Annotated in this window: 46 protein-coding genes and 3 pseudogenes; 21 read left to right on the top strand and 28 right to left on the bottom strand. The window is 59.9% G+C overall.

Going from position 1 to position 41805, the window contains the following annotated elements; all coding sequences use genetic code 11:
* Positions 1-208: 208 nt before the first annotated feature.
* Positions 209-586 (bottom strand): hypothetical protein, encoded by a 378-nt coding sequence (locus tag ACP7CJ_RS28305; RefSeq protein WP_276194554.1) that lies wholly within the window; start codon positions 584-586, stop codon positions 209-211.
* Positions 587-784: 198 nt separating this feature from the next.
* Here ACP7CJ_RS28305 and ACP7CJ_RS28300 point away from each other — a divergent pair, with 198 nt between their 5' ends.
* The 3 genes from ACP7CJ_RS28300 to def all read left to right on the top strand — a co-directional run bounded on the left by ACP7CJ_RS28300 (position 785) and on the right by def (position 2645).
* Positions 785-970: a CsbD family protein gene (locus ACP7CJ_RS28300; protein WP_426103078.1), complete on the top strand. Its 186-nt coding sequence runs from the start codon at positions 785-787 to the stop codon at positions 968-970.
* A gap of 181 nt (positions 971-1151) precedes the next feature.
* A complete protein-coding gene (locus ACP7CJ_RS28295; protein WP_276194552.1) occupies positions 1152-2102 on the top strand; it encodes a YihY/virulence factor BrkB family protein in 951 nt (316 codons plus the stop codon).
* 3 nt (positions 2103-2105) lie between these two features.
* On the top strand, positions 2106-2645 hold the full coding sequence (def, locus tag ACP7CJ_RS28290) for a peptide deformylase (RefSeq protein WP_276194551.1): 540 nt from the start codon (positions 2106-2108) through the stop codon (positions 2643-2645).
* An 83-nt stretch (positions 2646-2728) separates the two neighbouring features.
* Here def and ACP7CJ_RS28285 read toward each other — a convergent pair whose 3' ends face one another.
* The 6 genes and pseudogenes from ACP7CJ_RS28285 to ACP7CJ_RS28260 form a co-directional block, all read right to left on the bottom strand.
* Positions 2729-3145, bottom strand: coding sequence for a GNAT family N-acetyltransferase (locus ACP7CJ_RS28285; RefSeq protein ID WP_426103080.1), 417 nt, complete (start codon positions 3143-3145; stop codon positions 2729-2731).
* Positions 3146-3542: 397 nt separating this feature from the next.
* Positions 3543-4055, bottom strand: coding sequence for a hypothetical protein (locus tag ACP7CJ_RS28280; RefSeq protein ID WP_426103082.1), 513 nt, complete (start codon positions 4053-4055; stop codon positions 3543-3545).
* Between the two features lie 177 nt (positions 4056-4232).
* On the bottom strand, positions 4233-4658 hold the full coding sequence (locus tag ACP7CJ_RS28275; RefSeq protein ID WP_426103084.1) for a hypothetical protein: 426 nt from the start codon (positions 4656-4658) through the stop codon (positions 4233-4235).
* A gap of 211 nt (positions 4659-4869) precedes the next feature.
* Positions 4870-5502 (bottom strand): glutathione S-transferase family protein, encoded by a 633-nt coding sequence (locus tag ACP7CJ_RS28270; RefSeq protein ID WP_426103086.1) that lies wholly within the window; start codon positions 5500-5502, stop codon positions 4870-4872.
* Between the two features lie 193 nt (positions 5503-5695).
* Positions 5696-5782 (bottom strand): annotated as a pseudogene (locus tag ACP7CJ_RS28265) (DUF6124 family protein); the annotation flags it as partial.
* 28 nt (positions 5783-5810) lie between these two features.
* The gene (locus ACP7CJ_RS28260) at positions 5811-6842 is read right to left on the bottom strand and encodes a LacI family DNA-binding transcriptional regulator (protein WP_276197986.1); all 1032 of its coding nucleotides are present in this window, start codon (positions 6840-6842) and stop codon (positions 5811-5813) included.
* A 213-nt stretch (positions 6843-7055) separates the two neighbouring features.
* Between ACP7CJ_RS28260 and ACP7CJ_RS28255 the strand changes: the two genes are divergently transcribed.
* Together ACP7CJ_RS28255 and ACP7CJ_RS28250 are read left to right on the top strand one after the other, a co-directional pair.
* On the top strand, positions 7056-7589 hold the full coding sequence (locus ACP7CJ_RS28255) for a gluconokinase (RefSeq protein ID WP_276194544.1): 534 nt from the start codon (positions 7056-7058) through the stop codon (positions 7587-7589).
* A gap of 84 nt (positions 7590-7673) precedes the next feature.
* Complete coding sequence (locus tag ACP7CJ_RS28250) at positions 7674-9026, top strand: GntP family permease (RefSeq protein WP_247398496.1); 1353 nt, start codon at positions 7674-7676, stop codon at positions 9024-9026.
* Positions 9027-9167: 141 nt separating this feature from the next.
* Here the strand turns inward: ACP7CJ_RS28250 and alaC are convergent, their stop codons facing one another.
* The gene (gene alaC, locus ACP7CJ_RS28245; protein ID WP_247398499.1) at positions 9168-10385 is read right to left on the bottom strand and encodes an alanine transaminase; all 1218 of its coding nucleotides are present in this window, start codon (positions 10383-10385) and stop codon (positions 9168-9170) included.
* Positions 10386-10579: 194 nt separating this feature from the next.
* Between alaC and ACP7CJ_RS28240 the strand changes: the two genes are divergently transcribed.
* Entirely contained in the window at positions 10580-11059 is a 480-nt protein-coding gene (locus tag ACP7CJ_RS28240; RefSeq protein WP_276194541.1) for a GyrI-like domain-containing protein, read from the top strand.
* A gap of 82 nt (positions 11060-11141) precedes the next feature.
* Here the strand turns inward: ACP7CJ_RS28240 and ACP7CJ_RS28235 are convergent, their stop codons facing one another.
* The 3 genes from ACP7CJ_RS28235 to ACP7CJ_RS28225 are packed head-to-tail and all read right to left on the bottom strand — an operon-like array spanning position 11142 to position 13155.
* Positions 11142-12350 carry a type II toxin-antitoxin system HipA family toxin gene (locus tag ACP7CJ_RS28235; RefSeq protein ID WP_426103088.1) on the bottom strand — a complete coding sequence of 403 codons (1209 nt, stop codon included), beginning with the start codon at positions 12348-12350 and terminating at the stop codon, positions 11142-11144.
* Positions 12343-12597 (bottom strand): helix-turn-helix domain-containing protein, encoded by a 255-nt coding sequence (locus tag ACP7CJ_RS28230; RefSeq protein ID WP_276194537.1) that lies wholly within the window; start codon positions 12595-12597, stop codon positions 12343-12345. The genes ACP7CJ_RS28235 and ACP7CJ_RS28230 overlap by 8 nt, the downstream gene beginning before the upstream one ends.
* 48 nt (positions 12598-12645) lie before the next feature.
* Positions 12646-13155 (bottom strand): GNAT family N-acetyltransferase, encoded by a 510-nt coding sequence (locus ACP7CJ_RS28225; RefSeq protein WP_426103090.1) that lies wholly within the window; start codon positions 13153-13155, stop codon positions 12646-12648.
* 80 nt (positions 13156-13235) lie between these two features.
* Here ACP7CJ_RS28225 and ACP7CJ_RS28220 point away from each other — a divergent pair.
* Positions 13236-13409: pseudogene (locus ACP7CJ_RS28220) on the top strand (LysR family transcriptional regulator); the annotation flags it as partial.
* A gap of 103 nt (positions 13410-13512) precedes the next feature.
* Here the strand turns inward: ACP7CJ_RS28220 and ACP7CJ_RS28215 are convergent.
* Entirely contained in the window at positions 13513-14367 is an 855-nt protein-coding gene (locus ACP7CJ_RS28215; RefSeq protein WP_276194533.1) for a LysR family transcriptional regulator, read from the bottom strand.
* An 88-nt stretch (positions 14368-14455) separates the two neighbouring features.
* Here ACP7CJ_RS28215 and ACP7CJ_RS28210 point away from each other — a divergent pair, with 88 nt between their 5' ends.
* Positions 14456-14968, top strand: coding sequence for a multidrug/biocide efflux PACE transporter (locus tag ACP7CJ_RS28210; RefSeq protein ID WP_426103092.1), 513 nt, complete (start codon positions 14456-14458; stop codon positions 14966-14968).
* Here the strand turns inward: ACP7CJ_RS28210 and ACP7CJ_RS28205 are convergent.
* Positions 14867-15625, bottom strand: a complete 759-nt coding sequence (locus ACP7CJ_RS28205) for an SDR family NAD(P)-dependent oxidoreductase (RefSeq protein ID WP_276194530.1) — start codon at positions 15623-15625, stop codon at positions 14867-14869. The two genes, ACP7CJ_RS28210 and ACP7CJ_RS28205, sit on opposite strands and share 102 nt — an antisense overlap.
* 105 nt (positions 15626-15730) lie before the next feature.
* On the opposite strand from ACP7CJ_RS28205, the gene ACP7CJ_RS28200 reads away from it, so the two are divergent.
* Positions 15731-16627 carry a LysR family transcriptional regulator gene (locus ACP7CJ_RS28200; protein WP_426103094.1) on the top strand — a complete coding sequence of 299 codons (897 nt, stop codon included), beginning with the start codon at positions 15731-15733 and terminating at the stop codon, positions 16625-16627.
* Here the strand turns inward: ACP7CJ_RS28200 and ACP7CJ_RS28195 are convergent.
* Positions 16624-17541: a LysR family transcriptional regulator gene (locus ACP7CJ_RS28195; RefSeq protein ID WP_426103096.1), complete on the bottom strand. Its 918-nt coding sequence runs from the start codon at positions 17539-17541 to the stop codon at positions 16624-16626. The genes ACP7CJ_RS28200 and ACP7CJ_RS28195 overlap by 4 nt on opposite strands.
* 104 nt (positions 17542-17645) lie before the next feature.
* Here ACP7CJ_RS28195 and ACP7CJ_RS28190 point away from each other — a divergent pair, with 104 nt between their 5' ends.
* The 3 genes from ACP7CJ_RS28190 to ACP7CJ_RS28180 are packed head-to-tail and all read left to right on the top strand — an operon-like array spanning position 17646 to position 20310.
* The gene (locus tag ACP7CJ_RS28190; RefSeq protein ID WP_276194527.1) at positions 17646-18404 is read left to right on the top strand and encodes a 5-oxoprolinase subunit PxpA; all 759 of its coding nucleotides are present in this window, start codon (positions 17646-17648) and stop codon (positions 18402-18404) included.
* A gap of 56 nt (positions 18405-18460) precedes the next feature.
* Positions 18461-19339 carry a 5-oxoprolinase subunit B family protein gene (locus tag ACP7CJ_RS28185; protein ID WP_276194526.1) on the top strand — a complete coding sequence of 293 codons (879 nt, stop codon included), beginning with the start codon at positions 18461-18463 and terminating at the stop codon, positions 19337-19339.
* Positions 19336-20310, top strand: coding sequence for a biotin-dependent carboxyltransferase family protein (locus ACP7CJ_RS28180; RefSeq protein WP_426103098.1), 975 nt, complete (start codon positions 19336-19338; stop codon positions 20308-20310). Before ACP7CJ_RS28185 ends, ACP7CJ_RS28180 begins: the two co-directional genes overlap by 4 nt.
* A gap of 123 nt (positions 20311-20433) precedes the next feature.
* Here ACP7CJ_RS28180 and ACP7CJ_RS28175 read toward each other — a convergent pair whose 3' ends face one another.
* Together ACP7CJ_RS28175 and ACP7CJ_RS28170 are read right to left on the bottom strand one after the other, a co-directional pair.
* Positions 20434-22050: an inorganic phosphate transporter gene (locus ACP7CJ_RS28175; RefSeq protein ID WP_276194524.1), complete on the bottom strand. Its 1617-nt coding sequence runs from the start codon at positions 22048-22050 to the stop codon at positions 20434-20436.
* 191 nt (positions 22051-22241) lie between these two features.
* A complete protein-coding gene (locus ACP7CJ_RS28170) occupies positions 22242-23264 on the bottom strand; it encodes a transporter (RefSeq protein ID WP_276194523.1) in 1023 nt (340 codons plus the stop codon).
* Between the two features lie 218 nt (positions 23265-23482).
* Between ACP7CJ_RS28170 and ACP7CJ_RS28165 the strand changes: the two are divergent.
* A pseudogene (locus tag ACP7CJ_RS28165) lies at positions 23483-24220 on the top strand (methyl-accepting chemotaxis protein); the annotation flags it as partial.
* Positions 24221-24385: 165 nt separating this feature from the next.
* Entirely contained in the window at positions 24386-25153 is a 768-nt protein-coding gene (locus tag ACP7CJ_RS28160; protein ID WP_425262648.1) for a methyl-accepting chemotaxis protein, read from the top strand.
* Positions 25154-25213: 60 nt separating this feature from the next.
* Here ACP7CJ_RS28160 and ACP7CJ_RS28155 read toward each other — a convergent pair whose 3' ends face one another.
* On the bottom strand, positions 25214-25522 hold the full coding sequence (locus ACP7CJ_RS28155) for a PepSY domain-containing protein (RefSeq protein ID WP_276194521.1): 309 nt from the start codon (positions 25520-25522) through the stop codon (positions 25214-25216).
* An 87-nt stretch (positions 25523-25609) separates the two neighbouring features.
* Positions 25610-26761, bottom strand: a complete 1152-nt coding sequence (locus tag ACP7CJ_RS28150) for a glycerophosphodiester phosphodiesterase family protein (RefSeq protein WP_276194520.1) — start codon at positions 26759-26761, stop codon at positions 25610-25612.
* Between the two features lie 232 nt (positions 26762-26993).
* Between ACP7CJ_RS28150 and ACP7CJ_RS28145 the strand changes: the two genes are divergently transcribed.
* A complete protein-coding gene (locus ACP7CJ_RS28145; protein ID WP_247407529.1) occupies positions 26994-27317 on the top strand; it encodes a DUF2025 family protein in 324 nt (107 codons plus the stop codon).
* Positions 27318-27375: 58 nt separating this feature from the next.
* Here the strand turns inward: ACP7CJ_RS28145 and ACP7CJ_RS28140 are convergent, their stop codons facing one another.
* Together ACP7CJ_RS28140 and ACP7CJ_RS28135 are read right to left on the bottom strand one after the other, a co-directional pair.
* Positions 27376-27696, bottom strand: a complete 321-nt coding sequence (locus ACP7CJ_RS28140; protein WP_426103100.1) for an antibiotic biosynthesis monooxygenase family protein — start codon at positions 27694-27696, stop codon at positions 27376-27378.
* Positions 27693-28400, bottom strand: a complete 708-nt coding sequence (locus ACP7CJ_RS28135; protein WP_426103102.1) for a CTP synthase C-terminal region-related (seleno)protein — start codon at positions 28398-28400, stop codon at positions 27693-27695. The genes ACP7CJ_RS28140 and ACP7CJ_RS28135 overlap by 4 nt, the downstream gene beginning before the upstream one ends.
* An 80-nt stretch (positions 28401-28480) precedes the next feature.
* On the opposite strand from ACP7CJ_RS28135, the gene ACP7CJ_RS28130 reads away from it, so the two are divergent.
* A complete protein-coding gene (locus tag ACP7CJ_RS28130; protein ID WP_426103104.1) occupies positions 28481-29362 on the top strand; it encodes a LysR family transcriptional regulator in 882 nt (293 codons plus the stop codon).
* A gap of 28 nt (positions 29363-29390) precedes the next feature.
* Here ACP7CJ_RS28130 and ACP7CJ_RS28125 read toward each other — a convergent pair whose 3' ends face one another.
* The 3 genes from ACP7CJ_RS28125 to ACP7CJ_RS28115 form a co-directional block, all read right to left on the bottom strand.
* Positions 29391-29915 (bottom strand): DUF1003 domain-containing protein, encoded by a 525-nt coding sequence (locus tag ACP7CJ_RS28125; RefSeq protein ID WP_247400561.1) that lies wholly within the window; start codon positions 29913-29915, stop codon positions 29391-29393.
* Between the two features lie 116 nt (positions 29916-30031).
* The gene (locus ACP7CJ_RS28120) at positions 30032-31090 is read right to left on the bottom strand and encodes a diguanylate cyclase (protein ID WP_276194516.1); all 1059 of its coding nucleotides are present in this window, start codon (positions 31088-31090) and stop codon (positions 30032-30034) included.
* Between the two features lie 191 nt (positions 31091-31281).
* Positions 31282-31908 carry a TetR/AcrR family transcriptional regulator gene (locus tag ACP7CJ_RS28115; protein ID WP_426103106.1) on the bottom strand — a complete coding sequence of 209 codons (627 nt, stop codon included), beginning with the start codon at positions 31906-31908 and terminating at the stop codon, positions 31282-31284.
* Between the two features lie 124 nt (positions 31909-32032).
* On the opposite strand from ACP7CJ_RS28115, the gene ACP7CJ_RS28110 reads away from it, so the two are divergent.
* The 3 genes from ACP7CJ_RS28110 (at position 32033) to ACP7CJ_RS28100 (ending at position 35587) form a co-directional block, all read left to right on the top strand.
* Positions 32033-33091, top strand: coding sequence for an MBL fold metallo-hydrolase (locus ACP7CJ_RS28110; RefSeq protein ID WP_276194514.1), 1059 nt, complete (start codon positions 32033-32035; stop codon positions 33089-33091).
* Between the two features lie 196 nt (positions 33092-33287).
* Positions 33288-33941 (top strand): hypothetical protein, encoded by a 654-nt coding sequence (locus tag ACP7CJ_RS28105; protein ID WP_426103108.1) that lies wholly within the window; start codon positions 33288-33290, stop codon positions 33939-33941.
* 140 nt (positions 33942-34081) lie between these two features.
* A complete protein-coding gene (locus ACP7CJ_RS28100; RefSeq protein WP_426103110.1) occupies positions 34082-35587 on the top strand; it encodes an amidase family protein in 1506 nt (501 codons plus the stop codon).
* Between the two features lie 34 nt (positions 35588-35621).
* On the opposite strand, the gene ACP7CJ_RS28095 is transcribed toward ACP7CJ_RS28100, so the two are convergent.
* From ACP7CJ_RS28095 to ACP7CJ_RS28080, 4 genes are all read right to left on the bottom strand, one after another.
* Positions 35622-36002 (bottom strand): XRE family transcriptional regulator, encoded by a 381-nt coding sequence (locus ACP7CJ_RS28095; RefSeq protein WP_426103112.1) that lies wholly within the window; start codon positions 36000-36002, stop codon positions 35622-35624.
* 156 nt (positions 36003-36158) lie between these two features.
* The gene (locus ACP7CJ_RS28090; protein ID WP_426103114.1) at positions 36159-37112 is read right to left on the bottom strand and encodes a hypothetical protein; all 954 of its coding nucleotides are present in this window, start codon (positions 37110-37112) and stop codon (positions 36159-36161) included.
* 136 nt (positions 37113-37248) lie between these two features.
* Positions 37249-37893, bottom strand: a complete 645-nt coding sequence (locus ACP7CJ_RS28085) for an HAD-IB family hydrolase (protein WP_426103121.1) — start codon at positions 37891-37893, stop codon at positions 37249-37251.
* A 262-nt stretch (positions 37894-38155) separates the two neighbouring features.
* Positions 38156-39199 (bottom strand): helix-turn-helix transcriptional regulator, encoded by a 1044-nt coding sequence (locus ACP7CJ_RS28080; RefSeq protein WP_426103116.1) that lies wholly within the window; start codon positions 39197-39199, stop codon positions 38156-38158.
* An 87-nt stretch (positions 39200-39286) separates the two neighbouring features.
* Between ACP7CJ_RS28080 and ACP7CJ_RS28075 the strand changes: the two genes are divergently transcribed.
* Together ACP7CJ_RS28075 and ACP7CJ_RS28070 are read left to right on the top strand one after the other, a co-directional pair.
* The gene (locus tag ACP7CJ_RS28075) at positions 39287-40141 is read left to right on the top strand and encodes a tetratricopeptide repeat protein (protein WP_276194510.1); all 855 of its coding nucleotides are present in this window, start codon (positions 39287-39289) and stop codon (positions 40139-40141) included.
* Between the two features lie 59 nt (positions 40142-40200).
* The gene (locus tag ACP7CJ_RS28070; RefSeq protein WP_426103118.1) at positions 40201-41349 is read left to right on the top strand and encodes a hypothetical protein; all 1149 of its coding nucleotides are present in this window, start codon (positions 40201-40203) and stop codon (positions 41347-41349) included.
* 219 nt (positions 41350-41568) lie between these two features.
* Here ACP7CJ_RS28070 and ACP7CJ_RS28065 read toward each other — a convergent pair.
* A partial coding sequence (locus tag ACP7CJ_RS28065; RefSeq protein ID WP_177067331.1) for a ribonucleotide-diphosphate reductase subunit beta occupies positions 41569-41805 on the bottom strand: 237 nt, incomplete at its 5' end.

Below are 41805 nucleotides of genomic sequence, written 5' to 3'. Positions count from 1 at the left end.
GGCCGCCTTGAGTTTGAACTCACTCGAATAAGATTTACGCATATCCAAACACCTCAGATTTGGGCGCCATCATAGCGCCCGATTGAAGTGTCCAAAATCATTAGGCCAGTTCAGCTTGCCCCCGATAGCGGTGGATCAGTCACCAGATGTAGTGGCTGTTCACTCTGCAATCGGGAGCAAGCCCCCTCCCACATTTGAAATACAGTGCTTAGAGGACAAGCTGCGCGAAGCTGACGCCCGCACCGGCTGGGCGCACATCCTTGAGGAACGAGTCCTTGTCTGCGCTCAGTTCCAGCGTGATTTCCGGCTTGCGCTTGCCGGCATTGCGCACCACCAGGCCTTCGAGCTTTTCACGCAGGAACACCGTCGGCACCTTCAAGTGCAGCAACTGGTCAGTCTCGGCGTTGTGCAGCAACAAGTGAATCCACTCGTACTGGCCCACTGCGATCCGCGCCACCGGCAGGTCGAACCACCAGATGTTGCGTTTGCGGTCCAGGTCGGTGAAGTGGCAGTTGTTGACGCCGAGTACGGCACCGCCCAGTTCCTGGTTTCTGCGGGCGATGGCCTGTGCTTTATTGAGTTTCATAACCTTCCTACGGGATCTGTTATTCAGCGTCGTAGCCTGAATGTGCCGCGCATTCTCGTGGGTTGGCCGCAAAACATAAAGCCAAACCTGCTGCCGGCGATGAAATGCGTGCGCAAAATAATTGAAACTCTGCCGAACAGCCTCGGGTCAATCTCTACGTAATGACCAAAACCCCTCGATTGTTCCAGGAGAAATACCATGAGCAGCACATCGGATAAGGTAAAAGGCGTCGCGAACGAAGCTGTCGGCAACGTCAAGCAAGGTGTTGGCAAAGTGACCGGCAACGACAAGCTGCGCGCTGAAGGTGTGGTCCAGGAAAAAAAAGGTGAAGTGCAGAAAGCCGTAGGCGATACCAAGGATGCGGTGAAGAAAGCGATCAAGTGATCCTCGATCGCTGGCTGGGTTCATCCCGCCCGACGGCCATCCACGGATGGCCGTTTTTGTGTCACCTGAAGCGGTTAATCTTTCGAAATTGTTTCAAGGTCGCCAAATAGGCTACCTTGATGTAGAAAACGGCCCCTGAGTCGCCCATGAACCTGATCTTTTTGCGGCGAAAGGAGACGCTATGATTTTTCCGGTACTCGATGGTCTCAAGCTGCACAAAGTGCTGGCGCGCACGGTGACGGAGTTCGTCAACGACGAGATGTCCACCTACGCCTCGGCGCTGGCCTACCAGATGCTGTTTTCCTTGTTTCCGTTCCTGCTGTTCCTCATTGCGTTGATCGGTTTCCTGCATTTGCCGGACTTCTTCACCTGGCTGCGCTTGCAGTCGGAACTGGTGTTGCCGCCCCAGGCCCTGGAGCAGGTCAACCCGGTGATCGACCAGTTGCAGCAGTCCAAGGGCGGCCTGCTCTCGGTGGGTATCGTGATTGCCCTGTGGACCGCGTCGGCCGGTGTGCGTCTGATGATGAGCGCGATGAACGCCGCCTACGACGTGGTCGAAGGGCGGCCGATCTGGAAGCGTTTCCCGCTGTCGGTTTTCTACACCGTCGGCATCGCCGGCATGTTGCTCGCCGCCGCCGCGCTGATGGTGCTCGGCCCGCAGGTCATGGAATGGCTGGCAGGGCAGATCGGCATGCAGGAATTCGTGGTCACGCTGTGGACCATCCTGCGTTGGCCGCTGATTGTGATCCTGCTGATGTTCGCTGTGGCCCTCATGTACTACGTGATGCCCGACGTGCAGCAGAAATTCCGCTTCATCACCCCAGGCTCGGTGTTGGCGGTGGTGGTGTGGATCGTCGCGTCCCTGGGCTTTGGCTACTACGTCAAAACCTTCGCCGACTACAACGCCATGTATGGCAGCATCGGTGCGATCATTGTTTTGCTCCTGTACTTCTATATTTCCGCCGCCGTGCTGTTGCTGGGGGCGGAGATGAATGCCGTGATCGAGCACATGTCGGCCGAAGGCAAGGAGCCAGGGGAAAAGACATTTGATGAAAACACCCGCTCAGGTGAAAAAAAGCACGTCTCCGGCCTTGGCCGGGACCATTCCAAGCCCACTCCCGACGAAGTCTGATCGATGATCCATGAAATCCTGAAAATGGGCGACGAGCGCCTACTGCGTATCGCCCCGCCGGTCCCGCCGGAAATGTTCGACAGCCCCGAACTGTGGCAATTGATCGATGACATGTTCCAGACCATGGAACACGTCGGCGGTGTCGGCCTGGCCGCACCGCAGATCGGCGTTGACCTGCAACTGGTGATCTTTGGTTTCGAGAGCAGCGAACGCTACCCGGATGCCCCGGCTGTGGCACAGACAATCCTGATCAACCCGCTGATCACACCGCTCAGTCCGATCATGGAAGAGGGCTTCGAAGGCTGTCTGTCCGTGCCCGGCCTGCGCGGCGCGGTGGACCGTTACCAGCAGATCCGCTACGAAGGCTTCGACCCCAAGGGCGAGCCGATCATACGTATTGCCGATGGTTTCCATGCGCGGGTGGTGCAGCACGAGTGCGATCACCTGATCGGCCGCTTGTACCCGTCGCGGATTAGCGACTTCAGCAAGTTCGGGTTTATCGAGGTGATGTTCCCCGACATGGACCCGAATGCCGACGACTAGCTTCCTGGCACGATACAAGCCCAATGGTGGGGTTGGTCAGCCAGCACGATTGCGACGGGGCTGTCACCCACTCTCCTGGGCGGTTATACGCCTCGTGCCAACCCCATCGCGATCATCGGCTTGTTGCGCTTGTAGCGCACCAGCCGTTCGCTGAGGGATTGGGGCAGCACCGTGTCCTGAGTAAACCCCATGCGCCCATACACACCTTCCAGGTCGGGATGGCACAGCAGCCAGACTGAACCCTCCCGATCGGCCGCCGCCTGAAGAATCAAGCGCGCCGCCAGCCCCTGGCCGCGATAGGCCGGGTCGACAAACACCCCGGTCAGCCATTGCCCGCCCACCACGGGCGTCAGGCACAAGCCGGCAACAATCTCGCGGTCCCGCGCCACCCACAGACGTCCGCCCTTGAGTGCCTTCATTGGCGAATTGTGCTGGCGGTAAAACTTGTTCAGCAGCGGCCACAGGGGCTCTGCCAGCGGTTCGAGGTGCAAGTCGGGCATGGTATTCAGGCAGGCGTTATCAAGGGTCGGGGATTATAAGCGCCTTCTGCGCGGCAATAGGTGGTATACCCAATGTTACATCCCCTGTAAGTGGAGCATGCATCATGGCCAAAGGTATGGATTCAAAGAAAGCCGCGAAGAAGAAACCGGCAAAGACCGCCGATGAAAAACGCGCGGACAAGAAAACCAAGAAATCCGAGACAGGGCTGTTCGGTCACTGAGTTAAACGTGTAGAAGCCTACGATCTGCAAGCTGTTCCCGCCTCACCGCACAGAGCAGGACACACCTGCTCTATGCTGCCGACGCCCAACTACCGTGATGGCACCCCATGCCGGGAAATCAACGTCCTGGCGCACGGTTTTACTGCGCGACCGAATAGCCCGATTGGCCGTATCGCTTAGATCGCGGCCAGGGTTTCTTTCACCGCCTGCACCTGCGGCTCTGCCGTCTTCGCGGCTACTTGCTGTTCTTGCTGTTGTTTCAGACGATCGGCCACTTGCTTGGTGATCGCATCCTGTTTTTCCTGCGGCATTGTCTGCACTTCTGCTTCGGTCAAACCCTGCTCCTTGAGCAGTTGTTCGCGAATGCGTTCGGCCGGGGTTTTGCTCATGTAATCGGTGAAGTCTGCGCGCGCGGTGCTCGTGGTAGAACCGGCTGCCGGCACATCCGTGGTCGCCGGGGTGGCGGCCGTTGAGGCCTGCAACTGTACGCGGGTCTTGGCGAAGGCTTCGTCGATGCGGTCGGCGGCCTTGTCCAGTTGGGTCTGCGCGGCGGGTACGCTCACACTTTGCTGCGCCGTTTGCAGGGCACCGCTGTACAGCGTGCTGGCGGCAGCGTTGGCGGGGTCCATGTCGGGGCGCTTGAGCTTTTCGACGGTCGACAAGGCTTGAGTGTTGTTGTTAATCAGCATGATCGGTCACCTATGCAAATGTTCGATGCGTCAGCTAGAGCAAGTAGCGTGCCGTGTGCACAGCCCCGGTTTTACGGGGGCTGGCATGGCACTCGCGGCAAACATTGTTCTGGCGCCGGCCAAACGTTGCCGTCGACAGGCACATCTTGTGCAGTACCTTCCCGGTGGCAGGGCCGTTCAGTCGTGTTTGAAGTCCTCGACGGTGAGCGACCCGCTCGTGAAGTCCATTTCCAGGTGATGGTGACGTGCCGCCGTTTTGGCCTTGAAGTGAAAGGACGCCTTCAGGACGCGGCCTTGCAGGTGCAATACGGTGAATTTTCCGCTGGTTGCCAAATAGGTGCCCTGTTCGCCTGACCTCGTGTCGTCAAATTCAAGCCTTACCTTGTGGTCTTCACTGGCCGTTGCACCAATCTCGTAGGTCTCGCCTTCCTTGATATTTTGGTCAATGCTGATTTTAAGCAGGGCGAAGTCGGTCATGATCCCGACTGTTGAATTAAAGCCCGACCCGCCATTCAAATGAGCTACAAAGTCTGTGCTAAAGGGAACCGTCCATCCGGCTATTACCCCAGAGATTGCATCGTTTTCACCCAGTACCGAACCCATGGTTGCTTCTCCATATTCAAGGGGCAATGTGTTGCACATTGCGTGTGCTTATGAATAGGCGAAGAGGAGAAACGAGGCTACTGTCAGACCTGACAGGTCCCTGCACTTTCCTGACAGACGGTCTTTCGATGTTTCGAAAAAACCTCTTGCGATTCTGCCGCAGGCACCTGTGAGCTGTGCGTTGAGTCCTTTCACGTTGCCGTCTTTGTGATCAATCATGACCGTCGAGGGCGAAGGTCTTAAAGCCGGCGTGCTGGCCGAGGTGCTGGTAATACGCCGCAACCGCCGGGTAGAGCGGGCGTTCCATGGGGGTCATCTGCCAGCGATGAACCGAGAGGCCGATGAGGATATCGGCCAGGGTGAATTCGTCGCCGGCCACATAGGCGCCGGTCTTTGCCAACTGTTGTTCCAGCAGGCCCATCTTGTCGTTCCAGGCTTGTACGCCGGCTTTGATGCGTTGTGGGTCCTGATGCTCGGGGCTGTTGCGCACCAGGGCCTGGAAGGTGTAGCCCCAGGACGGGTTGAGCTCGGTGGCTTGCCAGTCCATCCACTGTTCGACCCGGGCGCGGGGTGCGGGGTCGAGAGGCAGCAGGTCGTGGCGTTGGTAAAGGTTCACCAGGTAACGACAAATGGTGTTGGATTCCCACAGCACGCCGTGGTCGTCGATCAGCACCGGCACTTGGGCGTTGGGGTTCAGGGCAAGGAATTCGGCGGATTGGGTCGGCTTGAAGCCGATGCCCCAGTCTTCGTGCACGTAGTCGATGCCCAGTTCCTGGCAGGTCCAGAGCACTTTGCGCACGTTGATGGAAGAAGCGCGACCCAAGATTTTCAGTGAGTGTCCCATGGTGCTTCCCTGGCAGTGGAGAACAGTCAATCTAGCAGGGGGCGGGCACTACGGCGATGGCTTCAAGCGGGCAGGGTAAAAAAATGTGGGAGGGGGCTTGCTCCCGATAGCGGTGGATCAGTCACCAGATGTGGTGACTGTCACGCTGCAATCGGGAGCAAGCCCCCTCCCACATTTTTGACCGAACAGGGCTTTAGCCGCGTGGTGTGTGTTGGTCCATGGCTTTGCCCACTAGCAATACGCTGAGCGCCCTCAACTGATGAATTGCCAAGGCAACATCGCAATGCCAGTCGCGTCCTACAAACGTCCTACGTACTTTCCCGCACCTGCAACTCAAATCCCATATCCACCACCGGCTTGGCGATCTTGTTACCCGCCATGATCGTCAGCAAATGCTCCGCCGCGCGCCGACCAATGGCTTCGCGCGGGGTGCTGATGCTGCTCAGGCGCGGCACCATGAACGAGGACGCTGGCAGGTCGTTGAAGCCCAGCACGGCCACGCGCTCCGGTACGTTGATGCCATGACGCAGGGCTTCGAGCAGCGCGCCTTGGGCCAGGTCGTCGTTGCCGAAGAAGATCGCATCCACATCCGGATGCGCCGCCAGCAACTGCAGGAACAGTTCGCCGCCCAGGCCCACGGAGGAAGGGCGTGGTGTCAGCAGTTCCAACGCCGGGTCGTACAGGCCGGCTTGTTGCAGCGCCCGGCGGAAGCCTTCGCCGCGCAGCAAGGTGCGTTGGTCCAGTTGCGCGCCGATATACGCCAGGCGCTTGCGCCCCCGCGAGATCAAATGCGCTGCCGCTGTCTCACCCGCCGCCAACTGCGAAAAGCCCACACAGTTCACGCCAGCGTTGGGGTCCAGATCCATCATGTACACACACGGCACGTTACTGGCCTCGACCATCCGTCGCGCGCTTTCGGTCCGATCGAACCCGGTCAGCAGCAAACCCCGTGGCTGATAGGCCATGTAGTTGCGCAGCAGGGTCTCTTCTTCGTCGCGCGAATAGTGGGAGTTGCCGATCAGTACTTCAAAGCCCTTGGGCCGCAGCACCTGATGGATCGCTTCGAGGGTTTCGATAAACAGCAGGTTGGACAGCGACGGCACCAGCACCACCACCGAATGGCTCTGGGCCGAGGCCAGGGCGCGGGCGGCGGGGTTGACCACGTAGTTCAGTTCGGCGGCGGCCTGTTGCACTTTTTCCACCAGTTCGGTGGCAACGGTGCTGATGCCACGCAAGGCGCGGGAGGCGGTAATCGGGCTGACGCCGGCCAGGCGGGCGACTTCATTGAGGGTCGGACGACCCGTGGTGCGCGTATTTTTATCGTTCTTGGAGGTCATCAGGCGGCTTGCCAAACAAAAATCGAGGCACTAAGGTAGCGCTGTCTCCAAACGGCTGCAAATGCTAGAGCGCTGGGTTGCCTGATCCGGTTCAAATGCTTGGAGCGGATGCACGCGTCACTCCATAAAAAAAGACAAGACGGCGCGGGAAAAGCCTGTTTTTGCACTAGCCTTACAGCGTGCAAAGGTAGCGCTATCTGCGTCCTGAGGTGTTTCATGAGTCAACCTGTTACCGCCCTGGTTATCATGGGTGTTGCCGGCTGTGGCAAGACCAGCGTCAGCGAGGCCCTCTGCCGCCTGAACGGTGCCACGCCCATTGAAGGCGACAGCTTTCACCCCGCCGCGAACATCGAAAAGATGAGCGCCGGCCACCCCCTCGACGACAACGACCGCGCCGGCTGGCTCGACATCCTGTGCGATGAATTGCGCCGTTCGCTCAAGGCCGGTGAACACCCGGTGCTCACCTGTTCCGCGCTGAAAAAGAAATACCGCGACCACCTGCGCGAAGCAGCGCCGGGTCTGGGCTTTGTATTTCTGGAACTGAGCCGCGAAGTCGCCGCCGACCGCGTGTCCCATCGCCCCGGCCATTTCATGCCGGCCAGCCTGATCGACAGCCAGTTCGCCACCCTCGAATCGCCCGTCGGCGAGCCGCTGACCCTGGCCCTCAATGCCAGCGAAGACAGCGTCAAGGCGTTGGCCGAGCAAACCCATGCCTGGTGGCTCAAACACGGCTTTGAACCTACTCGTTAATTTTTTGCCGGATAAGATAGCGCTATCCCCGGCGACAAATTCAACACCGGCTTTAATAACAACAACAAACAGGAGAGACCCCCCATGTTTGGCATGTCCCACGAGTCCTACCTGCTGCTTGATGCAGTGGTCACTATCATTGGTCTGATCTTTTTGATCACCAAGTTCAAGGTTCACCCATTTATCGCGTTGATCATCGCCGCGGGCTTCCTCGGCCTGACCTCGGGCATGCCGGTGGACAAGATCATCAAGGCCTTCCAGGACGGCTTCGGCGGGGTGCTCGGCTTTGTCGGCATCATCCTCGCGCTGGGTACGATGCTCGGCAAGATGATGGCCGAATCCGGCGGTGCCGATCAGATCGCCCAGACCCTGATCCGCGCCTTCGGCAAGGAAAGGGTCCAGTGGGCAATGATGTTCGCCGCGTTCCTGGTAGGCATCCCGCTGTTCTTCGAGATCGGCTTTGTGTTGCTGATCCCGCTGGTGTTTATCGTCGCGCGCCGCACCGGTGTGTCGCTGATCAAGATCGGTATCCCGTTGCTCGCCGGCCTGTCGGCGGTCCATGGCCTGGTGCCACCGCACCCGGGGCCGCTGCTGGCCATCGGCGTGTTTGGCGCGGACATCGGCAAGACCATTCTGTACGGTCTGATCGTCGCGCTGCCGACCGCCATCATCGCCGGCCCGATCTTCGGTACGTTTATCGCCAAGTACATCCCGGGCAATCCGTCCCAGGAACTGGTCGACCAACTGGCCCGCGAGCCGGAAAACAAGACGCTGCCGAGCTTCAGCATCACCCTGATCACCGTGCTGCTGCCGGTGTTCCTGATGCTGCTCAAAACCTTTGCCGACATCGCCTTGGCCGACGGTCATGTGGTGCGCAACTGGATGGACATGATCGGCCACCCGATCAGCGCCCTGCTGCTTGCGTTGCTGCTGTCGCTGTACACCTTTGGCCATCGCCAGGGCATCCACTCCAAGCAAATCCTCAAGCTGCTCGACGCCAGCTTGGCGCCGACTGCCGCGATCATCCTGATCATCGGTGCCGGTGGTGGTTTCAAACAGATGCTGGTGACCAGCGGCGTGGGCGACGTGATCGGCCATATGGCGGTGAACGCGCAGATCAACCCGATCCTGCTGGCGTGGCTGGTGGCGGCGGTGATTCGTATTGCCACCGGTTCGGCGACGGTCGCGACCATCACTGGCGCAGGCATTGTTGTGCCGGTGGTGGGGATGATTCCGGGGGTTAACCGCGAGCTACTGGTGTTGGCGACGGGGGCGGGATCGTTGATTTTGTCTCACGTCAACGATGCGGGGTTCTGGCTGGTGAAGCAGTACTTCAACATGACTGTGGCCGAGACGTTCAAGACCTGGACGGCGATGGAGACCATTCTGTCGGTGGTGGCGCTGATCTTCATCATGTTGCTGTCGTTGGTGGTGTGACAGACACACCCTAAGGCAAGGGTGCAAACCCAATCCAAATGTGGGAGGGGGCTTGCCCCCGATAGCGGTGTTTCAGTCACCCGATACAGTGACTGACACCCTGCCATCGGGAGCAAGCCCCCTCCCACATGTTTGACCGCGTTAGACGCCGGTTTTTGGTAAGAGCCCATCCGCCCGGAACATCCCGCGAATCCCGCGCACCGCCTGGCGAATCCGGTCCTGGTTCTCGATCAGCGCAAAGCGCACGTGATCGTCGCCATATTCACCAAAGCCAACCCCCGGCGATACGCAAACCTTGGCTTCGAGCAGCAGCTTCTTGGCAAATTCCAGCGAACCCATAGCGGCATACGCCTCGGGAATCTTCGCCCAGACGTACATCGCCGCCTTGGGATTCTCCACCATCCAGCCCAGTTCATGCAGGCCCTTGACCAGCACATTGCGGCGCTGACGGTACTGCTCGGCGATGTCTTTCACGCACTGTTGGTCGCCTTCCAGTGCGGCAATCGCCGCCACTTGCAGCGGGGTGAAGGTGCCGTAGTCGTGGTAGCTCTTGATCCGCGCCAGGGCGTTGACCAGTTCCGCATTGCCCACCATGAAACCAATGCGCCAGCCGGCCATGTTGTAGCTTTTGGACAGGGTAAAGAACTCCACCGCAATGTCCTTGGCGCCCGGCACCTGCATGATCGACGGGGCTTTCCAGCCGTCGTAGACGATGTCGGCGTAGGCCAGGTCATGCACCACCAGCACGTCGTACTGCTTGGCCAGGGCGATCACCCGCTCGAAGAAATCCAGTTCCACGCACTGCGCGGTCGGGTTGGACGGGAACCCCAGGATCATCATCTTCGGCTTGGGGATCGAACCGCGAATCGCCCGTTCCAGCTCGGCGAAAAAGTCCACGCCCGGAATCAATGGCACCGAGCGCACCTGGGCGCCGGCAATCACGGCACCGTAGATATGAATCGGGTAGCTCGGGTTGGGCACCAGCACGGTGTCGCCCTGGTCCAGGGTGGCCAGCATCAAGTGCGCCAGGCCTTCCTTGGAGCCGATGGTGACGATGGCTTCCGACTCGGGGTCGATATCCACTTCATAACGGTCTTTGTACCAGCGCGAAATCGCCCGGCGCAGGCGCGGAATACCCTTGGAGGTGGAGTAACCGTGGGTGTCTTCACGCTGGGCGACGGTGACCATTTTCTCCACGATGTGCGGTGGAGTCGGGCCGTCAGGGTTACCCATGCTCAAGTCGATGATGTCTTCGCCGCGCCGACGCGCAGCCATCTTCAGCTCGGCAGTGATATTGAAAACGTAGGGGGGGAGTCGATCTATGCGCGCAAAGCGGCGCGGCGAACCTTGGTCGGCCATTGTTGCCTCGAGAGTACGTAAGCGCCCGGAACCGTCCGAGCGACGTCGGCCACTGCGGTGGCCTGCGGGCAGACAATACGGTCGATGATGGCCAGTTGTCCAGATACGTAGGAAAAATTTCTACATGGAGCGCAGCCTGGATATACCCCTATACTCGATATGGGTTTTTCCCTCATAAGAAGGAGACTGTTCAGATGGATCAGCAGACACAACAACCGTTAGAACCGCGCATGGAAGAGGGCAAGGCCCTGGTGATCGCTGGGGTGCAGGGGCGCTATTCAAAGGCCACCGTGGGGGATATTCCGCAGTTGTGGGACGTGTTCGACAGCTGCTTCAAAGAAATCAAAAAGCGTGTAGGCGGTTTTACCTACGGGGTTTGCCATAACCCGAAACACGATGAGTTCGACTACCTCGCCGGGGTTGAAGTGCCCGCCAAGGGCGATGTGCCGAGCAATTTCGAGTTCATCGAAATCCCGGCGCATCACTATGCGGTGTTCGCGCACTACGGCCCGGTACAGGCGTTACCGCAGACCTACGAGCGGATCATGTTCGAATGGTTGCCGCACTCCGGTTACGCAATCGCCGGCCCGGATTTTGAGCGGTACAGCGCGGATTTTGATGTAAGTAAGGGCATCGGTACTGTAGAGGTCTGGTTGCCGGTAGCGCCTGAGTAAGGGCTCCCACTGTAGGCGCGAGCAAGAACCTGGCGTCGCTCGCTCCTGCGAGGGCTGCAATCGCCAATGACGAAGGTTGTGTTCAACCGCCAAAACTCAGTTGGTAGCCCTGAGAGGATTGCCGTATGGCTTTCGCAACATCAGGTGCTAATCGGCAGTAATCGTCTTCACGTTTAAGCACGATCTCAAGCGTTTGCAGCAGTGCTTGAATACGTTCTTCAGGCTTTTCGACTTCGCAGGTTCTTGCAAACTCGAGGATGCCCAGACGTGAAGCGAAAAAGGACTTGTTGCCGACCATGTCCAATGCGAGCGTGTCGTCGGGAATGTACGCCGTGGTATTCACAATGTCGTAAGCCGGTGCTAGTCGTGTATCGGCGTTGACTGGGTCGCTGTAGAGCACGCCGAAATTCTTCAGATGCGCATCACCGTTGCCCACTATGCAACTGAGCGCCACGCTGTCGAATAATTGGTCGAGCGAGCTGCGTTGATGGGCAGGTGAACAGAAGACACGCACAGCCTTGGCCATAGCGCCGTAGCTCTTGGTGTATTTTTGCTCGGTAGACAGGCCCATCAGCGTGGTCATATCTTCGAAGCCCAGTGGGTTGAGCTGCTCGTCCCGATCAAAGCGTCGCATGATGAAGAGTTTCTGGTTCTGCGACAGGTAAAACGGTGGTGTGGGTATGCCTGCATCCCTGGCGATGGACATGCACAGGTATTCATTGATAGCCAACCCCGGAAACTCGTCGCGCCCGCTCTTGATGATCAGGTCATTGGTTTTCGAGGTGATTCTCTGCTCGGGCGTTTGAGGTTTTTCGGGCACCAGCACTTTGGGTTGTACGCCAGAAATGCCTGCTCGCAAGATGTAGCGATCCACCAGGTCAGCGAACAGATCTTCCGTGCCGTCCCAGGCGAGAATCTCCTCGAGGTTCTCGCCACTCGAAGGAGGGCTGTTACGTTGGATCAACTCGCTCACCTGATCCGAGCAGACGAACACCCGGCCAATGGGTGCGCTGCTGCCTGACAACGCAAGCAGCAACATTGGGTCGACTTTCACCGTCTTGGCGAGACGATTGCGCAATTGCTCAAGCACGTAACCTTCCGGCAGATTCATCTGGAAGATGGGGTGCAAGTCTCTACGACGATACTCATCTGCGCGAACGGGCATCGAGAGGCTTATTGCGCTTTGTGCGTTTGCTTTGTCGCTGTATCGGAACAGATAGTCGTCGGCGCTTACCCGCACGCTTCCACTCTCGCCTTGAGGGGTATGAACGCGCAGAGTGGGGCTATTCATTGAACAAGTCCTCCAGTTCCTCCAAGGTCGGCATGGTCACGGGAACCAATTTGATCTCGCTGCCCAACGCCGCAATCACACGGGCATAGGCATTCATGGAAACCGAGAGGCTGCCTTTTTCGATTTCAATAAGTTTTTGCCGGGTAATTCCCGCCAGCTTTGCCAGGTCCACCTGTTTATAGCCACGATTGAGGCGCATGGAGCGGATTTGTTTGGCGAGTCGTTGGGTGATAACTGAAATATCCATGTAGCGTATTCATTACTTTAGATTTGATAGGCCATGTATACGTTACATTTAAGGTGTGTCAAGGCCATCCCGACCAAACACCCAACTCAACCTGCGCTCATACCCAACCCGCGCTTTATACGCCTCCCCGCGATCCACCCAGCCAAGCCCGAGGTACAAGCCCATCGCCGCGACGTTGTGTGTGTCCACCGACAACTCCAGCGCCTTGATCTGCGGCCAGGCCTGAAGCGCGGCGTCGGGTAGTGCCTGCAAGCAGGCTTTGCCAAATCCCCGGCCCTGCTGGGTTCGGTCTACCTGTAACGCGTGCAGCGTGGCGCTGTGTGCATCGGCCCAATGGGGCAGGCACGGCGAGCGCTTGAGCAGAAGGAAGGCCACGGGAATATCGTCGGCCAGCAGCACGAAGCCCTTGATGTCGGGGCTTGGGTTGACCAGCAGGGTGTTGAGTGCGCAATACATGTCGCCGCAAAACGGCAACTGCTCAGGGTGAACTTCGATGGCGCCGACTTGCTGTGTCTGCACAGCATTCAGCGCCTCGTAGGCGACAAGGCGGGTTTGCATCGGGGTGTCCGAACGGCTGCAAAGAAGGGCGCAGTCTATCGGGTTTGCACCGCGCGAAATGAGTTTTCAGCGGGGTGTCGATCGGGCGACAGGGCTTGCCGGGTTTGCTGCTGACCTTGCAGGAAGGCTGCGTCGGCCAGGGGCGGCTGGCGGTGGAGGAAATGTGCGGCGAGGACGAAATATTTCTGCCGATATGGCAGGAGTCCTACGTGATGGCCTTACATCCGCAGCCTGACCCGCAATGCGGGAGGGGGCCTGCTCCCGATGGCGGCGTCCCCGTCAATGCTGCCGTGACTGACCGACCGCGATCGGGAGCAAGCCCCCTCCCACAGGTTGATCGTCATGGCCCGGACGGGCTCAGTCGAGCATCTTGCCCAACAACCAACTCCCCGCCGGCCCCGGCGGATGCTGCCGCGACCACAGCGCATCCACCGCCACCGAGCGCGGCCAACTGCGCGCCTTGAGTTCGACCAACTGGCCGCCGCCAAAACGCTCCACCAGCCAGCGTGGAATCGGCGCCCAGCCAAACCCCAACTGCGCCATCTCCATCAGCATCAGGTAACTGGGCGCCGACCACACCCGTCCGGATGCCCGGGTTTCATTGGGGTTGATGATGCTCGCCAGGCGCAGTTCCCGGTGCTGCTGCAAGGCCTGGACGCTGACGTTGTCCTGCTGCGCCAACGGGTGTTTGGGCGAGACGAACAGCGCGATTTCCGTGCGTTCTTCAACCGGTGAACAGGTCAGGTCCGGCGGATACGCCTCCTGCTTCTCGATAAATGCGATCTGCGCCCGGCCGCTTTGCACCAGGGCGATCAAGTCTTCGCATTCGGCGATCAAACACTCCAGTTCAAGGTCCGGGTAGCGCTGTTCAAAGGCACTGAGGGCGATCTCGAATCGGTCGGACTGGTACGTATCGGACATGGCGATACTCAGCTTCGGCTCCAACCCCTGGGATAGCTGGCTCGCCGCCAATTCCAACCGACTGCTGGCCTCTAGCACCTGCTCGGCGCGTTGCAGCAGCACATGGCCGGCGGCGGTCAGCGTCGGCTTGCGGCTGCTGCGGTCGAACAGCAGCACATTCAGGTCAATCTCCAGGCTCGCGACCGCCGCGCTGACGGTGGACTGGCTCTTGCCCAACTTGCGCGCCGCCGCCGAAAACGAGCCTTGGGTCGCGGCCTGAACAAAGGCCTGTAGCACTTCATGGGAGGCCATGACTATCGCCTTGATCGATGGTTATTAGTTATGAAGTATCGATACAAAGCGCAATGATGGCAACCACAGTCACTCACGGAGCCGGGTCATGAACCCTACCAAGTCGATTACTGAACGCGTGTGCCAGGCCATCGGTTTCGAGGCCCTGGCGTTGTTGATTTGCACGCCGTTGCTGGCGTGGATCATGGACAAGCCCGCCCTGGAAATGGGCATGGTCACCCTGGCGATCAGCCTGATGGCGCTGACCTGGAACGTGATTTTCAACGGCCTGTTCGACCGCCTCAAGGCACGCCTGCAACTGGCCAACAACGGCTGGACCCGGGGGCTGCACGCCTTGCTGTTTGAAGGCGGGCTGGTTCTGGTGTGCGTGCCGTTGATTGCCGCGTGGCTGAACGTCAGCCTGATGCAGGCGTTTATCCTCGATATCGGCGTGTTGCTGTTTTTCCTGCCGTACACCTACGTGTACCACTGGGGCTACGACGTGGTGCGCGAAAAGTTCCTACAGAAACATGCCGCCCGACGCCTCGATCCGCTGGCCGGTGATCCAGTGGCTGCCGTCCGCCAGCAGGCTGGCAATGGCCCCGCCGATATCATCCGGTAACCCGGCGCGGCCCAGGGCGGTGTTGTTGGCGACCATCGCGTTGAGGTTGGCGTTGTCGCGCACGGCGCCGCCGCCGAAGTCGGTTTCGATGGCGCCAGGCGCGAGGATATTGACGCTGATACCGCGCGCGCCGAGTTCTTTGGCCTGGTAGCGGGTCAGCACTTCCATGGCGCCTTTCATCGCTGCATACGCGGCATAGCCGGGCAGGCTGAAACGGGCTAGGCCGCTGGAGATATTGAGGATGCGGCCACCGTCACGGATCAGCGGCAGCAGTTTTTGGGTCAGGAAAAACGGGCCTTTGAATTGAATCGCCACCAGTTGGTCGAACTGGGCTTCGCTGGTTTCGGCAAAGCTGGCGTGGATGCCGATACCGGCGTTGTTGATCAGAAAGTCGAAGTCATCCCGTGCGAAAACACGCTTGAGCACGTCGCCCACGTCTTCGACGAACGCGCCGAAGGTCGCGCTCTGGCTCACATCCAGTTTCAGCATGGCGGCGCGGCCGCCCCATTGTTCGATCTGCGCGACCACCGCCTGGGCCTCATCCGCCTGGCTGTGGTAAGTGCCGATGATGTCTACGCCTTGTGCCGCCAGGCGCAGCGCGGTGCTTCTACCCAAGCCGCGGCTGGCGCCGGTGATCAGTGCGATTTTACGGGTCATGGTGCAGTCCTCTGATGTGATCGAGGGAATGAGTGTATTTGTCCGCCTATAACGTGATAAACAGCGGTAAAGCGAAATCACTGGCCGGATAAGGCGAACAATCCCATGAACAAACTGGAGTTGCTGCGCACCTTCGTGCGCGTCACCGAACTGTCGAGTTTTACCCGCGCCGGCGAGAGCCTGGGGCTACCGCGTTCCACCGTGTCCGAGCATGTGCAGGCGCTGGAAGAACTGCTCGGCGCGCGCTTGCTGCAGCGCACCACGCGCAAGGTGCAGGCGACCCAGGACGGCCGCGTACTGTATGAACGCAGCAAGGACTTGCTCGCGCACATGGAGGAACTGGAAGGCTTGTTTCGCCAGGACGAAACACAACTGACCGGGCGCATTCGCGTGGACCTGCCGACCATGATGGCGCGGGATTTGATCCTGCCGCGCCTGCCGCACTTCATGGACGCGCACCCGTTGATCGAGCTGGAAATCAGCACCACCGACCGTCAGGTCGACCTGCTGGCCGAGGGGTTCGATTGCGTGCTGCGCGTCGGTGCGCAGCCGGACCAGTCGGTGGTCGCGCGGTTGTTGTGCAGCATGCCGATGATCAACTGCGTGAGCGCCGGCTACCTGCAGAGCTATGGCGTGCCGCAGACCCTGGCAGACCTGGCCGATCACCATTTGGTGCATTACGTGCGCCCGCTGGGCTCGCGCTCGGCGGGGTTCGAATACCTGCAGGGCAACAAGGTGCAGCGCCTGCCCATGGTCGGGCGAGTCACGGTCAACAGTACTGATGCCTACAAGTCCGCCTGCCTGGGCGGCTTCGGGATCATCCAGGTGCCGGCGCTGGGCATTGGCGATCAGTTGGCCAGTGGCGAACTGGTGGCGGTCCTTCCGGATTACCCGGCGCCGCCGTTGGACGTGTCCCTGCTCTACGCCGGGCAGCGCCATTTACCGCTGCGGGTGCGGGTGTTCATGGACTGGTTGGCCGCGACGCTGCAAGCCCAGCTCTAACGCCGCGCCGACAACTGCTGCGGGGCCAGGAAGGCGTCGTGGAAGTAGTCCCGGAACGCCTGCATCGCGGGGGTAAATACGCGCTCGCGGTGCCAGGCCAGGCCGACGCTCATGGGCGCCACCGGGTCGGTCACGGTCAGGGTCTCGATGCGCTTGCCTTCCAGGGACCAGGGCCGATGGACCAGGTCCGACAGGATCGCCACGCCGCTGCCATTGGCGACCATGCTGCGCACGGCTTCCACCGAACTGGTGCGCAGCCGCACTTTGGGCGTTTGCCCGGCCTGTTCCCAATAGCGCATGGCACTGTGTTCGGCCTCGTCGACGGTCAGCAGGATGTAGGGCTCGCGGGCCACATCCGCCAGGCTGACGGCGCCGCGTTCACACAACGGGTGATGGCTGGGCAGCCACAGGCGGCGTTCGGAGTTGAAGAGGATTTCCGAGACGATGTCCGGGTGGGTGAGGTTGGCGGTGAGCACCACGGCCATGTCGAACTGGCCGTCGAGCAGGCCGTGTTCGATAGCCTGGCGCTCCTGCTCGAACACCTCGATGGTCACGTCCGGGTGCCAGTGTTCCATGCGCTGCAGGTGGTGCGGCAGGAAGTAACCGAGCACCGTGTAGCTGGCGGCGACCCGCAGCACGCCGCTGGCGCGGTAGTCGGGCAGCGGGCTGTTCAGCGCGTCGTCGACACTGCGCACGATCACATAGGCGCGGTTGAGAAAGTGCCGCCCGGCGTCGGTCAGGTTCATGCCCTGCGCGCTGCGCACGAACAACTGCACGCCGAGCATCGCTTCCAGCTCTTTGATCGCCGTGGTCACGGCCGACTGGGAGATGTTCAGGTGAATCGCCGCCTGGGAAATCTGGCCGATCTCGGCGGTGGCGACGAAGTAGCGGATTTGGCGCAAGGTCAGTGACATGGCGATATCTGTTTTTCAGAAGATAGGTCATCTGATAATAGATCTTCCCAAGGGGTCAAGCCGCAGCCTACTTTTCAGCATCACCTTTGGCGGAGCGCCTTTTCATGCGGGCAGTGGATTTCAATTCAGACATGGGCGAAGGCTTCGGCCCCTGGACCATCGGCGATGGCGTCGATTCGGAGCTGATGGCTTATATCAGCTCGGCCAATATCGCCACCGGCTTCCACGCCGGCGACCCCGGCACCATGCGCCGCACCGTTGCACGCGCCAAGCAACTGGGGGTCGCCATCGGCGCCCATCCGGGCTTTCGCGACCTGGTGGGCTTCGGTCGCCGCCATATCAACGCACCGGCCCAGGAACTGGTGGACGACATGCTCTACCAGCTCGGCGCCCTGCGCGAAATCGCCCGGGCCCAGGGCGTGCCCCTGCAACATATCAAACCCCACGGCGCGCTCTACATGCACCTGGCCCGCGATGAAGACGCCGCGCGGCTGTTGGTGCAGAACCTGCAAGTCATCGAGCCGACGCTGTTGCTGTACTGCATGCCGAATTCGGTGATCTGGCGCATTGCCAAGGAGCTGGGGCAGCCGGTGGTGCGCGAGTTTTACGCCGACCGCGAGTACGATCTGACCGGCTCCATCGTGTTCACCCGCACGGTGCGCGTGCTGAACCCTGCCACCGTCGCGGCGCGGGTCCTTCGGGCTTGTCAGACGGGTCTTGTACGCACCGTAGAAGGCGAAGACCTGTTTATCGAATTCGACTCCATCTGCCTGCACAGCGACACCCCCGGCGCCCTGGAATTGGTCGAAGCGACCCGTGAAGCCCTGGACCAAGCGGGCATTGTGGTCAGAACACCCAAATAAGATCGAACCCTTACTTTTTTGTCTGCCTTTCTATAACGACTCCAAGAGGAACAGACATGGCTGAAACGTCCCCCATCCGCTACAGCTTCGGCGCCGATGAACACCTGTTTGCCGAGGTCAGCGACAGCATGTCCCTGCAGGCCTTTTTCAAAGGCATGGCCGTGACCCGCGCCGTGGAACGCCTGGCATTGGACGGTGTGCTGGATGTGTGTCTGGCCAACGCATCGTTCCAGATTCGCTTCGACCCGGACCGCATTGCGCCCCATGTGCTGCTCGACGCGGTGCAAAGCGCCGAAGCCCAGGCCGTGGCCGAACGCACCTTGCACACGCGCATTATCGAAATCCCGGTGCTCTACAACGACCCCTGGACCCACGAAACCTTGATGCGCTTTCGCGACCGCCATCAAGACCCCAGCGGCACCGACCTGGAATACGCAGCGCGCATCAACGGCCTGGCCGATGTCGACGCTTTCATCGCGGCCCACAGTGGCGCACCGTGGTTTGTGTCGATGGTCGGCTTTGTCGCGGGCTTGCCGTTCATGTTCCAGATGGTCGAGCGCGAACGGCAGTTGCAGGTGCCCAAGTACCTGCGCCCGCGCACCGACACGCCGAAACTGACCCTCGGCCATGGCGGCTGCTTTGGTTGTATCTACTCGGTGCGCGGCGCCGGTGGCTACCAGATGTTCGGCGTCACCCCGGCACCGATCTACGACCCGGCGCAGCAGTTGGCCTACCTCAAGGACCACATGGTGTTCTTCCGGCCGGGCGACATTGTGCAATTCAAACCGATCGACCGTGAGGCCTACGACCTGGCCGTCGCCGAGGTCGACGCAGGACGTTTCGACCTGCGCATCCGCCCGCTGGAATTTTCCCTGGATGCGTTTCTCGCCGACCCCGTCGGCTACCCGAAAACCCTGCAGGAGGCGCTGGCATGATCAAGGTGCTCAAACCCGGCCTCGCCACCTCTGTGCAGGATCTTGGCCGCGAAGGCTACTACCACTTGGGCATTCCGCCATCGGGCGCGTTGGATCAGTACGCGCTCAACGCGGCCAACCATTTGGTGGGCAATCCACCGGGCGCGGCCGGCCTGGAATGCACGCTGATCGGCCCCGAGCTGGAATTTCAACAGGACGCCTTGGTCGCACTCAGCGGCGCCTTGATGTCGCCGCGCCTGGACGGTGAAGTGGTCCACCAGGACACCGCGTTCCACGTGCGCGCCGGGCAGGTGTTGCGCTTCGAATTTCCCAAGGCCGGTGCGCGCGCTTATCTGGCGGTCGCCGGCGGCATCGACGTGCCGTTGGTGCTCGGCAGTCGCTCGACCTACACCCTCGGCGCACTCGGCGGTTTTCACGGGCGGCGCTTGCAGGCGGGGGATGAGTTGCCTATCGGCGAGCCCACTGGGCAGGGGCGGGCGGGCAACAGTTTGCCGATGGCCTTGCGCCGCTCCGTCGGCGGCGATGTGACCTTGCGCGTGGTGCCCGGCCTGTATTACGAACGCCTGACGGAGGCGGCCAAAAGCAGTTTTTTTGCCGAGCCGTGGACGGTGGGTTCCGAGGCGGACCGTATCGGCTATCGCTTCAAGGGCGGCAGTGCATTGAGCTTTCAGCCACGGGAGCAGCCGTTTGGTGCGGGGTCCGATCCGTCGAACATCGTCGACAGTTGCTACCCGATCGGCTCGATCCAGGTGCCGGCCGGGCTGGAACCGATCGTGCTGCATCGGGACGCGGTGTCGGGTGGCGGGTACGCGATGATCGGCACGGTGATCAGTGCAGACCTGGACTTGATCGGGCAGATGCAGCCGAACCAGCGGGCGGGGTTTGTCGCGGTCAGCCTGGAGCAAGCGTTGGAGGCGCGGCGGGTGTACAAGAAGCGATTGAAGGCAATGGCCGGACTCTTCAATACCTGAAACACCCCAAAGCGAAATGTGGGAGGGGGCTTGCTCCCGATTGCAGTGGGTCAGCTACCAATAAGCTGACTGACCCGTCGCTATCGGGAGCAAGCCCCCTCCCACATTTGATCCTGCGGTGTGTCAGAAGAGTTTGGTGAATAACCAGTACAAGCTACCCGACAGCAGAATCGCCGCCGGCAACGTCAACACCCAAGCCATCAGCAAATTGCGGATGGTCTTCATCTGCAAACCACCACCGTTCGCCACCATGGTCCCCGCCACGCCGGACGACAACACATGGGTGGTCGACACCGGCAAGCCAAACATATCCGCAGCGCCGATGGTCAGCATCGCCACCGTCTCGGCCGAGGCGCCTTGGGCATATGTCAGGTGTGTCTTGCCGATCTTCTCGCCCACGGTCACCACGATGCGCTTCCAGCCGACCATGGTCCCGAGCCCCAGCGCGATGGCCACGGCGATCTTCACCCACAGCGGAATAAAGCGCGTTGAGTTGTCGATCTGCTGCTTGAACAACTGCAGCTTGCCTTGGGTGTCGGCGTCGAAGTTGCCGACCTTGGCCTTGTCCATCAAGCGGATGGTTTCGCTGGTCAGGTACATGTCGTTACGCACGTTGCCTACGGCCTCGGCGGGGACTTTGGCCAAAGAGCCGTAGCCTTTGACTTCGTCACCGATCTGGCCGGCGAGGGCGGCGAGGGCCGGGATCAGCTCGGGCGTGGCGTCCTTGGTCCGCACGTAGGTCGAGAGGATGGGGCGCGGGTCGCCCGGCAGCGCTTGCGGCGCGCTTTTCATCAGCGCGACCTGGGTCACTTCGGCCACTGCGGCAAACTGCAGCGATTGTTCGGCAGGCATGGCGCGGTTCAGCGCATACGCCATCGGCAGGGTGCCGACCAGGATCAGCATGATCAGCCCCATACCTTTTTGCCCGTCGTTGGAGCCGTGGGCGAACGACACACCGGTGCAGGTGAGGATCAGCATGCCGCGAATCCACCATGGTGGCGGGGTGTTGCCTTTCGGCGCCTTGTACAGCGCACGGTTTTTCACGAAAGCGCGCAAGGCCAGCACCAGCAGCGCGGCAAACGCGAAGCCGATCAGCGGCGAGAGCAGCAGGGCATAACCGATCTTGATCGCTTGGCTCCAGTCCACGCCGCTGGTGCCATCACGCCCGTGCATCAGGGCATTGGCCACGCCGACGCCGATGATCGAACCGATCAGGGTGTGGGAGGACGAGGCCGGCAGGCCGAGCCACCAGGTGCCGAGGTTCCACAGGATCGCCGCGATCAGCAGGGCGAAGATCATCGCGAAACCGGCCGAGGAACCCACCTGCAAAATCAACTCGACCGGCAGCAGGGCAATGATGCCGAACGCCACTGCGCCGCTGGAGAGCAGCACACCGAGGAAGTTGAAAAAACCTGACCACACCACCGCGAATTGCGGCGGCAGCGAGTTGGTGTAGATCACCGTCGCCACGGCGTTAGCGGTGTCGTGGAAGCCGTTGACGAACTCGAAGCCCAGGGCGATCAGCAGCGCCACGCCCAGTAGCAGGAACGGCGTCCAGGTGGTGACCACCGTGCCCAGTTCGTGCATGTCGTGCATCAGGCTGTAGGCGGTGAACAACAGGCCCATGGCGAGCACGGCGAAGAAAATGATCACCGTTACCAGGCCGGGTTTTTTGTCCAGCCTGGGTTGGGTATCGACGGATGACGTATGCGTTGAAGCAGTCAGGGACGGGGTGGCCATGCCGGAGCATCCAGTATCGGGGAGGATGTCGCCCATGATCATTGCAGAATGTTACAGCGATGCTGCGATAGGTCATTATTTCGTGAAATGGATGTGCCGCCGATCTAAAAAATGGCCATAAGCTGATGTCAGATTGCAATCAATTGCGCACGCCAGCTCCCACGGTTGATCCCGTTTCAGGTCGAGAGGGCTCAGTAGTCTTTGCGCTTTCTGAAGGCCCAGCGCCCGGCAATCAAGGTGAAGGTCGCGACCAGTGCCACCAGAATCCAGAAGCCTTCCGGATCTTGGGAAAGCGGCACCCCGCCCACGTTCATGCCGAAAAAACCGGCGATGATATTGATCGGCAATGCCAGCACCGTCACCACCGTCAGCGTAAACAGCGTGCGGTTGCTTTGTTCGTTGAGGTTGGCGGCGATTTCTTCTTGCAACAACTTGATGCGTTCGCCCAGGGCCGTCAGGTCGTTGATGATCAGCGCAAATTCCTCGGTGGATTTGCGTAATTCCTTGACGTCTTCCTTTTGCAACCACTGCGGCGGGCGGTTGAGCAGGCGCAGCAGCGAGCCCGGCTCCAGCGCCAGCAGGCGTTGCAGGCGTACCAGCACCCGGCGCATGGCGCCCAACTCAGAGCGGTTGGTGGACAAGCGCGAGGAGAGTAATTGATCTTCGATATGGTCGACGCTGATGCTGGTCTTGCGCACGATCTGCGTCAGTACCTCGCCCTGGTCGCGCAGCAGGTGCACCAGCAACTCCAGCGGCGAGCGGAAGCGTTCACCGGCCTTTACCGATGAGCGCAACTTATCCACCGAATGCAGCGGTTGCAGGCGCGCGCTGATCAGCAAGCGACTGCGGGCGCAGACCCACAACGTGGAAATATCCGACGAGACCATGCTGCTGAAGTTGAACACCACGTCGTTGACCACCGCCAGCAAGGCCGAGTCGACGTGTTCGATACGGGTGGAGCGCGAGCCCTCATGCAGGGCTTCAAAAAACTCTTCAGGCAAGGCCAGGTGCGCCTGCATCCAGCGCTCGCATCCGGCGTGGGCCAGGTTCAGGTGCAGCCATAGAAACTCCTCCGGGTCTTGCGGTTGCTGCAAGGCCTGGAGGGCGGTGGCTGAGTCAATTTGCTCAGCCTTCTCGCCAGGGCGAAAACGGAAACCGTAAAGCAAGCCAAACAGATCGGAATCCTGGTGGCTGTGGTCAATGCTGTGGTTCATGGAGTCTCACAGAGAAAGGACCTGTAGGACGTTTCACAGGTTCGCGTGGGCGAATCATTGCAAGGAAGTTTGACAGTTTTGTGACGGTTTTCGACGTGTTTCGCTTTGGTGACACTTTATTGACCGCTTGTCGAAATGGGCTCAAGAAGCGCCTAGCACGGCCGATTCAGGACACAAGAACCGCTGTAGGTGGTGGCGCCTTCGACGACAGGGAGGTCATGACGTATTCGTACCTTTTCCTTGTTTTGAGGCTTTTTTCGATGACTTTTTTGCGAACATCCCTGCGCGCACAGATCCTGTCGCTGCTCGGTGGCAGCCTGCTGGCGATGTTGTTAATCGCCCTGGCCTGTTTCAACTTCCTCTCCAACGGGGTGCAGAGTTACCGCAGTTTGCTCGAAGGGCCGTTGCTCACTTCACAGTTGATCGATGAGGCCAACCTGCAATTCAAGGTGCAGGTGCAGGAATGGAAAAACGTGTTGTTGCGCGGCAAACAGCCTCAGGACCTGGAGAAATACTGGGGCCAGTTCCAGGACCGGCAACGCGATGTGCAAGGCATTCTCGCGCGGCTGGTCACCCAGACTGCCGGTGACCCGGCGCTGAACCAGCGTATCCAGAACCTGCGTCAAGAACACCAGCAGCTTGGCGTTTCCTACCAGAAGGGCCGCGATGCCTACGTGGCCGCCGGCGCCGACCCGAGCGTCGGTGACACCGCGGTCAAGGGCGTGGACCGCCCCGCCAGTGAGCAGATGAGCGCCCTGGTCAGCGACCTGCGCGCCCAAAGCACCGAACAATCCCAGACCATCAGCGCCCATGTCGAGCGCACGGTGATGGTGGGCCTGACGATTATGTTGCTGTCCGGCGTGTTGATTGGCTTGTTCAGCCTGTGGTTGATCAACCGCAACCTGATCCTGCCGATCCGTGGTTTGATCGATTATGTGAGCCAACTGAGCCACGGCCGTTTTGCCGAGCGTGTCGCCAGTCGTCGCCAGGACGAACTGGGGCAGTTGGCGGAGGCGGCGAACACCTTGCGCGACTTTTTGGCCGAAACCTTCAGCCGCCTGCAGCGCAGTGCCACCGACCTGGTCGGCGCCAGCAGTGAGTTGAATTCGATCGCCGGGCAGATGGCGACCGGTACCCATGATCAATTCAGCCGCACCGACCAGGTGGCCACGGCCATGACCGAAATGTCGGCCACCGCCCAGGAAGTGGCGCGCCACGCCGCCAGTGCCTCACGTGCGGCAGATGATGCGGATCACTCGGCCCGCGAGGGCGGTGAAGTGATGAAAGTCACTATCGCCACCATCGGCCAGATGCGCACTGAAATCCTCAACACCGGCACCATCATCCGCCGTCTGGAAACTGACAGTGTGCGCATCGGCAAAGTGCTGGAAGTGATTCGCGGGATCGCCGAGCAGACCAACCTGCTGGCGCTTAACGCCGCGATCGAGGCGGCACGGGCGGGCGAGGCGGGGCGTGGGTTCGCGGTGGTGGCCGATGAAGTGCGCAGCCTGGCGCAACGCACGGCGGCGTCGATCATCGAGATCAACCAGATTATCCAGGCCGTGCAAACCGGCGCGGTCGATGCGGCCGAGGCGATTGTCACGGGCCAGTCGTGCAGCGATGACAGCGTGGAAAAAGTCACCCAGGCCGGCGCGATGCTCGCTCACATCACCCAGGCCATTGAAGCGATTCGCGACATGAACCGTCAGATCGCCACGGCGGCCGAGGAGCAGACGTCGGTGGCCGAGGATATTTCGCGCAATATCACCCAGATCACCACCGTGGCCACCGCCAACCTCGACAACGTGAAGCGCACCGAAGCGGCGAGCCAGAATCTGCGCGGCTTGTCCGGCGAGTTGAACGAGGTGACGGCGCGACTGGGCGCTTGATCAGGCGGCCATAAAAAAACGCGCCACCCGAAGGTGGCGCGTTTTTTTTCAGGTTTTTACTCAGGTGTCTTGCTTGTCTTCCAGCACGGTGCCGGTCTTGGCGTCGAGTTTCACTTCAAAGCGCTTGCCGGCGGTGTCGGTCAGTTCAACTTCGTAGACCAGTACGCCGCTGTTGTTGTGGTCCAGCTCGGTGTCGGTAATCTTGGCGCCTGCGTGTTTGGCCACGGCGGCGGCGTTGAGTTTCTCGAAAGGCATTACGGCACCGGATTTGAGCAGACCTTCGATATGATCCGGGCGGACATCGGCCTGGGCCAGGCCGGCGGTCAAGGTCAGGGCGGTCACGGCGAACAGGGCGGTCAAGGTTTTCATGGTGTGTATCCTTTTTCGGTGAGCTGTTTAAGTGGCGCCAGATTAACCGGCGCAACTTAATTCATCCTTAATGGCACACTGACTTATTCAGTATTTATGGTCGTTCAGCAGATCCTGCACGCTGGACGACGGCCAGCGCTTGTAGAACTTCAGCAGTTCAGCGGCGCGGTTGGTGAAGATGCCGTCGACGCCTGCCTTCATCACTTTCTCGAAGTCCACGGGTTCATCCACGGTGTAGACGTGTACCAGCAGGCCCTTGTCGTGGGTCAGCGTGTTCATTTCAGGCTTGACCAGGTCGGTGTAGCTCTGGTCGCCGTGGGCGGTCAGCTCCGCCGACGGGCCGGTGCCGATGGCGCCGAGGCTCTTGGCTTCGTCGACCCATTTTTCGAACTCGGCGGCGTCTTTCGGTTCTTGCTTGGCGTAGTAAGCCGCCTTGGTCGGTTCGCCGGATTCGGCGAAGGTTTGCTTGGATTTCGGCTCGATGCTGCCTTCACCTACCCACAGCAGCAGGATTTTCGGGGTGTTCGGCATCTCTTTCTGCAGCTCTTTCAGGCTGGCCGTTTCGAAGGTTTGCAGCACCACGCGGCCCTTGCCCTGGCCGACACCGGTGTTGCTCTTGCCCAGCTTGGAGCCGGCGGAGCTCAACCAGCCTTTATCCAGCAGCTTGTTTTTCAGGTCGGCTTCGATGCCCGGGAATTGCTTGGGCTCTTTGGTTTCGATGTACAAACCCGGTTTGTGCTGCGGGTTGCCTTCGGCGATCTTGATGATGTCGTCCAGGCTGAGGATTTTCAGGCCGACGAAGCCGGGGCGAGCGCGGTCCGGGTAGGCGGCGTTGAACCAACTGCCGGCGTCGAGGGTTTGCAGTTCTTTCCAGGTGAACTCGTTGGCCGGGGCGTCTTTGCGCTCGGGGAACTTGCTGCCCACGTCGGTGGTGCGTTGCAGGTTGTTGTCGTGCAGGGCGAACAGTACGCCGTCCTTGCTGCGCTGCAGGTCCAACTCCAGGTAGTCGGCGCCCAGGTCGCGTGCGACCTTGTAGGCGGCGGCGGTGGACTCGGGGGCGTCGTAGGACGCGCCACGGTGGGCGATCACGGCAGGGTAGGGGATGCCTTCGTTAGTTGCCAATTCAGCCGGGCTGATCGGGTCGGCAGCCTGCGCCTGGCCAAGGCCGAGCATCAGGGCGAGCAGCAAGGCGCTCCCTATAGTGGCGGGCACCGGGCCGTTGGTAAACGTGACAGGCATATGCGGAGTCCTTTCGTGTCGGTAGCTTTGAGAAGGCTTCCTTTTTAACAACTGATGATCAAAGGCGCTATCACCAAACCGACATTAACGTGCGCACGCGCCAATTTTCTGGGTTTTTTTGCGCGGCTTTGCAGTACTCTTGCCGCAAACCGCCCCGTAAGAGGGCAGTACTTTCCGCCACGCGTGTAAACCATCTTTCCAGTCCCCGTAGGACTTTTCAGTGAGGTTTACCATGCGCATCACCTCCGAGCTTATCTGCCAGGCCGCCGACCAGCTTCACGGTTTTGTCGGCCTCAACCGCAAGACTGGCCAGTACATCGTGCGTTTCAGCGAAGACTCCTTCGGCATGGACGTGGCCGATGACGGCATCATTCCCACTGCCGAATTTGTCTGGCTACCGGCCCCCGAGCACGCCATGACGTTGTCCCGTGAGCGCCTGCAATTGCTGCTCGATCAGAACATCGACGACCGCATCAACATCACCGAGCCGCTGCGTGTGTACATGCGGCGGGTGGAGATCCCGCAGATCAGTGCGTTGCGCAGCCTCGTCAGCTAGCCCGACAGCCTGTGTCTCGTCGCTGAGGATCACCTGTGCGGGGGCTTGCGGCCGCCTCTCAATGCTGGAATGCGTAGGCGCGCTCGACCTTGCACACGCGAGTGTGAAACGCCGAGTACCAGGTGGAACGCCCTTGCTCGCGTACCGCCCGATGCTCGGCCTGCTGTTTCCAGGCGAGGATGTCGGCCTCGCTGCGCCAGTACGATACGGTGATTCCCACGCCATCCTCCCGCGCCGATTCAACCCCGAGAAAGCCCGGCTGCTCACGCGCCAGTTCCAGCATGCGCGTGGCAGCCTCGCCGTAACCGTGGTCACCGGCGGTGCGCAGTGAGCTGAAAATCACCGCGTAGTAAGGCGGGGCGGGGGTGTGGGCAATCATACCGAGGTCTCCTGGCAGGCCTTGAGCAGGGCAATCGCCAGTGGCGGCGTGACGCCCTGGCGCGCGGCGCGTTCGGGCTGGAACAGGGTGGCGACGAAGAACGGATGGTCCAGCAGCTCCACGGCGCGCAGGTCGCCGGCCGAGTCGTGGCCGCTGGGGATCAGAGCGCCTTCCAGCAGTACGCTGGCGAAGTCGGGGTTGATGCCGTAGCGGCAGCGATAGCCTTCATGAATATCGAGTGTGCCGTAGGCGTCGGCGATACGGGTGTAGGCGACCAGGCGCACGGTGTCGCTGGCCTCCACCAGAGCGCAACTCAGTGGCGCGATCACTGCACGTTGGGCATTCGGGACCAACTCGCCGTGTTCGGCATCGGCCCAGCCCAACACATTGCGGGCATATTCCAGCACCGCGTGTTGAAAGCCGCCGCAGGTACCGAGGAAAGGGCGCCGCTGTTCGCGGGCAAAACGGATCGCGTGCAGTGCGCCGTCGGTGTCGCGGTACGGGCTGGCGGGCACGCACCAAAAACCATCGAAACCTTGTAGTTCGGAGGTGGCGCTGAGGGTGTCGGTCTCCAGCCATTGAAGGTGAACCGTCAGGCCCAAGGCGTCGGCGGCCTGTTGCAGCGCCACGGGAATGGCTTGGTGCGCAATCACATCGGGGTTGTAATCGCCGATCAGGGCGAGGTGCAGCGTGGTGGCTTTCATTTGAGGCTTCCCCTGGCTTGTCGTGTCCTGGTGCGCACTATAGATTGGCGCTCACGCAATCAATATTGGCGTTTACCCACATGTTCAATGCAGTCGCGCACTATCAGATTGATTACCCCGACTTGTCGCTGATCCTTGCCCTGGTGCGCGGTGGCAGCCTGGCGCGGGCGGCGGCGTTGTTGCGGGTGGATGTGTCGACGGTGTTCCGCGCCGTGCGGCGGCTGGAGGCTGCGCTGGGCCAGACGTTGTTTGAAAAAAGCCGCGCCGGCTACCTGCCTACCAGCCTGGCCAGCCACTTGGCGCAGCAGGCCGAACGCGCCGAACAAGCCCTGGAGGCCGCGCGCATCGGCGTGGAACAGGGCGGTGAAGTGATCAGCGGCACCGTGCGCCTGACCTGCACCGACTCGGTGCTGCAAGGCTTGTTGCTGCCGGCGCTGGCGCAGTTCATGCCGGATTACCCGGCGCTGACCCTGGAACTGAGCACCTCCAATGATTTCGCCAACCTCAGCCGCCGCGATGCCGACATCGCCCTGCGCCTGACCCGCACACCACCGGAGCATCTGGTAGGGCGTTGCCTCGGCACCGTGCGGTATCAGGTGTGCGCCAGCACAGATTTTGCGTGTCAGCACGCAGGACGCGAGCTGGCGGAGCTGGCCTGGATCGCGCCGGATGACTTCCTGCCCGATCACCCCACCGTCGCCTGGCGCCGTGCGCAGTTGCCGGGCGTGCGTCCCAGCTATCGCTGCAACAGCATGTTGTCGGTCACCGAACTGGTGCGGGCGGGGCTGGGCGTGGCAGCGCTGCCGGATTTTCTGTTGGATGAACGCCTGCAACCGCTGGGCCCCGCTTTGGCGGGGCATGACACGGCGCTATGGCTGCTGACGCGCCCCGATTGCCGGGCATTGCGCTCGGTGGTCACGCTGTTTGATCAATTGGGGCGGCATGTGCGCTTGAGCCCCTGACACCCCGCCGGCTGAATGTCTGGTGGATTTACGGTTTTCGCACAAACTGCTCATGCATCTCACACGTCAGGGTCTCGATACGCTCGGTCAGTTGCTTGGTCATTTCCGTCAGCCGGGTGTTCTGCTCCAGCAGTTCCAACAGCTGTTTGCTGGTGTTCTGCGTCTCGGCCTGGCGCTCGGCATTGGCGACGGCCAGCGCTTCACGGTGCTGCGCGTCGGCCTCGGACTGGGCTTTGTCGCGAGCGGCCTGGCGTGTCTGGGCCAGCAGGATCAGCGGCGCCGCGTAGGCCGCTTGCAGGCTGAAGGCCAGGTTGAGCAGGATGAACGGGTAGACGTCGAAGTGCGTGATGCCGGTGACGTTGAGCACAATCCACACGGCCACGATCAAGGTTTGTGCGCCGAGGAAAGTCGGTGTGCCGAAGAAGCGTGCGAAGGCCTCGGCCTTGAGGGCGAAGGTGTCGTTGCCAAAGGTCGGCGCCAGGTGGGCGTGGCGTCGATGGAAGCGCAGATAATCGACGGGGACGTCTTTGGGTTTGTCGGGTGTGGGGGTCATGGAGAACTCGGGTCATCAATGTTTAAGACAGGTGTCCACTATAGCCTTGGCGATCTGTCTTACGCATGAATAACCTGGGGACGACATGGTTGCCTACGAGGAGTAGGGTGAAAACCTCAGGCGGAATGGGCGATCGCGTAGTTGCTGGCATTGACCCGGTTACGCCCGGTGTCTTTGGCCGCGTACAACGCGCGATCCGCCGCATTCAGCCAGGTGGCGGCATCGGTGAAGACGAGTTGGAAATCGGCCAGGCCGATGCTCAGGCTCACGCGCAGCTCGGGGATTTGCGGGTTACGGTAATTGCTGAAGGTTTCGCGTATACGCTCCATGACCCGTGCGGCTTCTTCCAAGGGCATTTGCGGAAGAATCACACAGAACTCGTCGCCTCCGTAACGGCCGGCCAAATCGTTTTTCCGCAGGTTGCGCCGTATCTCCACGCTCAGTTGCCGCAGCACGGCGTCGCCGACGATATGGCCGTGAGAGTCATTGATTTGTTTGAAGTGATCGATATCAATCAGTGCGATGGTGGCGTGGCTTTGTTGCTGCTGGCACTTGTGGAACTTGAGGTGCAGCAGATCTTTCCACGAACCGTGGTTGAGCAGGCCGGTGAGGCTGTCGGTGCGGCTCAGTGCGCTGAGGGCACGTTTATGTTCCGACAGTTTGATCGCCAATTCGTAGCAGACCCAGCCTATGGCCATGGGGTACAACGTCAACATCGGCAGGCAGGTGTAGACCTGGAGCGGGCTGACGTCGGGGTTGAAGCGCATGCCGAACAGCGCCCATGCCACCCCGATCCCTGCGCCCTGCGCGAGCAAACCGCGCAGGAACAGGCGCCTGCCGCCAGCGGCGAAGTTGTTCATGGTCATCATCGAGAGGATGGTCACGGCCGTCAGCGGTGTGAACTGGGCGGCGGCGGCCCAGAAGCCGCCGCACAACGAGTCATACAAAATGTTGCGCTGTTCGGCGTGGTAAGGGAAGGGGGAGCGGATTGACAGTTGGTACGCCACATGTGCCCACGCGAGCCCATTGAACAGCAGGAGCGCCCACACCCAGCTCGGCATCGCGAGCGGGTACAAGCCGCCGATGACACTGATGCAGCCGATACCCAGGCCGATGATCCTTGGCTTGTAAATACGCCTGGCAAATGAAAGCCCTTTGCCTCGTCTGTTTTCCATAGATTTCCGGGTCAGCTCTTTTTCGCAGATTCGGCCGCGCGCGCGTGCAGGGAGAACCGTTGATCGGATAATACTTGTGAATATTGTCAGTTATTTGCGTAGGAATAATCAGTGGCCTTCCAGGCCATTCGCGCAAAACAGAGGGCAAATAGGCCAAAAGCGACCTGGTATGTCGCGTATGCAACGGTTGTTTACTGCGAGCGGGGAGCGCCAGCTTCGTAGCCGGCCAGAAACATATCGATTGCCGACTCGATCACTCGGGCCTGTTCGGTGACGTCGAGGGTGGGTTGGCCCAGGGTGATCTGCGGCCAGAATGCGAACGCCTTGAGCAGGCTTTGAATCTGGTGCGCGGCGAAGGCCGGGTCGGTACCCGTGAGCCGGCCATCTTCCTGGGCGGCGCGCACCCACTGAGTAAAGCCTTCTTCGCGCAGGCTCAAGCGGTTGACCATGTCCTGGGCGCGTTCCGGCGAGTGAATGGTGGCGGCGATGGCGACCCGGGCCAGGTCGAGGAAGTTAGCGTCCGACATCATCTTCATCTTGGCTTGCAGCAAGCCGCGCAGTTGTTCACGCAGCGGGCGATCGCTGGCGTAGTTCACGTCGAGTTGCGCGACGCTGCTGGCCCAGAGTTGATGCAGGATTTCGGCGAACAACTCTTCCTTGCTGGGGAAGTGGTTGTACACCGTGCGCTTGGAAACGCCGGCGGTGGCGGCGATCTTGTCCATGCTGGTGACCTCGAACCCGTTGACCCGAAACTCAGCGATAGCGGCGGCCAGGATGGCTTCGCGCTTGCGGTCGGTGAGACGTTGAGGGACAGACATGGACAGGGATCGACTCTAAGAGGAAAATTACACTCGGTAGTTTACTTGCTCCGGGTTTTGTTGCAATCTTGAAACTACACTGTGTAGTGTAATTTTATGAGCGGTCCGTAGGAGTTACCTGGTAATGGCCACGATTTCAACCCGTCTCGCTCCTTCGCCTGTGCTACCCAAGCCTGCTCAACAGGAACAGGGCACCTTCAGTAACCACGCCCCCGTGCAGCGCGCCGGCTTCGGCAAAACCTTGGGCATTTTCTACAAGATGCTGTTTCACAAGCCGCGCAATACGCGGCCGGTAGGGGCGATTCCGGTGCAACCGCTGACCCGCGAACAGCTATTGGCCGCTCCCGATCACAGTGTGTATCGCCTGGGGCATTCCACCGTGCTGCTGAAAATGCGCGGCAAATTCTGGCTGACCGACCCGGTATTCGCCGAGCGCGCTTCGCCGTTCAGTTGGGCCGGCCCCAAGCGATTCCACGCACCGCCGATCAGCCTCGAAGACCTGCCGCCCTTGGAAGCGGTGATTCTTTCCCACAACCATTACGACCACCTCGACCGCAAGGCCGTGATCCAACTGGCCGACAAGACCCGCTACTTCCTCGCACCGCTGGGCGTTGGCGACATCCTGGTGAAGTGGGGTGTGGATGCCAGCCAGGTGCGGCAACTGGATTGGTGGCAGGGCAGTGAAGTCGATGGCATTCATTTTGTCGCCACCCCTGCACAGCATTTTTCCGGGCGCGGCTTGTTTGATAGCAACCAGACGCTGTGGTGTTCCTGGGTGATGATCGATGGCGCGCGACGCGTTTTTTTCAGCGGTGACACCGGTTATTTCGACGGTTTCAAATGCATCGGCGAACAGTACGGACCGTTTGATCTGACCCTGATGGAAACCGGTGCTTACAACGTCGACTGGCCCCACATACACATGCAACCGGAGCAAACCCTACAGGCGCACATCGACCTTAAGGGCCGCTGGCTGCTGCCGATTCACAATGGCACCTTCGACCTGGCCTTCCACGCCTGGCACGAGCCTTTCGACCGCATCATGGCGTTGGCATGGGAGCGCAACGTGCTGATTACCACACCGGCCATGGGGCAGGCGTTCAGTTTGAACCAGCCCGAGCGAGGCGTTGCGTGGTGGTTGGAGGTGGAGGTTCAGGGCAGCGAAGAAGCGCTTGCGAACTGACGGTCGGGGAAATCGGAAAAAGGAATTTTCAAGGTGTTTCAGGCCTACGACAAACGCCAGATGAGAGTGCGATGATCTCGGGAAAGTCAATTTCCGGGAGTCGGCTCTGATGGACAATAAATGTGGGAAGTCTTTGCAGTCGCCTATGTCTTGTCGGCGGGAAGCGTTTTTACCCGCCTGTGCGGAACCGGCGAGTTTGGCGCATGGCCCCTCCAACACTCACATCGAAACGGGGACCACGACTGCACTGGGCATCGGCTACGTCCCTGATGCGCATCTTGGTGCTGGCGTCGTAATCCCCGGCTATAACGTGCCGGCCCTGCCGCTAAAACCCGTGCGCGACGCCGCGCTGTCACTGATCGCCTTGAGTGGTGTCGACCCCAGTGAAGCGGGCAGGGTGGAAGCCCCCTTGGTGCAGCACACCGGCACTCCCACCGTCACCCACTCGTTGGCCGGCAGTCGCGTGGGGTTCGCCGATCGGCTTGTGCATGGCAATGATCAGACGCCGATTGAGCACAGCGCAGCCTTCCTGGAAGCGCTGGGCATGCTGCGTCGGGCCGGGGCCCAACTGGTGGCGGTGCCTGCAGAGCGGGCTGATGACACCCTGCGCTTCACCCTGCATTCGCGCAATGAAATCGACGAGCGTGTGAGCGAGTATCGGCTCGATGCACTGGTGTCCGAGAGCCAGAGCGCTGCGTTCCATGCCGCGTGCTGGAGCGGCTACCCGAGCCTTGGTGAGCCACTGGGGGGCGGGGCGATGCTGTGGTTCTATGGCGCGCAGTGGGCGAAAGACTCGCTGAAGGTGCTGGTGCAGGGTTATCGCAGCGCGCGTCGCTTGACTGAGGTGTAGGCAACGCTACCCGCTGCGTTGAACAATCCTACGGTTTGAACGACCTGCGTCGCGCAGCCTGGGTGGAGTGGGGTTTTTAGACTGGTGTGCGGATCAATGTTGGTCCTTCATCGTTTCTTACCCCTTCCAGGAGGTGCTTCATGTTGGGTATTGGTTATGGCATGGGTGTGTTTGTTAACCAGGTGCAGCGGTTGCTGCCTGTGCAGTTTTCATCGGGAGCTTCAGCGCCGGTTTCCCCGGGAACGGAATACTCCAGCGTTCGCGAGCTCAGCGAGCAAATGGCCCGGCCCGGTGGGCTCACTTCGGCAGATCTGGTCAGTTATCTGCAGGCGCGCATTCGTAAGCTGGACCCCAAATTAAGCTCGATCATTGAACTCAACCCCGAGGCGTTACAGATTGCCCGCGCGCTTGATCTGGAGCGCGCCAGTGGCAAGGTCCGTGGGCCGCTGCATGGCATTCCCGTGTTGCTCAAGGACACTATCGAGACGGGGGACACCCAGCAAACCAGTGCCGGCGCCTTTGGGTTGGTGGGTAGGGCGGCGTCCAAGGACGCTTTTATCGTCGAGCGACTGCGCCAACAGGGAGCCGTGATCCTGGGTAAAACCAACTTGACGGAACTGGCTGGCTTTCGCGGTGGGCCCGATGGTTTGAGTGCGCGGGGCGGGCAAACGCGTAACCCTCATCAAGCAGGCGCAGAGGTGGGCGGCTCAAGTTCGGGGTCGGCCGCTGCGGTCGCCGCAGGCTTCGCCCCCTTGGCGGTGGGTACCGAGACCAATGGCTCGATCATCGTGCCCGCGGCGTTCAACGGGGTGGTTGGTTTCAAGCCTGGTGTGGGTTTGTTGAGCCGCAGCGGCATCATTCCAGCCAGCCATCGACAGGACACGCCAGGTCCGATGGCGCGCTCGGTGTTTGATGCTGCGTTGATGCTTAACGCCATGTCGGGCCGCGACCCTCTCGATTCTGCGTGTGTGGATGCTCCCCAAGGTATTGATTACACCGCGTTGCTCAAGCCTGGTGCCTTGCAGGACAGGCGTATCGGTTATCCCGTGACCTTTTCCGCGAATGGCGAACGTTTAACGGTGGATAACAGTCCGCAATTCAGCCAAACGCTTGAAGTGCTTCGCACGCAAGGCGCGGTTCTGGTGCCGGTCGATATGCGATTGGCCGACGCCTCACGCTATGACGAACTTTTGTTCGCCGATGTGAAGGACGAATTGAACGACTACCTGGGCAAGCGCGAGGGGTTGCCGGTCAAGTCCGTGCCCGAGTTGATCGCGTTCAACGAAAAACGCGATGGCACCGAAACCGATCACCAACCGACACTCAAGGAGATCGACGCGTCCACCCTCACCGCCGACGAGCGCCAGCCGCTATGGGACGCAATGATCCAGGATTTTCGTGGCACGGTGGATGAACTGATCGACCGGGAAAACCTCGACGCCGTGGTCTCGGACTTTGATACGAACAGCTACTTCGCAGTGGCGGTGGCCGGCTACCCAGGGATTTGCGTGCCGTCCGGGAAGAATGAGGACGGTATGCCGACCAGTGCGTACTTCTTTGGTGCCCGTGGGGCTGAACCCACACTGCTTGCTGTGGGCCATGGCTATGAGCAGGCAGCACAGAAGGTCTCCAGACCCAGCCTCTAAACCGCCAGGCAATGCTTACACTCTGTTCTGGACTCTACGCACGTGTCGGTTGAGGGGGTGGTGAATCAATTGATGCCGCTGCCGAACCCATCAATCGAGACATGATGTTTTGTGCCGCGGGTTCACTTGGCGGAGTGTCAAACTTGCGCGCACTCATCCCCCATCCAGGCGCAAAACCCGGGAAAAACACCAACCCTTCGGCCTCCAGGCGAAACGCCAGGGTCAGGCGGACGTCATCCTCCACGTCGCCCTGGGTTTCAAACCGTTGAATCGCATCCACCGCCACGCCGGCCTGGCGCGACAGCTCTTCGCGGCTCCAGCCCAGCATGACGCGGGCCTGCACGCTGTGCTTGGCGGTGAATTGATGCAGGACGATTTGCTGTTCTACGAAAGAGCTCATTGCCAGAGAGGACATGGGTTGTCTCCAGGGTTCGACGGGGAGGGCAAACTATACTGTGTTTTTGTACAGTTGTTTTGACCGCTCATCAACTGGAATTTTTCCCGGCGCCGACACCGCTCTGTTTTGAGGCTAGCACGGTGGTATTCCTGTTCGGGTCGAACGCTGCATTGGCTAACTCGCCTCAGCCCCCGGCACTTCGCGAATAATCAAATGATCCAGATTCTCGATATCCGCGCTGAACACCCCGAATGTCTGCTCGAGGTTTTTCTTGCTCGGTACCTGCTTGAACTGCGGCGTCACCCCGTAAAAGAAGCAATATAACGGCCGTTCGCTGCTGGCTGCAGCCTTGATCTGCTCGAGGAACGCTGTGCGCTTGCGGTAACTCTCGATGAGTTTTTTGTTCAGGTAGACGTTGACCGAGTAGGGCTTCTTGTCGAGCCATACCTTCTTTTCGAAGTCGATGCGAAAGCTGCTGGTGTAGTCCTTGATCGCTTTGATCCTGCCCCAATAGATCAGGCCGTGGTTGTCCTGCAGGTACTCGATCTTCTTGAAAAACGCCGCATAAGACGCAGTATGCTCGCCGATCTTCAGCGGCATCGCCTTGAGCTTGTCCTTGTCGTCGAGGTTCGACACATAGCATTCCACCGGGTGGGCGAACACACTGGTTTTATCCGGGGTAGTGTCGTTGGAACCGACAGACACGCTGGTGCGGGCTGAAGGGGGATTCGCCGGGTCTTGTGGCGCTTGCCCTTCAGTGCCCGCCAGCGGGGTTTTGCGCGGGTAGGTGCGCCGGGTCAGGACAAATTCCGATGGGAAGTGTTCCTCGCGCTCGTCCTCGCTGTCGTCCGTAGCCGGCTTGTGGCGGCTGACGTAACGGCAACCCTCGATATGCCGGGTGCCTGGGGTGTTTTTAAAATGCGGGGTGCGCCGGTAATTGACGTTTTTCGCGTTGAAAGTGCTCAGCACGTTGCCCGCTTCAAAGGCCGCGCGGCATTCAGCGTTGGGACAGAGGAAGCTGTCCTGGTCAGAGTCGTAGGCGTCGGTTTCGTCGAAATTCAACTCTCGCACGTCATAGATCGACAGCTTGTCGTCGAGACTCAGGCTGTAGGCCGTGTCGAATTTCATGGGCTCGGGTCCGTGAGAAGTTTGGCTACTAGAGAGTCGGATATTACGCAGATATCAGCAGGAAACCGCAACCTGTCGCGCCCCAGCGAGGCGGCGATGGGATCGATTCGATCTCCCGCCTAACCCGCCGCCCGTATCACCGCTGCAGCCTGGCCTGCTTCTTCTTCCCGTGAAAATGCCGAAAATGTGCATCCTGCGCCGCCGCCAGCAACTCCCGATCCCCGCGCGTATCGCCCCAGGCCCGGAGCCGATACTCCCCCAGGTCCCCATACTCCGCCTCAAGCCGCAGCACCTTGTTCTCGCACCGGCAGTTATTCCCGGTGAGCCTGCCGGTCAATACGCCGTCGAGCACCTCAAGCTCGGTCCCGATCAACTTGATCCCAAGCCGATCGGCAAACGGCTGCAACACCAATGCCGGCGACGCCGAACATAAGGTCACCACCGCCCCCGAGCCCAGCTCCTGCTCCACCGAAAGCACCCCCGCCGGCCGCATCAACCGCGCCCAATTGCGCTGGCAGTACTCCTCGGCCTTCTGCTGCACCCACGTCTTCTCGACCCCGGTCATAAAGGTACGGATCAACTGCGCCTTCAACTCATCCCGGCTGATCTGCCGTACAAGAAACCGCAGCCCAGGCAGCGCCAGCTTGACCATCCGGCCGTAGAATTCGCGGGCGCCAAAGGCAAACTTGAGGAAGGGCACGAAACTGTCGTGATGGGTCAGGGTGCCGTCGAAGTCAAAGACGGAAAGTACTTTGGCATCCACGGGGCCGGCTTCGAGCATGTCTGGTTTCACGGGTGGTCCTTGATCAGGTGGCGCGGGTTCTCATAACGATGTGACTGGCACCCATTACAGGGGTTCAGGCGAATAACGGTTATGCAATTCAGATCAGCCATGGGCAGTGCTGTTGTTCTTTTGCCCGCAATGATCAGGGCAGTTTACCCGGTCGGGCATAGGAATGAACGTCGTGAGACGTGTATGCCTGCAAGGTGAAAGTATTTGTTTGCTGTGGCGCAAGCGCGGTCTGATGTGGAGCGAACAAGCGTTAGGTCTCCGCGCTTTTTACACGATACAGCGCCGACATCTGTTCGATTTCTGCAAGGATCTCCTCCCTGAGTGCTGCTGGCTTAAGAACCTCAACGCTGGCGCCTTGACTCAAAATCCAAAGTCGCAACCCCTGGCTCAAATGCAGTTCGCAACTCAGGTGCCAGCGTTCCGTGTCGTGGGGCTGTAAATGCTGTTGTGAACTGAGCCAGTTCTCGCTCAGGCGCTGAGACATCTTTTCATCGATCAGCAACTCCAGCTGGATGGGATGTTCGTTCTCCAGCCCAATCAAGCTCTTCAATGAACGGGTATTACGAATGTCGTACTCAGCGGGTACCTGAGCGGGTTCAAACCCTGCCGCTTTCGCGGATTTGAATCGGTGTACTGGCCAGGCATAAGGCGTGTCCGGGTCTCTGCCATCCACGACGAGTGACAGGTAGATGTTAGCGTCCTGAAAGGACAGGCCCAATGGTGTCAACCGATAAGGCTTGGGGGTTGGCGCGCCGCGTGGCTGGTACAGCACGTCCAGCATGCTCCCCTCCAGCAACGCGTCCTGGATGGTTTGAAAGACCTGAGGCTCGACCAATCCCGGCTGTAAATTCAGAAAACGGGTGTTGCTGACCACCTTCTTGGTCCAGTCATACAGTCGGTGGGAATGTTTATTCAAAATCGACTGGGCGTGCTCGTACAGCTCCTGAAGATTACCGCCTAGCGTGCGGCTGGTGTACGGGCGGGCATGGTCGATGATCATGATCAAATTCATTGCGTCAGTGGGTTTGAGCACGAACCTCGACAACTCCTTGTCTGCCCAATACACGTATTCCCGGCCTTCCTTTTTGCGCTTGATACCGTAGCGTTTGTCCTCTAGCAGGGCTTTGAGGTTGCGCTGAATCGTCCGGTTGTCCACCTCGATGGACTGGGCTCGAAGTCTTTCTTGGAACTGTGCCACGCGCAAGCCGCACGGCGTTGCCGTGCCGCCCCGTGTGGGAATCATTGCCAGGAGTAGATCGAGGCGAAACCTCTCTTCCAGGCGTTTTCCTGACATCTCATGCATCCTCTATTGCGACACAGTTTGTCGTTCAGAGGGTGGATGATTCCTTTCGAGAAATCAATCTGATGCCGGAGCCGAGAAATGGCCACGCCCAAGCCTGCAAATGTCGTCAACATACTTGAGGCTTTTCTGCCCGAGCTTGAAGTGCTGGAGTTCCGTGAATCCAGTGCACATAACGGTCTGGGGGCGGGATTGGGCATGCCGACTCTGCGGATTGTTGAAATGTATGAGCGTCACGGGGCTGTGTCATACGCTGAAGCGAAGGCTATGAATCCTTTGAATGCGCCCTTGGCACGAGAATCATTTCTCCTGCTCTACGCGCAGCTTCGACGAGCAGCACTCGACCATGATGCAGAGGCACTAAATGACCTCGGTTGGTTATGGCTGGATGGGCGCACGTTGATCGAGGACCCCGCGATTGCCCTGCACCTTTTCCGGCTGGCTGCGGCGGACGATTTATCTGAAGCCTTTTTCAATCTAGGGCAGCTGTATACCTACGGAATAGGTGTCGCCGTCGATGAGCAAATGGCCCAGCGCTGGCTGAAAAAGGCGTTTAAAGCAGGTATCCGCGAGGCTGCTTTGGAGGTTGCATGGCTTTACGACGCGCGGAATCGAGAAGGCAGTTGTGAAGCTTCACAGGTTGAGGCCGATAACCGGAAGGCATTTCGTTGGTACCGAAAAGCTGCTCGTGCCGGCGATACTGCGGCGTTTGCACGCCTTGGGAAGAGTTACCTGGAGGGCAATGGCGTTTCGCGTCACGTCTCAAAGGGGCTTTTTTGGTTGCAGCGCGCAGCGCTCAGTGGTGATGCGGCGGCGGCGGATGCCTTGGAATATTTTTATGAGGATGGGCTGTACATGCCGGATCCTCAGGGACGTATGCGTTTATTTTGGGCCTCATATGCCGAAGGTCTGCGAGATGCACTTGAGTGCCGATAACGTGGGCGTAGGTCGCAGTATTCAACAGTGTTTTAAATGAAAAAAATTAAGGACGGGTAATGATTACGTTGAGAGACGGCGGCTCCTTCAGCATTGATGCTCTGGTTGCAAAAGTTGAGGGGTTGGGGGGTTCCATGGTGTTGGGCCCCATCACGGTCGTGTTGACCGAGCACAATAAGCCGGACTCGTTGGATTACTGGATTAGAACCAATGGGGCTCATCGAAAAGACCAGATGCAAGCGGAAACGCAAGTGGTCGATCAGTTGGTCGCCACCGGTCGTTTTGATCGCGTCAAAATGAACTGTCCATCGACCGGGCATCGTTGCACTGGACTGAGCGTGATTTCAAAGCCTCACGCCGAGCACACTCAGGCATCCACGATTACTGTGCCTGATTGTGAAGAAATGGAGGCGGCCGCATGGCTGGTCGACCGCTTCAAGGCTGCGTCGCCGAACCTTGCCTATGCCAACCTCAATGCGGCCGGAAGTTATCGAGGTTGGGTTGCTGACTTTAAAATTCCTCTGTTGGATGGTCGTTCACTGAGCCTGGATCTTCGAAAGGAAAAGGATCTGTTTCTCCTGTTTGTCCTGGCGGTGGTGTGGTCTCGGACAGGCCCTTGGGAGAATGCCGTCTATTTTGTGGCCTGGATGAAGCTGGCTCACAAAGACACTCCTGCGTTATGGAAAAACAATGCATTTGTAGAAGTAGAGTGCAGTAACCGCGAGGTCTCCATGGCGCAGACCTTAGGTCAGTGCCTGGCCCCCGAGACACGCAAGCAGGTCAGTTTCAGGAAAGATGTTTACGCGAGTGTAGGGATACTTGCCCAACACTGGGACAGTATCAAACGTGAGATCGACGTCATGATCACCACTCGCCAATACGCGGATTTTTTCGACTATATGCGTTCATTAAAAGGCTTGGGGACTAGCCAGAAAAGTATGCTGATAAAGATCCCGCTGATCATGCGAGAGTTGCGTTGTCAGCTTTATCCCTCAATTCCAGGCGAGTTCTGCTGTGTACCGGATGCCCGGGTCTATGAGGCGTTAAGTGCAATGAGCCGGGACCACAACAAGCATATAAACCTGATGCATCACGCTGGCAGTGTAAAAAAACTGATCGACGCTTCTGCGAAGATCTATCAGCTGTTCGGTGATCTGTATGACCTGCCTTTGTTCGCTTATGTAGACCTCGATCTACCCGGTAAGTGAGAGTTGGAGGAGAGGCCGGTCTAAAGAAGTCCGACGCACTGGCTCACTCACCTGCGAGATACACCGCCAGGACGCTTTGCGAATCAACTGGGTGAAGGCGCGCATTTGCGCCAACGCAAAAACAAAAAAGGGCTGCCAGTTGGCAGCCCTTTTTGCAGAACCCGTTTCATTGTTGATGAGGCGGGTTCAGGTTTTGATGCGATTTCACGGGCTAAAGAATCAGTCCCAGCTCAACGCGCCGCCAGTCTGATACTCGATCACCCGGGTCTCGAAGAAGTTTTTCTCTTTCTTCAAATCCATAATCTCGCTCATCCACGGGAACGGGTTGGTCGTCCCCGGATACTCTTCCTTCAAGCCAATCTGCGACAGACGACGGTTAGCGATGAACTTGAGGTAGTCCTCCATCATCGCCGCGTTCATGCCGAGTACTCCGCGTGGCATGGTGTCGCGCGCGTA

The organism is Pseudomonas sp. PSPC3-2 (assembly GCF_049897085.1).
Classification (GTDB): domain Bacteria; phylum Pseudomonadota; class Gammaproteobacteria; order Pseudomonadales; family Pseudomonadaceae; genus Aquipseudomonas; species Aquipseudomonas paraveronii.
Note: the sequence above shows the minus strand (reverse complement) of the source record. Positions and strands in the feature narration are given on the sequence as shown.

What these genes read in the sequence shown, in the direction of transcription:
- ACP7CJ_RS28305 (WP_276194554.1), bottom strand. Translation starts at nt 586, where the DNA reads ATGAAACTCAATAAAGCACAGGCCATCGCCCGCAGAAACCAGGAACTG.
- ACP7CJ_RS28300 (WP_426103078.1), top strand. Translation starts at nt 785, where the DNA reads ATGAGCAGCACATCGGATAAGGTAAAAGGCGTCGCGAACGAAGCTGTC.
- ACP7CJ_RS28295 (WP_276194552.1), top strand. Translation starts at nt 1,152, where the DNA reads ATGATTTTTCCGGTACTCGATGGTCTCAAGCTGCACAAAGTGCTGGCG.
- def (WP_276194551.1), top strand. Translation starts at nt 2,106, where the DNA reads ATGATCCATGAAATCCTGAAAATGGGCGACGAGCGCCTACTGCGTATC.
- ACP7CJ_RS28285 (WP_426103080.1), bottom strand. Translation starts at nt 3,145, where the DNA reads ATGCCCGACTTGCACCTCGAACCGCTGGCAGAGCCCCTGTGGCCGCTG.
- ACP7CJ_RS28280 (WP_426103082.1), bottom strand. Translation starts at nt 4,055, where the DNA reads ATGCTGATTAACAACAACACTCAAGCCTTGTCGACCGTCGAAAAGCTC.
- ACP7CJ_RS28275 (WP_426103084.1), bottom strand. Translation starts at nt 4,658, where the DNA reads ATGGGTTCGGTACTGGGTGAAAACGATGCAATCTCTGGGGTAATAGCC.
- ACP7CJ_RS28270 (WP_426103086.1), bottom strand. Translation starts at nt 5,502, where the DNA reads ATGGGACACTCACTGAAAATCTTGGGTCGCGCTTCTTCCATCAACGTG.
- ACP7CJ_RS28255 (WP_276194544.1), top strand. Translation starts at nt 7,056, where the DNA reads ATGAGTCAACCTGTTACCGCCCTGGTTATCATGGGTGTTGCCGGCTGT.
- ACP7CJ_RS28250 (WP_247398496.1), top strand. Translation starts at nt 7,674, where the DNA reads ATGTTTGGCATGTCCCACGAGTCCTACCTGCTGCTTGATGCAGTGGTC.
- alaC (WP_247398499.1), bottom strand. Translation starts at nt 10,385, where the DNA reads ATGGCCGACCAAGGTTCGCCGCGCCGCTTTGCGCGCATAGATCGACTC.
- ACP7CJ_RS28240 (WP_276194541.1), top strand. Translation starts at nt 10,580, where the DNA reads ATGGATCAGCAGACACAACAACCGTTAGAACCGCGCATGGAAGAGGGC.
- ACP7CJ_RS28235 (WP_426103088.1), bottom strand. Translation starts at nt 12,350, where the DNA reads ATGAATAGCCCCACTCTGCGCGTTCATACCCCTCAAGGCGAGAGTGGA.
- ACP7CJ_RS28230 (WP_276194537.1), bottom strand. Translation starts at nt 12,597, where the DNA reads ATGGATATTTCAGTTATCACCCAACGACTCGCCAAACAAATCCGCTCC.
- ACP7CJ_RS28225 (WP_426103090.1), bottom strand. Translation starts at nt 13,155, where the DNA reads ATGCAAACCCGCCTTGTCGCCTACGAGGCGCTGAATGCTGTGCAGACA.
- ACP7CJ_RS28215 (WP_276194533.1), bottom strand. Translation starts at nt 14,367, where the DNA reads ATGGCCTCCCATGAAGTGCTACAGGCCTTTGTTCAGGCCGCGACCCAA.
- ACP7CJ_RS28210 (WP_426103092.1), top strand. Translation starts at nt 14,456, where the DNA reads ATGAACCCTACCAAGTCGATTACTGAACGCGTGTGCCAGGCCATCGGT.
- ACP7CJ_RS28205 (WP_276194530.1), bottom strand. Translation starts at nt 15,625, where the DNA reads ATGACCCGTAAAATCGCACTGATCACCGGCGCCAGCCGCGGCTTGGGT.
- ACP7CJ_RS28200 (WP_426103094.1), top strand. Translation starts at nt 15,731, where the DNA reads ATGAACAAACTGGAGTTGCTGCGCACCTTCGTGCGCGTCACCGAACTG.
- ACP7CJ_RS28195 (WP_426103096.1), bottom strand. Translation starts at nt 17,541, where the DNA reads ATGTCACTGACCTTGCGCCAAATCCGCTACTTCGTCGCCACCGCCGAG.
- ACP7CJ_RS28190 (WP_276194527.1), top strand. Translation starts at nt 17,646, where the DNA reads ATGCGGGCAGTGGATTTCAATTCAGACATGGGCGAAGGCTTCGGCCCC.
- ACP7CJ_RS28185 (WP_276194526.1), top strand. Translation starts at nt 18,461, where the DNA reads ATGGCTGAAACGTCCCCCATCCGCTACAGCTTCGGCGCCGATGAACAC.
- ACP7CJ_RS28180 (WP_426103098.1), top strand. Translation starts at nt 19,336, where the DNA reads ATGATCAAGGTGCTCAAACCCGGCCTCGCCACCTCTGTGCAGGATCTT.
- ACP7CJ_RS28175 (WP_276194524.1), bottom strand. Translation starts at nt 22,050, where the DNA reads ATGGCCACCCCGTCCCTGACTGCTTCAACGCATACGTCATCCGTCGAT.
- ACP7CJ_RS28170 (WP_276194523.1), bottom strand. Translation starts at nt 23,264, where the DNA reads ATGAACCACAGCATTGACCACAGCCACCAGGATTCCGATCTGTTTGGC.
- ACP7CJ_RS28160 (WP_425262648.1), top strand. Translation starts at nt 24,386, where the DNA reads ATGGCGACCGGTACCCATGATCAATTCAGCCGCACCGACCAGGTGGCC.
- ACP7CJ_RS28155 (WP_276194521.1), bottom strand. Translation starts at nt 25,522, where the DNA reads ATGAAAACCTTGACCGCCCTGTTCGCCGTGACCGCCCTGACCTTGACC.
- ACP7CJ_RS28150 (WP_276194520.1), bottom strand. Translation starts at nt 26,761, where the DNA reads ATGCCTGTCACGTTTACCAACGGCCCGGTGCCCGCCACTATAGGGAGC.
- ACP7CJ_RS28145 (WP_247407529.1), top strand. Translation starts at nt 26,994, where the DNA reads ATGCGCATCACCTCCGAGCTTATCTGCCAGGCCGCCGACCAGCTTCAC.
- ACP7CJ_RS28140 (WP_426103100.1), bottom strand. Translation starts at nt 27,696, where the DNA reads ATGATTGCCCACACCCCCGCCCCGCCTTACTACGCGGTGATTTTCAGC.
- ACP7CJ_RS28135 (WP_426103102.1), bottom strand. Translation starts at nt 28,400, where the DNA reads ATGAAAGCCACCACGCTGCACCTCGCCCTGATCGGCGATTACAACCCC.
- ACP7CJ_RS28130 (WP_426103104.1), top strand. Translation starts at nt 28,481, where the DNA reads ATGTTCAATGCAGTCGCGCACTATCAGATTGATTACCCCGACTTGTCG.
- ACP7CJ_RS28125 (WP_247400561.1), bottom strand. Translation starts at nt 29,915, where the DNA reads ATGACCCCCACACCCGACAAACCCAAAGACGTCCCCGTCGATTATCTG.
- ACP7CJ_RS28120 (WP_276194516.1), bottom strand. Translation starts at nt 31,090, where the DNA reads ATGGAAAACAGACGAGGCAAAGGGCTTTCATTTGCCAGGCGTATTTAC.
- ACP7CJ_RS28115 (WP_426103106.1), bottom strand. Translation starts at nt 31,908, where the DNA reads ATGTCTGTCCCTCAACGTCTCACCGACCGCAAGCGCGAAGCCATCCTG.
- ACP7CJ_RS28110 (WP_276194514.1), top strand. Translation starts at nt 32,033, where the DNA reads ATGGCCACGATTTCAACCCGTCTCGCTCCTTCGCCTGTGCTACCCAAG.
- ACP7CJ_RS28100 (WP_426103110.1), top strand. Translation starts at nt 34,082, where the DNA reads ATGTTGGGTATTGGTTATGGCATGGGTGTGTTTGTTAACCAGGTGCAG.
- ACP7CJ_RS28095 (WP_426103112.1), bottom strand. Translation starts at nt 36,002, where the DNA reads ATGTCCTCTCTGGCAATGAGCTCTTTCGTAGAACAGCAAATCGTCCTG.
- ACP7CJ_RS28090 (WP_426103114.1), bottom strand. Translation starts at nt 37,112, where the DNA reads ATGAAATTCGACACGGCCTACAGCCTGAGTCTCGACGACAAGCTGTCG.
- ACP7CJ_RS28085 (WP_426103121.1), bottom strand. Translation starts at nt 37,893, where the DNA reads ATGCTCGAAGCCGGCCCCGTGGATGCCAAAGTACTTTCCGTCTTTGAC.
- ACP7CJ_RS28080 (WP_426103116.1), bottom strand. Translation starts at nt 39,199, where the DNA reads ATGTCAGGAAAACGCCTGGAAGAGAGGTTTCGCCTCGATCTACTCCTG.
- ACP7CJ_RS28075 (WP_276194510.1), top strand. Translation starts at nt 39,287, where the DNA reads ATGGCCACGCCCAAGCCTGCAAATGTCGTCAACATACTTGAGGCTTTT.
- ACP7CJ_RS28070 (WP_426103118.1), top strand. Translation starts at nt 40,201, where the DNA reads ATGATTACGTTGAGAGACGGCGGCTCCTTCAGCATTGATGCTCTGGTT.